60 protein-coding genes and 1 tRNA gene (2 of these 61 only partly in view) are annotated in these 55,241 nt (G+C 67.9%); 11 read left to right on the forward strand and 50 right to left on the reverse strand.

What is annotated here, in order from left to right; all coding sequences use genetic code 11:
* On the reverse strand, nucleotides 1-1,322 hold the 5' portion of the coding sequence (locus IE206_RS17355; RefSeq protein WP_189963068.1) for an ABC-F family ATP-binding cassette domain-containing protein. The gene continues 301 nt to the left of window position 1, outside the view; 1,322 of the gene's 1,623 nt are visible here — the first part of the coding sequence; the start codon lies at nucleotides 1,320-1,322; the stop codon falls past the left edge of the window.
* 56 nt (nucleotides 1,323-1,378) lie between these two features.
* Between IE206_RS17355 and IE206_RS17360 the strand changes: the two genes are divergently transcribed.
* Nucleotides 1,379-2,221, forward strand: a complete 843-nt coding sequence (locus tag IE206_RS17360) for a hypothetical protein (protein WP_189963069.1) — start codon at nucleotides 1,379-1,381, stop codon at nucleotides 2,219-2,221.
* Here IE206_RS17360 and truA read toward each other — a convergent pair.
* The 31 genes from truA to rpsJ all read right to left on the reverse strand — a co-directional run bounded on the left by truA (nucleotide 2,192) and on the right by rpsJ (nucleotide 19,646).
* Nucleotides 2,192-3,064 carry a tRNA pseudouridine(38-40) synthase TruA gene (gene truA, locus IE206_RS17365; protein ID WP_189963070.1) on the reverse strand — a complete coding sequence of 291 codons (873 nt, stop codon included), beginning with the start codon at nucleotides 3,062-3,064 and terminating at the stop codon, nucleotides 2,192-2,194. The genes IE206_RS17360 and truA overlap by 30 nt on opposite strands.
* A gap of 85 nt (nucleotides 3,065-3,149) precedes the next feature.
* Nucleotides 3,150-3,638: a 50S ribosomal protein L17 gene (rplQ, locus tag IE206_RS17370; protein WP_189963071.1), complete on the reverse strand. Its 489-nt coding sequence runs from the start codon at nucleotides 3,636-3,638 to the stop codon at nucleotides 3,150-3,152.
* A 145-nt stretch (nucleotides 3,639-3,783) separates the two neighbouring features.
* A complete protein-coding gene (locus IE206_RS17375) occupies nucleotides 3,784-4,806 on the reverse strand; it encodes a DNA-directed RNA polymerase subunit alpha (protein ID WP_010473911.1) in 1,023 nt (340 codons plus the stop codon).
* Between the two features lie 230 nt (nucleotides 4,807-5,036).
* Nucleotides 5,037-5,441: a 30S ribosomal protein S11 gene (gene rpsK / locus IE206_RS17380; protein WP_003956432.1), complete on the reverse strand. Its 405-nt coding sequence runs from the start codon at nucleotides 5,439-5,441 to the stop codon at nucleotides 5,037-5,039.
* A gap of 69 nt (nucleotides 5,442-5,510) precedes the next feature.
* Nucleotides 5,511-5,891 (reverse strand): 30S ribosomal protein S13, encoded by a 381-nt coding sequence (gene rpsM / locus IE206_RS17385; RefSeq protein ID WP_053727621.1) that lies wholly within the window; start codon nucleotides 5,889-5,891, stop codon nucleotides 5,511-5,513.
* A gap of 189 nt (nucleotides 5,892-6,080) precedes the next feature.
* Nucleotides 6,081-6,194 carry a 50S ribosomal protein L36 gene (gene rpmJ / locus IE206_RS17390; RefSeq protein ID WP_003956441.1) on the reverse strand — a complete coding sequence of 38 codons (114 nt, stop codon included), beginning with the start codon at nucleotides 6,192-6,194 and terminating at the stop codon, nucleotides 6,081-6,083.
* Between the two features lie 59 nt (nucleotides 6,195-6,253).
* Complete coding sequence (gene infA / locus IE206_RS17395; RefSeq protein ID WP_003956442.1) at nucleotides 6,254-6,475, reverse strand: translation initiation factor IF-1; 222 nt, start codon at nucleotides 6,473-6,475, stop codon at nucleotides 6,254-6,256.
* Nucleotides 6,476-6,626: 151 nt separating this feature from the next.
* A complete protein-coding gene (gene map / locus IE206_RS17400) occupies nucleotides 6,627-7,472 on the reverse strand; it encodes a type I methionyl aminopeptidase (RefSeq protein ID WP_189963072.1) in 846 nt (281 codons plus the stop codon).
* Nucleotides 7,473-7,737: 265 nt separating this feature from the next.
* Nucleotides 7,738-8,394 carry an adenylate kinase gene (locus IE206_RS17405; protein WP_189963073.1) on the reverse strand — a complete coding sequence of 219 codons (657 nt, stop codon included), beginning with the start codon at nucleotides 8,392-8,394 and terminating at the stop codon, nucleotides 7,738-7,740.
* Complete coding sequence (gene secY, locus IE206_RS17410; protein WP_189963074.1) at nucleotides 8,394-9,707, reverse strand: preprotein translocase subunit SecY; 1,314 nt, start codon at nucleotides 9,705-9,707, stop codon at nucleotides 8,394-8,396. Before secY ends, IE206_RS17405 begins: the two co-directional genes overlap by 1 nt.
* Nucleotides 9,708-9,942: 235 nt before the next feature.
* Nucleotides 9,943-10,398, reverse strand: coding sequence for a 50S ribosomal protein L15 (gene rplO / locus IE206_RS17415; protein WP_100578128.1), 456 nt, complete (start codon nucleotides 10,396-10,398; stop codon nucleotides 9,943-9,945).
* Between the two features lies 1 nt (nucleotide 10,399).
* A complete protein-coding gene (rpmD, locus tag IE206_RS17420) occupies nucleotides 10,400-10,582 on the reverse strand; it encodes a 50S ribosomal protein L30 (protein WP_053682614.1) in 183 nt (60 codons plus the stop codon).
* Nucleotides 10,582-11,184 (reverse strand): 30S ribosomal protein S5, encoded by a 603-nt coding sequence (rpsE, locus tag IE206_RS17425; protein WP_189963075.1) that lies wholly within the window; start codon nucleotides 11,182-11,184, stop codon nucleotides 10,582-10,584. The genes rpmD and rpsE overlap by 1 nt, the downstream gene beginning before the upstream one ends.
* Nucleotides 11,185-11,230: 46 nt before the next feature.
* Nucleotides 11,231-11,614 carry a 50S ribosomal protein L18 gene (gene rplR / locus IE206_RS17430; protein ID WP_189963076.1) on the reverse strand — a complete coding sequence of 128 codons (384 nt, stop codon included), beginning with the start codon at nucleotides 11,612-11,614 and terminating at the stop codon, nucleotides 11,231-11,233.
* 3 nt (nucleotides 11,615-11,617) lie between these two features.
* Nucleotides 11,618-12,157, reverse strand: a complete 540-nt coding sequence (gene rplF, locus IE206_RS17435) for a 50S ribosomal protein L6 (protein WP_189963077.1) — start codon at nucleotides 12,155-12,157, stop codon at nucleotides 11,618-11,620.
* A 21-nt stretch (nucleotides 12,158-12,178) separates the two neighbouring features.
* A complete protein-coding gene (gene rpsH / locus IE206_RS17440; RefSeq protein WP_003966947.1) occupies nucleotides 12,179-12,577 on the reverse strand; it encodes a 30S ribosomal protein S8 in 399 nt (132 codons plus the stop codon).
* A gap of 223 nt (nucleotides 12,578-12,800) precedes the next feature.
* The gene (locus IE206_RS17445; RefSeq protein WP_003956452.1) at nucleotides 12,801-12,986 is read right to left on the reverse strand and encodes a type Z 30S ribosomal protein S14; all 186 of its coding nucleotides are present in this window, start codon (nucleotides 12,984-12,986) and stop codon (nucleotides 12,801-12,803) included.
* 5 nt (nucleotides 12,987-12,991) lie between these two features.
* Entirely contained in the window at nucleotides 12,992-13,549 is a 558-nt protein-coding gene (gene rplE, locus IE206_RS17450; RefSeq protein ID WP_053727613.1) for a 50S ribosomal protein L5, read from the reverse strand.
* Nucleotides 13,549-13,872 carry a 50S ribosomal protein L24 gene (gene rplX / locus IE206_RS17455; protein WP_053727612.1) on the reverse strand — a complete coding sequence of 108 codons (324 nt, stop codon included), beginning with the start codon at nucleotides 13,870-13,872 and terminating at the stop codon, nucleotides 13,549-13,551. The genes rplE and rplX overlap by 1 nt, the downstream gene beginning before the upstream one ends.
* A 2-nt stretch (nucleotides 13,873-13,874) precedes the next feature.
* Complete coding sequence (gene rplN, locus IE206_RS17460; RefSeq protein ID WP_053727611.1) at nucleotides 13,875-14,243, reverse strand: 50S ribosomal protein L14; 369 nt, start codon at nucleotides 14,241-14,243, stop codon at nucleotides 13,875-13,877.
* 130 nt (nucleotides 14,244-14,373) lie between these two features.
* Nucleotides 14,374-14,658 (reverse strand): 30S ribosomal protein S17, encoded by a 285-nt coding sequence (gene rpsQ / locus IE206_RS17465; RefSeq protein WP_100578124.1) that lies wholly within the window; start codon nucleotides 14,656-14,658, stop codon nucleotides 14,374-14,376.
* Entirely contained in the window at nucleotides 14,658-14,882 is a 225-nt protein-coding gene (rpmC, locus tag IE206_RS17470; RefSeq protein WP_003966952.1) for a 50S ribosomal protein L29, read from the reverse strand. The genes rpsQ and rpmC overlap by 1 nt, the downstream gene beginning before the upstream one ends.
* Nucleotides 14,882-15,301: a 50S ribosomal protein L16 gene (rplP, locus tag IE206_RS17475; protein WP_053727610.1), complete on the reverse strand. Its 420-nt coding sequence runs from the start codon at nucleotides 15,299-15,301 to the stop codon at nucleotides 14,882-14,884. The genes rpmC and rplP overlap by 1 nt, the downstream gene beginning before the upstream one ends.
* Before the next feature lie 5 nt (nucleotides 15,302-15,306).
* The gene (gene rpsC / locus IE206_RS17480) at nucleotides 15,307-16,149 is read right to left on the reverse strand and encodes a 30S ribosomal protein S3 (RefSeq protein ID WP_053727609.1); all 843 of its coding nucleotides are present in this window, start codon (nucleotides 16,147-16,149) and stop codon (nucleotides 15,307-15,309) included.
* Entirely contained in the window at nucleotides 16,149-16,496 is a 348-nt protein-coding gene (rplV, locus tag IE206_RS17485) for a 50S ribosomal protein L22 (protein WP_004571827.1), read from the reverse strand. The genes rpsC and rplV overlap by 1 nt, the downstream gene beginning before the upstream one ends.
* 43 nt (nucleotides 16,497-16,539) lie before the next feature.
* Nucleotides 16,540-16,821: a 30S ribosomal protein S19 gene (gene rpsS, locus IE206_RS17490; RefSeq protein WP_100578122.1), complete on the reverse strand. Its 282-nt coding sequence runs from the start codon at nucleotides 16,819-16,821 to the stop codon at nucleotides 16,540-16,542.
* A 12-nt stretch (nucleotides 16,822-16,833) separates the two neighbouring features.
* Nucleotides 16,834-17,670: a 50S ribosomal protein L2 gene (rplB, locus tag IE206_RS17495; RefSeq protein ID WP_189963078.1), complete on the reverse strand. Its 837-nt coding sequence runs from the start codon at nucleotides 17,668-17,670 to the stop codon at nucleotides 16,834-16,836.
* A 39-nt stretch (nucleotides 17,671-17,709) separates the two neighbouring features.
* The gene (rplW, locus tag IE206_RS17500; protein WP_100578120.1) at nucleotides 17,710-18,024 is read right to left on the reverse strand and encodes a 50S ribosomal protein L23; all 315 of its coding nucleotides are present in this window, start codon (nucleotides 18,022-18,024) and stop codon (nucleotides 17,710-17,712) included.
* Complete coding sequence (rplD, locus tag IE206_RS17505; protein ID WP_189963079.1) at nucleotides 18,024-18,674, reverse strand: 50S ribosomal protein L4; 651 nt, start codon at nucleotides 18,672-18,674, stop codon at nucleotides 18,024-18,026. Before rplD ends, rplW begins: the two co-directional genes overlap by 1 nt.
* 4 nt (nucleotides 18,675-18,678) lie before the next feature.
* Entirely contained in the window at nucleotides 18,679-19,323 is a 645-nt protein-coding gene (gene rplC, locus IE206_RS17510) for a 50S ribosomal protein L3 (RefSeq protein WP_189963080.1), read from the reverse strand.
* Nucleotides 19,324-19,337: 14 nt separating this feature from the next.
* Complete coding sequence (gene rpsJ / locus IE206_RS17515) at nucleotides 19,338-19,646, reverse strand: 30S ribosomal protein S10 (protein ID WP_003948644.1); 309 nt, start codon at nucleotides 19,644-19,646, stop codon at nucleotides 19,338-19,340.
* 681 nt (nucleotides 19,647-20,327) lie between these two features.
* On the opposite strand from rpsJ, the gene IE206_RS17520 reads away from it, so the two are divergent.
* A complete protein-coding gene (locus tag IE206_RS17520; RefSeq protein ID WP_189963146.1) occupies nucleotides 20,328-22,370 on the forward strand; it encodes a PIG-L family deacetylase in 2,043 nt (680 codons plus the stop codon).
* Between the two features lie 113 nt (nucleotides 22,371-22,483).
* Here the strand turns inward: IE206_RS17520 and tuf are convergent, their stop codons facing one another.
* The 4 genes from tuf to rpsL form a co-directional block, all read right to left on the reverse strand.
* On the reverse strand, nucleotides 22,484-23,677 hold the full coding sequence (gene tuf / locus IE206_RS17525) for an elongation factor Tu (RefSeq protein WP_053731194.1): 1,194 nt from the start codon (nucleotides 23,675-23,677) through the stop codon (nucleotides 22,484-22,486).
* A 159-nt stretch (nucleotides 23,678-23,836) separates the two neighbouring features.
* On the reverse strand, nucleotides 23,837-25,963 hold the full coding sequence (gene fusA, locus IE206_RS17530; RefSeq protein WP_189963081.1) for an elongation factor G: 2,127 nt from the start codon (nucleotides 25,961-25,963) through the stop codon (nucleotides 23,837-23,839).
* 39 nt (nucleotides 25,964-26,002) lie between these two features.
* The gene (gene rpsG / locus IE206_RS17535) at nucleotides 26,003-26,473 is read right to left on the reverse strand and encodes a 30S ribosomal protein S7 (RefSeq protein WP_161245599.1); all 471 of its coding nucleotides are present in this window, start codon (nucleotides 26,471-26,473) and stop codon (nucleotides 26,003-26,005) included.
* 2 nt (nucleotides 26,474-26,475) lie between these two features.
* Nucleotides 26,476-26,847, reverse strand: a complete 372-nt coding sequence (rpsL, locus tag IE206_RS17540) for a 30S ribosomal protein S12 (RefSeq protein ID WP_003948652.1) — start codon at nucleotides 26,845-26,847, stop codon at nucleotides 26,476-26,478.
* 365 nt (nucleotides 26,848-27,212) lie between these two features.
* Here rpsL and IE206_RS17545 point away from each other — a divergent pair, with 365 nt between their 5' ends.
* The 6 genes from IE206_RS17545 to IE206_RS17570 all read left to right on the forward strand — a co-directional run bounded on the left by IE206_RS17545 (nucleotide 27,213) and on the right by IE206_RS17570 (nucleotide 34,006).
* Nucleotides 27,213-27,953 carry a Crp/Fnr family transcriptional regulator gene (locus IE206_RS17545; protein WP_189963082.1) on the forward strand — a complete coding sequence of 247 codons (741 nt, stop codon included), beginning with the start codon at nucleotides 27,213-27,215 and terminating at the stop codon, nucleotides 27,951-27,953.
* A gap of 131 nt (nucleotides 27,954-28,084) precedes the next feature.
* Nucleotides 28,085-28,846: a hypothetical protein gene (locus IE206_RS17550; protein WP_189963083.1), complete on the forward strand. Its 762-nt coding sequence runs from the start codon at nucleotides 28,085-28,087 to the stop codon at nucleotides 28,844-28,846.
* Entirely contained in the window at nucleotides 28,843-30,978 is a 2,136-nt protein-coding gene (locus IE206_RS17555) for a hypothetical protein (protein ID WP_189963084.1), read from the forward strand. Before IE206_RS17550 ends, IE206_RS17555 begins: the two co-directional genes overlap by 4 nt.
* A 29-nt stretch (nucleotides 30,979-31,007) precedes the next feature.
* Nucleotides 31,008-32,381 (forward strand): hypothetical protein, encoded by a 1,374-nt coding sequence (locus IE206_RS17560; RefSeq protein ID WP_189963085.1) that lies wholly within the window; start codon nucleotides 31,008-31,010, stop codon nucleotides 32,379-32,381.
* Entirely contained in the window at nucleotides 32,378-32,890 is a 513-nt protein-coding gene (locus IE206_RS17565; protein WP_189963086.1) for a Pycsar system effector family protein, read from the forward strand. The genes IE206_RS17560 and IE206_RS17565 overlap by 4 nt, the downstream gene beginning before the upstream one ends.
* 111 nt (nucleotides 32,891-33,001) lie before the next feature.
* A complete protein-coding gene (locus IE206_RS17570; protein ID WP_189963087.1) occupies nucleotides 33,002-34,006 on the forward strand; it encodes a M48 family metalloprotease in 1,005 nt (334 codons plus the stop codon).
* 61 nt (nucleotides 34,007-34,067) lie between these two features.
* Here the strand turns inward: IE206_RS17570 and IE206_RS17575 are convergent, their stop codons facing one another.
* The 10 genes from IE206_RS17575 to IE206_RS17620 form a co-directional block, all read right to left on the reverse strand.
* Nucleotides 34,068-37,967, reverse strand: coding sequence for a DNA-directed RNA polymerase subunit beta' (locus IE206_RS17575; RefSeq protein ID WP_189963088.1), 3,900 nt, complete (start codon nucleotides 37,965-37,967; stop codon nucleotides 34,068-34,070).
* A 95-nt stretch (nucleotides 37,968-38,062) separates the two neighbouring features.
* Nucleotides 38,063-41,548 carry a DNA-directed RNA polymerase subunit beta gene (rpoB, locus tag IE206_RS17580; RefSeq protein ID WP_189963089.1) on the reverse strand — a complete coding sequence of 1,162 codons (3,486 nt, stop codon included), beginning with the start codon at nucleotides 41,546-41,548 and terminating at the stop codon, nucleotides 38,063-38,065.
* A 610-nt stretch (nucleotides 41,549-42,158) separates the two neighbouring features.
* A complete protein-coding gene (rplL, locus tag IE206_RS17585) occupies nucleotides 42,159-42,542 on the reverse strand; it encodes a 50S ribosomal protein L7/L12 (RefSeq protein ID WP_189963090.1) in 384 nt (127 codons plus the stop codon).
* A 113-nt stretch (nucleotides 42,543-42,655) separates the two neighbouring features.
* On the reverse strand, nucleotides 42,656-43,186 hold the full coding sequence (gene rplJ, locus IE206_RS17590) for a 50S ribosomal protein L10 (RefSeq protein ID WP_189963091.1): 531 nt from the start codon (nucleotides 43,184-43,186) through the stop codon (nucleotides 42,656-42,658).
* A 288-nt stretch (nucleotides 43,187-43,474) separates the two neighbouring features.
* Nucleotides 43,475-44,395, reverse strand: a complete 921-nt coding sequence (locus tag IE206_RS17595) for an SCO4651 family lipoprotein (RefSeq protein ID WP_189963092.1) — start codon at nucleotides 44,393-44,395, stop codon at nucleotides 43,475-43,477.
* A gap of 174 nt (nucleotides 44,396-44,569) precedes the next feature.
* Complete coding sequence (rplA, locus tag IE206_RS17600; RefSeq protein ID WP_189963093.1) at nucleotides 44,570-45,292, reverse strand: 50S ribosomal protein L1; 723 nt, start codon at nucleotides 45,290-45,292, stop codon at nucleotides 44,570-44,572.
* An 89-nt stretch (nucleotides 45,293-45,381) separates the two neighbouring features.
* Nucleotides 45,382-45,816, reverse strand: a complete 435-nt coding sequence (gene rplK, locus IE206_RS17605) for a 50S ribosomal protein L11 (RefSeq protein WP_053731185.1) — start codon at nucleotides 45,814-45,816, stop codon at nucleotides 45,382-45,384.
* A 183-nt stretch (nucleotides 45,817-45,999) separates the two neighbouring features.
* A complete protein-coding gene (gene nusG / locus IE206_RS17610; protein WP_189963094.1) occupies nucleotides 46,000-46,950 on the reverse strand; it encodes a transcription termination/antitermination protein NusG in 951 nt (316 codons plus the stop codon).
* Nucleotides 46,951-47,025: 75 nt separating this feature from the next.
* Nucleotides 47,026-47,322, reverse strand: coding sequence for a preprotein translocase subunit SecE (gene secE, locus IE206_RS17615; RefSeq protein WP_053731183.1), 297 nt, complete (start codon nucleotides 47,320-47,322; stop codon nucleotides 47,026-47,028).
* 106 nt (nucleotides 47,323-47,428) lie between these two features.
* Nucleotides 47,429-47,501, reverse strand: a tRNA-Trp gene (locus tag IE206_RS17620).
* Between the two features lie 328 nt (nucleotides 47,502-47,829).
* Between IE206_RS17620 and IE206_RS17625 the strand changes: the two genes are divergently transcribed.
* Both IE206_RS17625 and IE206_RS17630 read left to right on the forward strand, forming a co-directional pair.
* A complete protein-coding gene (locus IE206_RS17625; RefSeq protein WP_189963095.1) occupies nucleotides 47,830-49,068 on the forward strand; it encodes a pyridoxal phosphate-dependent aminotransferase in 1,239 nt (412 codons plus the stop codon).
* Between the two features lie 127 nt (nucleotides 49,069-49,195).
* Entirely contained in the window at nucleotides 49,196-50,215 is a 1,020-nt protein-coding gene (locus IE206_RS17630) for an adenosine deaminase (protein WP_189963096.1), read from the forward strand.
* A 249-nt stretch (nucleotides 50,216-50,464) separates the two neighbouring features.
* On the opposite strand, the gene IE206_RS17635 is transcribed toward IE206_RS17630, so the two are convergent.
* The gene (locus IE206_RS17635; RefSeq protein WP_189963097.1) at nucleotides 50,465-51,061 is read right to left on the reverse strand and encodes a TetR/AcrR family transcriptional regulator; all 597 of its coding nucleotides are present in this window, start codon (nucleotides 51,059-51,061) and stop codon (nucleotides 50,465-50,467) included.
* Nucleotides 51,062-51,152: 91 nt separating this feature from the next.
* Between IE206_RS17635 and IE206_RS17640 the strand changes: the two genes are divergently transcribed.
* Nucleotides 51,153-51,785 carry an NAD(P)-dependent oxidoreductase gene (locus tag IE206_RS17640; RefSeq protein ID WP_189963098.1) on the forward strand — a complete coding sequence of 211 codons (633 nt, stop codon included), beginning with the start codon at nucleotides 51,153-51,155 and terminating at the stop codon, nucleotides 51,783-51,785.
* 55 nt (nucleotides 51,786-51,840) lie between these two features.
* On the opposite strand, the gene IE206_RS17645 is transcribed toward IE206_RS17640, so the two are convergent.
* From IE206_RS17645 to IE206_RS17655, 3 genes are all read right to left on the reverse strand, one after another.
* On the reverse strand, nucleotides 51,841-52,905 hold the full coding sequence (locus tag IE206_RS17645; RefSeq protein ID WP_189963147.1) for a UDP-N-acetylmuramate dehydrogenase: 1,065 nt from the start codon (nucleotides 52,903-52,905) through the stop codon (nucleotides 51,841-51,843).
* A gap of 498 nt (nucleotides 52,906-53,403) precedes the next feature.
* Nucleotides 53,404-54,867: a DHA2 family efflux MFS transporter permease subunit gene (locus IE206_RS17650; RefSeq protein WP_189963099.1), complete on the reverse strand. Its 1,464-nt coding sequence runs from the start codon at nucleotides 54,865-54,867 to the stop codon at nucleotides 53,404-53,406.
* A gap of 90 nt (nucleotides 54,868-54,957) precedes the next feature.
* Nucleotides 54,958-55,241, reverse strand: partial view of a TetR/AcrR family transcriptional regulator gene (locus tag IE206_RS17655; RefSeq protein ID WP_189963100.1) — the end only. It continues 292 nt past the right edge of the window; only the last 284 of its 576 coding nucleotides appear in the window; the start codon falls outside the window, past its right edge — the gene reads right to left on this strand; it ends in the stop codon at nucleotides 54,958-54,960.

Genomic DNA, 55,241 nt, shown 5'->3' on the forward strand with positions numbered 1-55,241 from the left:
TGCCGCTCCAGCTCGTACCGGCGGAGCACCGACATGGCGGCCCCGCGGTCCTTGGCGTGCTCGCTCCACAGGATGTCGACGAGCGTGCGCCCGAGCAGTTCGGGGTGTGCGTGGGTCTGCGCGAAGTGCCCGGGCACGACCCGCGCGCCCAGCTTCCAGTTCCCGGTGTACGCCACCGACGGATCGCCCGCGAGCAGCCGCAGGAAGTGCGACTTGCCGGAGCCGTTGGAGCCGAGGACGGCGACCCGCTCGCCGTAGAAGACCTCCAGCGAGAACGGCTTCATCAGGCCGGTCAGCTCAAGGTTCTCGCAGGTCAGGGCGCGCACTCCGGTACGGCCGCCGCGCAGCCGCATGGTGATCGCCTGCTCGCGCGGCGGCTCCGGCGGCGGGCCCGCCTCCTCGAACTTCTTGAAGCGGGTCTGCATCGCGTGGTAGCGCGAGGCCATGTCCGGGCTGATCGCGGCCTGGTTGCGCAGCCGCAGCACCAGCGCCTTCAGCCGCGCGTGCTCCTCGTCCCAGCGCCGCTTGAGCTCCTCGAAGCGCGCGAACCGCTCCCGGCGGGCCTCGTGGTACGTGCCGAATCCGGCGCCGTGCACCCACACGTCCGTCCCGGCGGGGCTCGGCTCCAGGCTCACGATCCGCTCGGCGGCCCGCGACAGCAGCTCCCGGTCGTGCGAGACGAACAGGACCGTCTTACGGGTCTCCCGCAGCCGCTCCTCCAGCCAGCGCTTGCCCGGCACGTCCAGATAGTTGTCCGGCTCGTCCAGGAGCAGCACCTCGTCCGGCCCGCGCAGCAGCGCTTCGAGCACGAGCCGCTTCTGCTCGCCGCCGCTGAGCGTGCGCACCTCGCGGAACTGCGCCTTGTCGTACGGCACCCCCAGCGCGGCCATGGTGCACATGTCCCAGACCGTCTCGGCCTCGTAGCCGTGCGCCTCGGCCCAGTCGCTGAGGGCCTGCGCGTACTTCATCTGCGCGGCCTCGTCGTCGACCGTCATGATCAGGTGCTCGGCCGCGTCCACCTCGGCCGCGGCCTTCCTGATCCGCGGCTGAGCGACGGAAACCAGCAGGTCACGCACCGTACGCTCGTCGCGCACCGATCCCACGAACTGCGGCATCACGCCGAGCCCGCCGCTCACCGTCACCGAGCCGCCGTGCGGCTGGAGCTCGCCGGAGATCATGCGGAGCAGCGTCGTCTTGCCGGCCCCGTTGGCGCCGACCAGAGCCACCACCGAACCCTCCGCCACCCGGAACGAGGCGTCGCCGAGCAGCACCCGCCCGTCCGGCAGGTAGTACTCCAGATGTGCAGCCTCAAGATGTCCCATGGGCGGATTGTCGCGCAGGCCCTGGCACCCTGAACAATCGAATTAAGATGCGCGGCATGAGCTTTGGGCAAGGGGGACCCGCGTGGGGCCCGGGGGATCAGCAGACACCGGACTGGGCGGCGCTCGCGGACGCGTCGGCCGCGCGCAGCCGGCGCAAGAAGCTGCTGTTCATAGGCGCCGGCGCACTCGCGACGGCGGCGGTCGTCGCGGTCGTGGCCACCGTGATCGTGAACGCGGGCAGCAAGGACGACGGCAAGTCGGCCAGTGAGCTGCCCTCTCCCCCGGCGCTGCCCAGCAACAGCGCACAGCCGGGGCCCTCGTTCTCCCGGGTGGCCCCGCCGCCTCCGCCCAACCCGTACGACTACGTCTCCAACGCGAAGAAGGACACGGCGCCGCTGAGCGCCGACACCCTCTTCCCGGGCAAGAGCCTCACCCTGGGCAGCGGCGCCTACGCCAAGGGCCCGACCGACAAGGTCACCGACTGCACCTCGGTCACCCAGGGTTCGCTCGGCTCGGCCCTCAACGACAACGGCTGCCGCCAGGTCATCCGGGCCACGTTCACCAAGGACGGCGTCGCGGTCACCGTCGGGGTCGCCGTGTTCGACACGGACACCGCCGCGACGAAGGCCAAGGAGCAGGCGAGCGGCGGCATCGCCTCGCTCTCCGGCTCGGGCGTGAACACGTTCTGCCGGGGCGGTTCGGTCTGCCGCAACACCACCAACTCCTATGGTCGCTATGCCTACTTCACGACCGGCGGCTTCGCCAACGGCAAGAGCGTGACGAAGAGCGACACAGGCGTGTTCACGGCGGGCGACGAGCTCGCGAAGTTCACCTTCGACCAGATCGTCGCCCGCGGCCGCAACCAGGCCTCAGCAGCAGCCGCCAGGCCCGCCGCCTGAACTCCCGGGCAGCGTACGCATGTTGCGCGCCTCCTTGCTGCGCGCGGCGAGCAACTCATCGGCGGGGTAACCGACTTCCTCCAGGGTGAGGCCGTGCGGCTTCACCACGTGGACGGAGGAGTCGCGCACCGCCGCCGCGAGGACCTTGCCGGGCCACTCGGGACCCCGGTGACCGTCGCCGACGTACAGCAGCGCGCCCACGAGGGAGCGCACCATGTTGTGGCAGAAGGCGTCGGCGCGCACGGTCGCGGTGACGATCCCGTCGTCGCCGCGCTCCCAGGACAGCTCCTGCAGCGTGCGGATGGTGGTGGCGCCTTCACGCTTCTTGCAGTACGCCGCGAAGTCGTGCTCGCCGAGCAGCGCGGCGGAGGCCGCGTTCATGGCCTCGACGTCCAACTCCCAGTCGTGCCACAGGACATGACCGCGCAACAGCGGGTCGACGCCGCCGACGTTGTCGGTCACCCGGTACGCGTACCGCCGCCAGATCGCCGAGAACCGCGCGTTGAAACCGCTCGGCGCCTCCTCGATCCGCCAGATCCGCACATCGTGCGGCAGCCGCCCGGCCATCCGCCGCAGCAGCTTCTCGCGGTGCTCGGCCCACACCGCCCCGGGCAGGTCGACGTGCGCGACCTGCCCGCGCGCGTGCACCCCGGCGTCGGTGCGCCCGGCGACGGTCAGGTCGTACGTCACGTCGGAGCGCGTCACCGTGCGCAGCGCGTCCTCGATCTCGCCCTGCACGGTCCTGCGCCCGAGCGGCTGCCGGGCCCAGCCGGAGAAGTCCTTGCCGTCGTACGACAGATCCAGCCGCACCCGGACGAGGCCGGGCTCCACCTCATCACTCACGTAACCGTTCCTCTCAAAGCATCCACACAGCAGAACGGGCCCGCCCCCCGAAGGGAACGGGCCCGTTCACCAGCCTTCAGAACGCTTACGCGTCCTTCGCCTCGTCGGCCGGCTTGGCGTCCTCGACGACCTCGGCCTCAGCAGCCTTGGCGTCGGACTCCTTGACGGCGCGCACGGTGGCGGCCTCGGCCTCGGCAACGGTCGCCTTCTTGGCGATCTCGCCCTCGACCAGCTCGATCACGGCCATCGGCGCGTTGTCACCACGACGGTTGCCGATCTTGGTGATACGGGTGTAACCACCCGGACGCTCCTCGTAGCGGGGCGCGATCTCGGTGAAGAGGGTGTGGACGATGCCCTTGTCGGTGATCGTCTGGAGCACCAGGCGACGGTTGTGGATGTCGCCCTTCTTCGCCTTGGTGATCAGGCGCTCGGCGACCGGACGCAGGCGGCGGGCCTTGGCCTCGGTCGTCGTGATGCGGCCGTGCTCGAAGAGCGACTTCGCCAGGTTGGCGAGAAGCAGACGCTCGTGCGCGGCGGAACCGCCGAGACGGGCACCCTTTGCGGGACGCGGCATGGTGTTTCTCCTAGTGATCTGCACCGGCCGTACGAGGTACCGATGTCAGTGTCCGAGCAGGCGGTTACCTGTCGGAGACCCGCGCCCCGTAAGGGGCGCGGGGAACTGCGCGACCAGCCGAAGCCGGTCCGCAGACGAAGACCGATCAGTACTGCTCGGTCTCCACGAAGCCGGCGTCGGCATCGTCGTCCGCGCCGAAGGCGTCGGCCGCGGCGGTCGGGTCGAAGCCGGGAGGCGAGTCCTTCAGCGCCAGGCCCATACCGGCCAGCTTCGCCTTGACCTCGTCGATCGACTTCGCACCGAAGTTGCGGATGTCGAGCAGGTCGGCCTCGGAGCGCGCCACGAGCTCACCCACGGAGTGGATGCCCTCACGCTTGAGGCAGTTGTACGAACGAACGGTGAGCTCGAGCTCCTCGATCGGCAGCGCCAGGTCGGCGGCAAGGGCGGCGTCCGTGGGGGACGGGCCCATGTCGATGCCCTCGGCGTCGATGTTGAGCTCGCGCGCCAGACCGAACAGCTCGACCAGGGTCTTACCGGCCGACGCCATGGCGTCACGGGGACGCATGGCCTGCTTGGTCTCGACGTCGACGATCAGCTTGTCGAAGTCGGTGCGCTGCTCGACACGGGTCGCCTCGACCTTGTACGTGACCTTGAGCACCGGGGAGTAGATGGAGTCGACCGGGATGCGGCCGATCTCCTGGCCCAGCTGCTTGTTCTGCACGGCGGAGACGTAGCCGCGACCGCGCTCGACGGTCAGCTCCATCTCCAGCTTGCCCTTGCCGTTCAGCGTGGCGAGCACCAGGTCGGGGTTGTGCACCTCGACACCGGCCGGCGGGGCGATGTCAGCAGCGGTGACCAGGCCGGGACCCTGCTTGCGCAGGTACATCACGACCGGCTCGTCGTGCTCCGAGGAGACGACCAGCTGCTTGATGTTCAGGATGAGGTCGGTGACGTCCTCCTTGACGCCCGGCACGGTGGTGAACTCGTGCAGGACACCGTCGATCCGGATGCTGGTGACAGCGGCACCGGGGATCGAGGAGAGGAGCGTACGACGCAGGGAGTTGCCGAGCGTGTAGCCGAAGCCCGGCTCCAGGGGCTCGATGACGAACCGCGAGCGGTACTCGTCAACAACCTCTTCGGTCAGCGAAGGGCGCTGAGCGATAAGCATGTGGAGTTCCTTCAGTCATGGGCACCCACTATTTGATGCCCTGCTGGGTTACTGCGTACTGCAAGGGTACGGGCGGCACGCCTCGAAGGAGCCGTACCGCCCAGAACCTCAGCTCAAACAGCCGTGCGTCAGACGCGGCGGCACTTGGGCGGACGGCAGCCGTACTGCGATGTCCCGGGGGATAACCCCCGGACCCCCAGCCGACTGCCGAGCCAGTGCCAAGCGGTGCGTCAGACGCGGCGGCGCTTGGGCGGACGGCAGCCGTTGTGCGGCGTCGGGGTGACGTCCTGGATCGAGCCGACCTCGAGGCCAGTGGCCTGGAGGGAGCGGATCGCGGTCTCGCGACCGGAGCCCGGGCCCTTGACGAAGACGTCAACCTTGCGCATGCCGTGCTCCTGCGCGCGGCGGGCGGCCGACTCGGCGGCCATCTGCGCGGCGAACGGAGTCGACTTGCGGGAGCCCTTGAAGCCGACGTGGCCGGCGGACGCCCAGGAGATCACGTTGCCCGAGGGGTCCGTGATCGAGACGATGGTGTTGTTGAACGTGCTCTTGATGTGCGCGTGGCCGTGAGCGACGTTCTTCTTTTCCTTGCGGCGCACCTTCTTGGCAGCGCCCTGACGACCCTTGGGGGGCATGTCTTACTCCAGATGGAGGGGAGGTGATCGGTCCTACAGCGAAGACCGCTGAAAAGCGTCCGCTGTGGACTACTTCTTGCCCGGCTTCTTCTTACCGGCGATGGCGCGACGCGGGCCCTTGCGGGTACGAGCGTTCGTGCTGGTGCGCTGACCGTGGACCGGCAGACCACGACGGTGGCGCAGACCCTGGTAGCAGCCGATCTCGACCTTGCGGCGGATGTCGGCGGCAACCTCACGGCGAAGGTCACCCTCGGTGCGGAGGTTGGCGTCCACGTACTCGCGGATCTTGACCAGGTCCTCTTCGGCCAGGTCACGAACGCGGGTGTTCGGGTTCACGCCGGTGGAGGCGAGGATCTCCTTGGACCGGGTGCGCCCGATACCGAAGACGTAGGTGAGTGCGATCTCCACACGCTTTTCGCGCGGGATGTCAACACCGGAAACGCGTGCCATTTACTGGCTCCAGTTGTTTTCGGGGGTCTTCCACAGCACCGCTCCCGACCGCCGTACTAGGTACGTTTCGGGTCCCCGGCCCCCGCCGGAGGTGTCACCAGCCGGGGAAACCGGCCAGGTGGATGCTGCGTATGTACGTTTTGCTCGCGTCGCGGGAAGAACTGCGAAATGCAGGTCGGTCGGCGTGCGTCAGCCCTGGCGCTGCTTGTGGCGCAGGTTGTCGCAGATGACCATGACCCGGCCGTGACGGCGGATCACCTTGCACTTGTCGCAGATCTTCTTGACGCTCGGCTTGACCTTCATGGGATGTCAGGTTCTCCGGGTCAGTGCCACCGCCGCTGGAACAGCGACGTGGGCAAGATCTACTTGTACCGGTAGACGATCCGGCCACGCGTCAGGTCGTAGGGAGAAAGCTCCACCACAACCCGGTCATCCGGGAGGATACGGATGTAGTGCATCCGCATCTTGCCGCTGATGTGCGCGAGGACCTTGTGACCGTTCTGGAGTTCCACCTTGAACATGGCGTTCGGGAGGGACTCGATCACGGTGCCCTCGATTTCGATGGCACCTTGCTTCTTGGCCACGCTTCGCCTTTCGAATCGGCTACCTTGATCGACTCCCGCAGCCGTGTGTGGACACACGGGTACACGAGAGCCGACGCATCAGTCTACGTCAGGGCACTCGAAAAGACGAATCAGATGAGTTTGCCCCACCGCAGAGATCGTTACGCCGCCCTCAGGCCAGCGGGTCCGGCGCAGTCGTCACGCCGTACTCCGCCAGCTTCGCCTTGCCACCGTCCGGCATCGTCAGGACCAGGGGGCCGTCCTCCGTCAGGGCGATGGAGTGCTCCCAGTGCGAGGACCAGGAACCATCCGTCGTGACGACCGTCCAGTCGTCCTCCAGGACCTCCGTGCGGGGGGTGCCGAGCGAGACCATCGGCTCGATCGCCAGGCAGAAGCCCGGGACCAGCTTCGGGTTGTGGCGGCCCAGCATGCGGCGCTTGTCGACGTAGTTCAGGAGGTGCGGGTCCATGTGCATCTCGGAGCCGATGCCGTGGCCCCCGTAGTCCTCGACGATCCCGTACTTACCGGTCGAGGGGCGCGGCTGGCGGCGGATGTACGACTCGATCGCGCGCGAGACGTCGAGGAGCCTGTTGCCCTTCTTCACCGCGGCGAGGCCGGCCCACATGGACTCCTCGGTCACCCGGGACAGCTCGATCAGCTCGGGCGCGTGCCCGGTACCGACGAACGCGGTGTACGCGGCGTCGCCGTGCCAGCCGTCGATGATCGCGCCGGCGTCGATGGAGATGATGTCGCCGTCCTTCAGGACGGTCTTGTCGTCGGGGATCCCGTGCACGACGACCTCGTTGACCGAGGTGCAGATCGTGGCGGGGAATCCGCCGTACCCCAGGAAGTTCGACTTGGCGCCGTGCTCGGCGATCACCTTGCGGGCGACCTCGTCCAGGTCCTTCGTCGTGGACCCGGGCACCGCGGCCTCGCGGGTGGCGGCGTGGATCGCGGCGACGACCAGCCCCGCCTCGCGCATCTTCGCGATCTGCTCGGGGGTCTTGATCTCCACCATGTGCGGCTCACGCCTTTCTGGACAGGTACGGGTCACCAACAACGATAAGGCTTCCGCGTCCGGTGCCGGATACGGGCGGCCCGGCCCGTCCGCCCCATGGCTTCGGCCTTCGGGTGCGGGCCGTGGTCGCTTCTCGCGCGGTTCCCCGCGCCCCTGGCAGCGTCGATGCCCTCCCAGGAGGCGACCACCGATCCGCACACGCGAAACGGCCGCGGCACCCCCCGTGAGGGGGCACCGCGGCCGTAGGCAGCGTTGGGTGCGAGAACTAGGCCGCGTCGCGGCGCAGCGCGTCCATCGCCTTGGCCGTGACCTTGTCGACCTTGCCGAGCGCGGAGATCGTGATGACCAGCCCCTGCGCACGGTAGTAGTCGATGATCGGTTCGGTCTCGCTGTGGTAGACCTCGAGCCGCTTGCGCACGGTGTCCTCGGTGTCGTCACCGCGCTGGTACAGCTCGCCGCCGCACTTGTCGCAGACGCCGTCCTGCTTCGGGGCGTTGTACGCCACGTGGAAGACGTGTGCGCTGTCGTTGCGGCAGATGCGCCGGCCGGCGATGCGCTTGACGACCTCGTCCTCGGGGACTTCCAGGTCGAGCACGGCGTCCAGCTTCACGCCGTCCGCCTTCAGCACCTCGTCCAGCGCCTCGGCCTGCACCACGTTGCGCGGGAAGCCGTCGAGCAGGAAGCCGTTCTCGGCGTCCGGCGCTTCCATGCGGTCCTTGGCCATCCCGATGGTGACCTCGTCCGGTACCAGGTTGCCGGCGTCCATGTACGCCTTGGCCTGCTTGCCGAGGTCCGTGCCCTGGCTGATGTTGGCACGGAAGAGGTCGCCCGTGGAGATGTGCGGGATCGCCAGGTTCTGGGCAAGGAACGCGGCCTGCGTTCCCTTGCCTGCACCGGGCGGTCCGACGAGGACGATTCGCATCAGCGGAGGAACCCTTCGTAATTGCGCTGCTGAAGCTGGCTCTCGATCTGCTTAACGGTTTCCAGACCCACACCCACGATGATGAGGATGCTCGTCCCGCCGAGCGGGAAGCTCTGGACACCGCCGAAGATGATCAACGCCATTGTCGGTACGAGCGCGATCAGCCCCAGATACAGCGACCCCGGCCAGGTGATCCGGTTGAGTACGTAGCTCAGGTACTCAGCGGTCGGTCGGCCAGCCCGGATGCCCGGGATGAAGCCACCATACTTCTTCATGTTGTCGGCGACTTCCTCGGGGTTGAACGAGATCGCCACATAGAAGAAGGCGAAGAACACGATCAACAGGAAGTAGCTGACGATGTAGTAAGGATGGTCGCCCTTGGTCAAGTTGTCCTTGATCCAGGTGGCCCAGCCCGCCGTCGAGTTCGAGAACTGGACGATCAGCGCCGGAATGTAGAGCAGCGACGAGGCGAAGATGACCGGGATCACACCGGCCTGATTGACCTTCAGCGGGATGTACGTGGAGGTTCCGCCGTACGACCTGCGGCCGATCATGCGCTTCGCGTACTGCACGGGAATGCGCCGCTGGGCCTGTTCGACGAAGACCACGAGCCCGACCATGACCAGACCGACGAGCACCACGGTGCCGAACTCGATCCAGCCACCGGCGAGGTGGCCCTGCTTCTTGATGGCCCACAGGGAGCCCGGGAAGCTGGAGGCGATCGAGATGAACATCAGGATGGACATGCCGTTGCCGATGCCGCGGTCGGTGATGATCTCACCGAGCCACATGACGCAGGCGGTGCCGGCGGTCATCGTGATGACCATCGTGATGGTGGTGAAGATCGACCGGTTCGGGATGATCTCGGTGGCGACCTGGCAGCCGTTGAAGAGCGCGCCGTTGCGGGCGGTGGCCACGAGGCCGGTGCCCTGGAGGATCGCCAGCGCGACGGTCAGGTAACGCGTGTACTGCGTGATCTTCGCCGTACCCGCCTGACCCTCCTTCTTCAGGGCTTCCAGGCGTGGGATCACCACGGTCAGCAGCTGCAGGATGATGCTCGCCGTGATGTACGGCATGATGCCGAGCGCGAAGATCGTGATCTGCAGCAGCGCACCGCCGCTGAACATGTTGACCAGGCTGAACAGACCGCTGTTCTGCTGGGCCTGGTCCACACAGGTCTGTACGTTCTTGTAGCTCACCCCGGGCATGGGCACATGCGTACCGAGCCGGTAGATCACGATGATGCCGAGTGTGAAGAGCAGCTTCTTGCGCAGGTCAGGCGTCTTGAACGCCTGGGCGAACGCGGTGAGCACGGTGCCTCCTGCGACCCCCGCGCAAGTGCGTCAGGGTGACGGTCTTGAGGATCGACGAATAAGGATTGAAGTCTTGATCTGCCAAAAATCCGTACTGTAGCCGTCCAGGCACACAGCACGGAACTTAGACAGTGCACGCCACCTTACCGGCGACTATGCCCCCCTAGGAACGACCAACCGGGGATGCCCCATTTGAGAGGCATCCCCGGTCGGATGTTCAAGCCATCAAGCTGTCTCAGACGAGCTCGGTGACGGTGCCGCCGGCAGCGGCAATCTTCTCCTTGGCGGAGCCGGAGACGGCGTCGACCGTCACCTGCAGCGCCACGGAGATCTCGCCCTGGCCCAGGACCTTGACGAGGCTGTTCTTGCGCACCGCGCCCTTGGCGACCAGGTCGGCCACCGTGACCTCTCCACCCTCGGGGTAGAGAGCGCCGAGCTTGTCCAGGTTCACGACCTGGTACTCGGTGCGGAACGGGTTCTTGAAGCCCTTGAGCTTCGGGAGACGCATGTGGAGGGGCATCTGGCCACCCTCGAAGCGCTCCGGAACCTGGTAGCGGGCCTTCGTACCCTTGGTACCACGACCTGCGGTCTTACCCTTGGACGCCTCACCACGACCCACGCGGGTCTTGGCGGTCTTCGCGCCCGGGGCAGGACGGAGGTTATGGGCCTTCAGCGGGCTGTTCTCACCCATGTCAGTCAACCTCCTCAACCGTCACGAGGTGGCGGACGGTCTGCACCATGCCGCGGAACTCGGGGCGGTCCTCCTTGACAACCACGTCGTTCAGGCGCTTGAGCCCGAGCGAACGCAGGGTGTCGCGGTGGTTCTGCTTGCTGCCGATGTACGACTTCGTCTGCGTGATCTTGAGACGGGCCATTACGCACCCGCTCCCGCACGCGCACGAAGCAGAGCCGCGGGGGCAACGGCCTCGAGGGGCAGACCACGGCGAGCCGCGATCTCCTCGGGACGCTGCAGGCCCTTGAGGGCCTCCACGGTCGCGTGCACGATGTTGATCGCGTTGTCGGAGCCGAGCGACTTCGACAGGATGTCGTGAACGCCGGCGCACTCGAGCACCGCACGCACCGGGCCACCGGCGATAACACCGGTACCGGGGGAAGCAGGCTTCAGCAGGACAACGCCGGCCGCCTTCTCGCCCTGGATCGGGTGCGGGATGGTGCCCTGGATGCGGGGAACCTTGAAGAAGTTCTTCTTGGCTTCCTCGACGCCCTTGGCGATGGCCGCGGGAACTTCCTTGGCCTTGCCGTAACCGACACCTACGGTGCCGTCACCGTCGCCCACCACGACCAGCGCGGTGAAGCTGAAGCGGCGACCACCCTTGACAACCTTGGCAACGCGGTTGATCGCGACAACGCGCTCAACGTAAGCGGTCTTCTCGGCGGCAGCGCCACCGTCGCGACCCTTCCGGTCCCGCCGCTCGCCGCCACCGGCACCGCTTCCGCGGCGCTGGGGTCCAGCCATTGGATTTACCTCTCTCTGTTACGTCCGTTAGTCCCGGAACCGGGGCTTAGAACTTCAGCCCGGCTTCGCGGGCGGCGTCAGCCAGAGCGGCAATGCGCCCGGCGTACCTGTTGCCACCACGGTCGAACACGACGGTCTCGACGCCGGCGGCCTTGGCGCGCTCAGCGACCAGGGCACCGACCTGCTTGGCCTGCGCGGACTTGTCGCCCTCGCCACCGCGGATCGAAGCGTCCAGAGTCGACGCCGACGCCAGGGTGTGACCCTTGAGGTCGTCGATGACCTGAGCGGTGATACCGCGGTTGGAACGCGTCACGACGAGGCGCGGACGCTCCGCCGTACCCGACACGTGCTTGCGGATGCGGACGTGGCGACGTGCCTTCGCGGCACGCTTGTAAGCGTCGCCCTTGGCGATCTTCACACCGTATGCCATGGCTTACTTACCAGCCTTTCCGACCTTGCGGCGGATGACCTCGCCGGCGTACTTGACACCCTTGGCCTTGTACGGGTCGGGCTTCCGCAGCTTGCGGATGTTGGCGGCGACCTCGCCGACCTTCTGCTTGTCGATGCCCTCGACCGAGAACTTCGTGGGCGACTCGACCTTGAAGGTGATGCCTTCGGGGGCCTCGACGGTGATCGAGTGGCTGTATCCCAGCGCGAACTCCAGGTTGGAGCCCTTCGCCTGGACGCGGTAACCGACACCGCTGATCTCGAGCGCCTTGGTGTATCCCTGGGTCACACCGGTGATCATGTTGGCCACCAGCGTGCGGGACAGGCCGTGCAGGGCCTTGTTCTGACGCTCGTCGTTGGGGCGGGTGACGTTCAGAACGCCGTCCTCACCCTTCACGATCTCGATGGGAGCCGCCACGGCGTGCGTGAGGGAACCCTTGGGGCCCTTCACGTGAACCGTACGGCCATCGATGGTGACGTCCACACCGGCGGGAACCTGGATGGGGAGCTTGCCGATTCGCGACATTAGCTTTTCCTCCGTTCCCGACTACCAGACGTAGGCGAGGACTTCCCCACCTACGCCCTTCTTGCCTGCCTGCTGACCGGTGAGCAGACCGTGCGACGTGGAGATGATCGCCACGCCCAGGCCGCCGAGCACCTTCGGCAGGTTGGTGGACTTCGCGTACACACGCAGACCGGGCTTCGAGATCCGCTTGATGCCCGCGATGGAGCGCTCACGGTTCGGCCCGAACTTCAGCTCGAGGACGAGGTTCTTGCCGACTTCGGCGTCCTCGACCTTCCAGCCAGTGATGAAGCCCTCCTGCTGGAGGATCTCCGCGATGTGCGACTTGATCTTGCTGTGCGGCATCACGACGGAGTCGTGGTACGCCGAGTTAGCGTTGCGCAGACGAGTGAGCATGTCTGCGATCGGGTCAGTCATGGTCATGAATCGGCCTTCGGCCTCTCTCGCCGCGGTTTCCTGTATGCGCCATCCCTCTCCCCACTCAGTGGCGGGACGGGTGCGGTGCGGGGACCTACGGCGTAGTAAGTCGTTATGGGCGGCGGACGCCCAACCCCACAAGCCTACGGCATATGGAGGAGGGCATCCGCCGACCAGATACTTACCGAGAGCGTCCGGAAATTCCCAAGTCCCAAAGGACAGAGGGGAATTACCAGGAGCTCTTGGTCACGCCCGGCAGCTCGCCACGGTGAGCCATCTCACGAAGGCACACGCGGCACAGGCCGAACTTGCGGTACACGGAGTGGGGACGACCGCAGCGCTGGCAGCGGGTGTACGCACGCACACCGAACTTGGGCTTGCGGGCAGCCTTCGCGATGAGAGCCTTCTTCGCCATCTCGCTTACGCCTCCTTGAAGGGGAAGCCGAGGTGACGAAGGAGCGCACGGCCCTCGTCGTCGTTGGTCGCCGTGGTGACCACGGTGATGTCCATACCCCGGGTACGGTCGATCTTGTCCTGGTCGATCTCGTGGAACATGACCTGCTCGGTGAGACCGAAGGTGTAGTTGCCACGGCCGTCGAACTGCTTCGGCGACAGACCACGGAAGTCACGGATACGCGGCAGCGCGAGCGACAGCGTACGGTCCAGGAACTCCCACATGCGGTCACCACGGAGGGTGACGTGGCAGCCGATCGGCTGACCCTCACGCAGCTTGAACTGCGCGATGGACTTGCGGGCCTTGGTGACGGCCGGCTTCTGGCCGGTGATCGTGGTGAGGTCGCGAACCGCGCCATCCATCAGCTTGGAGTCGCGGGCGGCGTCGCCCACACCCATGTTGACCACGATCTTCACGAGGCCGGGAACCTGCATGACGTTCTCGTACGAGAACTCCTCACGCAGCTTGCCCGCGATCTCCTCGCGGTACTTCGTCTTGAGACGCGGAGTGGTGGTGGTAGCCATCAGATGTCCTCACCCGTCCGCTTGGCAACGCGGATCTTGTTGCCCTCGTCGTCGAAGCGGAAACCGACGCGGGTAACGACCTTGTTGCCGTCCTTCTCCACGACGAGCTGAACGTTGCTCACGTGGATCGGGGCCTCGGTCGTCACAATGCCACCGGTCTGCGAACCGCGAGCGGTCTGGCCGGCCTTGGTGTGCTTCTTGACCCGGTTGACACCCTCGACCAGGACGCGGTCCTCGCGGGGGAAGGCCGCGATGACCTTGCCCTGCTTGCCCTTGTCCTTACCGGTGATGACCTGAACCAGGTCGCCCTTCTTGATCTTCATGCTTACAGCACCTCCGGCGCGAGCGAGATGATCTTCATGAACTTCTTCTCGCGCAGCTCCCGGCCCACCGGGCCGAAGATGCGGGTGCCGCGGGGGTCGCCATCGTTCTTGAGGATGACGGCCGCGTTCTCGTCGAAGCGGATGTACGAGCCGTCCTGACGACGACGCTCCTTGACGGTGCGCACGACGACAGCCTTGACGACGTCGCCCTTCTTCACGTTGCCACCGGGGATCGCGTCCTTGACGGTGGCGACGATGACGTCACCGATACCCGCGTAGCGGCGACCGGAGCCACCGAGCACACGGATGCAAAGGATTTCCTTCGCACCAGTGTTGTCGGCGACACGCAGTCGCGACTCCTGCTGGATCACGTCTATCTCCTGATCGTCTGCCGGTTCCCGGCCGGGGCTGGACATATCCAGCCCCGGCCGAGCCTGGCGGAACTAACCCGAGGGAAAACCCCTCGGACTGTCTGTATGGAATTCGCTTGCGCGAATTGCCTTACTTGGCCTTCTCGAGGATCTCGACGATGCGCCAGCGCTTGCTCGCCGACAGCGGACGCGTCTCCATGATGAGGACGCGGTCGCCGACGCCGGCAGCGTTCTGCTCGTCGTGCGCCTTGAGCTTGTTCGTACGGCGGATGACCTTGCCGTACAGCGCGTGCTTCACACGGTCCTCGACAGCGACGACGACGGTCTTGTCCATCTTGTCGCTGACGACCAGACCCTCACGGGTCTTGCGGAAACCGCGCGCTTCAGTCGTCTCAGTCACATTCTTCTCGCTCATCAGGCGCTCTCCACCGTCTCGATGCCCAGCTCGCGCTCGCGCATCAGGGTGTAGATCCGGGCGATGTCCTTACGGACGGACTTGAGCCGACCGTGGTTCTCGAGCTGGCCCGTCGCCGCCTGGAAGCGGAGGTTGAACAGCTCTTCCTTGGCTTCGCGGAGCTTGTTGAGAAGCTCCTCGTCGCCCAGCTCGCGCAGTTCGGACGCCTTGGTTCCGGCCGACATCACGCCTCACCTGCCTCGCGCCGGACGATGCGGCACTTCATCGGGAGCTTGTGAGCAGCTCGGGTGAGCGCCTCACGAGCAATCTTCTCGTTCGGGTAGGACAGCTCGAACATCACCCGGCCCGGGTGAACGTTCGCGACCCACCACTCCGGAGAACCCTTACCGGAACCCATGCGGGTCTCGGCAGGCTTCTTCGTCAGCGGGCGGTCCGGGTAGATGTTGATCCAGACCTTGCCGCCACGCTTGATGTGGCGGGTCATCGCGATACGAGCCGCCTCGATCTGGCGGTTGGTCACGTACGCCGGCGTGAGGGCCTGAATGCCGTACTCGCCGAACGCAACCGTCGTACCACCCTTGGCCATACCGCGGCGCTTGGGGTGGTGCTGCTTGCGGTGCTTGACCCTACGGGGGATCAGCATTTCGGTCAGGCCTCCGTTCCGGTGCTCTCAGCCGGAGCGGCGGCGGCGGGAGCCTCGGCCTTGGGGGCCTCGGCAGCCGGCGCAGCCTGCTGCGGCTTGCGGCCGCGACCGCCACGCTCGCCGCCACGGCCACCGCGGCCACCGGCCGGACGGTCGTTGGCGCCACCACGGGCCGGGCGGTTACCCGCACGGGCCGCTGCGTTCTCGGCGCGAACCTCGGCGATGTTCTTGACGTCGCCCTTGTAGATCCAGACCTTCACGCCGATGCGGCCGAAGGTCGTCTTGGCCTCGAAGAAGCCGTAGTCGATGTTCGCGCGCAGGGTGTGCAGCGGCACACGGCCTTCGCGGTAGAACTCCGAGCGGGACATCTCGGCGCCACCGAGACGGCCACCGCACTGGATCTTGATGCCCTTGGCGCCGGCCTTCATCGTGCCCTGCATGCTCTTGCGCATGGCACGACGGAAGGAGACGCGGGAGGAGAGCTGCTCGGCAACGGCCTGAGCAACCAGCTGAGCGTCCATCTCGGGGTTCTTGACCTCGAGGATGTTCAGCTGGACCTGCTTGCCCGTGAGCTTCTCGAGGTCGCCGCGGATGCGGTCGGCCTCGGCGCCACGGCGGCCGATGACGATGCCGGGACGCGCGGTGTGGATGTCCACCCGCACGCGGTCACGGGTGCGCTCGATCTCAACCTTCGAGATGCCGGCGCGCTCCATGCCGGACGTCATCATCCGACGGATGGCGACGTCTTCCTTGACGTAGTCCTTGTACAGCTTGTCGGCGTACCAACGCGACTTGAAGTCGGTGGTAATGCCGAGTCGGAACCCGTGCGGGTTTACCTTCTGGCCCATTACCGGGTTCCTTCCTTGCTGCTGACGACCACGGTGATGTGGCTGGTCCGCTTACGGATCCGGTAGGCACGGCCCTGGGCACGCGGACGGAACCGCTTCAGGGTCGGGCCCTCGTCCACGTACGCCTCGCTGATGACCAGCGAAGAGGCGTCGGTGTGGTCGTAGTTGTGCGCGGCGTTGGCAATGGCGCTGTCCAGCACCTTGCCGACCGGCACGCTCGCGGCCTGCGGGGCGAAACGCAGGACCGCCTGAGCCTCCGTGGCATCCATGCCACGGATAAGGTCCACCACGCGGCGGGCCTTCATGGGCGTGACGCGGATGTACCGCGCCTGGGCCCTGGCTTCCATGGTTGTCCCTTCGGTGTAAGTCATAGTCGTTACCCACCCCGCGTTAGCGGCGCTTCGACTTCCGGTCGTCCTTGACGTGGCCGCGGAAGGTGCGAGTCGGCGAGAACTCGCCGAGCTTGTGGCCGACCATCGACTCGGAGACAAACACCGGGACGTGGGTCTTGCCGTTGTGCACCGCGATCGTGTGGCCGAGCATGGCCGGGATGATCATCGAGCGACGGGACCAGGTCTTGATGACGTTCTTGGTACCAGCTTCGTTCTGGGCGTCCACCTTCTTTACGAGGTGTCCGTCGACGAAGGGTCCCTTCTTGAGACTGCGCGGCATCTAAACCCGCTCCTAGCGCTTCTTGTTCGTCTTGCGGCGGCGGACGATGTACTTGCTCGATGCCTTCTTCGGCGAGCGAGTACGACCCTCCTTCTGACCCCACGGGGAGACCGGGTGGCGACCACCACTGGTCTTGCCCTCACCACCACCGTGCGGGTGGTCAACCGGGTTCATCGCGACACCGCGGACGGTCGGGCGGACGCCCTTCCAGCGCATGCGGCCGGCCTTGCCCCAGTTGATGTTCGACTGCTCGGCGTTGCCGACCTCGCCGATGGTGGCGCGGCAGCGGGCGTCGACCAGGCGAATTTCGCCGGACGGCATACGAAGGTGGGCCATCGTGCCCTCCTTCGCCAGCAGCTGCACCGAAGCACCCGCGGAGCGGGCGAACTTCGCACCGCCGCCGGGACGCAGCTCGATGGCGTGGATGGTCGTACCGACCGGGATGTTGCGCAGCGCCAGGTTGTTGCCCGGCTTGATGTCGGCCCCGGGGCCGTTCTCAACGCGGTCACCCTGGCCGAGGCCACGGGGCGCGATGATGTAGCGCTTCTCGCCGTCTGCGTAGTGCAGGAGCGCGATGCGCGCGGTGCGGTTCGGGTCGTACTCGATGTGAGCGACCTTGGCCGGCACGCCGTCCTTGTCGTGACGACGGAAGTCGATCACGCGGTAGGCGCGCTTGTGGCCACCGCCCTGGTGACGGACGGTCACACGACCGGTGTTGTTACGGCCGCCCTTGCTGTGCAGGGGGCGGACCAGCGACTTCTCCGGCGTGGACCGCGTGATCTCGACGAAGTCGGCGACGCTGGAGCCACGACGGCCCGGAGTCGTCGGCTTGTACTTGCGGATACCCATTTCTCAGTCCTCGTCCGATATTCGGACCAGGGCGCTCCGTTAGGAGGCCTGGCCGAAGATGTCGATACGGTCGCCCTCAGCAAGGGTCACGATGGCGCGCTTGGTGTCGGCACGCTTGCCGAAACCGGTCTTCGTGCGCTTGCGCTTGCCCTGGCGGTTGATCGTGTTGACCCCGGTGACCTTGACCGAGAAGACCGCTTCCACGGCCTGCTTGATCTGGGTCTTGTTGGAGCCCGGCTTGACGACGAACGTGTACTTGTTCTCGTCGAGCAGCGCGTAGCTCTTCTCGGAAACAACCGGCTTGACAAGAATGTCGCGCGGGTCCGTGAAGGTCTTGCTGGTGATCTCGGCCATCAGGCCTCGCTCCCCTCGTTGTCATCGGCCTTGGGGCCAGACACGAAGGACTCGAAAGCGGCCTGGGTGAAGACCACGTCGTCGGAGACGATCACGTCGTACGTGTTCAGCTGGCCCGGCTCCAGGATGTGGACCTGGGGCAGGTTGCGGGCGGACAGCCACGCGGCCTCTTCGGCGCGGTCGACGACCAGGAGCAGGTTGGCGCGCTCCGAGATCTTGCCGAACAGCGTCTTGGCGGCCTTGGTGGAAGCCGTGCCCTCGACCACGCCGGTGACGACGTGGATGCGGGAGTGGCGCGCCCGGTCGGAGAGGGCACCGCGCAGGGCGGCGGCCTTCATCTTCTTCGGGGTGCGCTGCGAGTAGTCACGCGGCTGCGGGCCGTGGACGACGCCACCGCCGGCGAACTGCGGCGCACGGGTCGAACCCTGGCGCGCGCGGCCGGTGCCCTTCTGGCGGTACGGCTTGCGGCCACCACCACGGACTTCGCCGCGGGTCTTGGTCTTGTGCGTGCCCTGACGGGCAGCTGCCAGCTGAGCGACGACGACCTGGTGGATCAGCGGAACGCTGGTCTTCGCGTCGAAGATCTCCGCGGGGAGCTCGACGGTACCGGCCTTGTCGCCTGCCGGCGAAAGGATGTCAATGGTGCTCATTACCTCAAGCCCCCTTGGCCGCGGTACGGACCAGGACGAGGCCGCCGTTCGGACCGGGGACCGCGCCCTTGATGAGCAGCAGACCCTTCTCCGCGTCAACCGCGTGGATGGTCAGGTTCTGGGTGGTGACACGCTCGTTGCCCATGCGGCCCGCCATGCGGGTGCCCTTGAACACACGGCCAGGGGTGGCGCAGCCACCGATGGAACCGGGCGAGCGGTGCTTGCGCTGCACACCGTGACCGGCGCCCAGGCCCTTGAAGTTGTGACGCTTCATGCCACCGGCGAAGCCCTTGCCCTTGCTCTTGCCCGTGACGTCAACCTTGACGCCGGACTCGAACACCTCGGCAGTGATCTCCTGGCCCAGCGCGTACTCGCTGGCGTCAGGGGTGCGGAGCTCCACCAGGTGGCGGCGCGGGGTCACGTCGGCCTTGGCGAAGTGGCCCTTGAGGGGCTTGTTCACCTTGCGCGGGTCGATCTCGCCGAAGGCGATCTGGACCGACTCGTAGCCGTCGACGTCGTTCGTGCGAACCTGCGTCACGACACACGGCCCGGCCTTGATGACGGTGACCGGGACAACCCGGTTGTTCTCGTCCCAGACCTGGGTCATGCCGAGCTTCTCGCCCAGGACGCCCTTGATGTTCTTGCTCATCTCGGCCCGTCCCTTCAGAGCTTGATCTCGATGTCGACGCCGGCCGGGAGGTCGAGACGCATCAGCGAGTCAACCGTCTTCGGCGTGGGGTCGAGGATGTCGATGAGGCGCTTGTGCGTGCGCATCTCGAAGTGCTCGCGAGAGTCCTTGTACTTGTGCGGCGACTTGATGACGCAGTACACGTTCTTCTCAGTGGGCAGCGGCACCGGGCCCGCGACCGACGCACCAGTGCGGGTCACCGTCTCGACGATCTTCTTCGCCGAGGAGTCGATGACCTCGTGGTCGTAGGCCTTGAGCCGGATGCGGATCTTCTGTCCCGCCATGGCTACCTAGTAGTCCTTTGTCTCGTAACGCTCTGGAACCCGGGGGCTCTACCGACTCTGTCTCCGACCCACGCGGTCGGGCGTGTCGCACTCCCTCTACGCAGAAATCCCATACGGAATTTCCCAACCAAGGGGATGCGGGCCACAAGACCTCGCAGACGGGGGCAGAACACCCACCGGACGCCTGGCCGGAGCCCCGCTGACACTTCCCGGAAGATTCCCGTACGTCCGCCCCTGCCCCTCTCATCTGGAGAAGCGTGGGACGACGAGTACTGTGGGACTCGCTTCCGGTCCTCCCGGCGGGAGGCGCGCAGCATCGGCACTCAACCGAGCAACCCCGACAGTCTGCCATACGGGGCCAGGGCCTGGCCAATCGCAGCCGGGAAGCGTACCCCACGTCACACGCGCTCACGCATTCGGCCCGCCGCGCCCCGCCGGTCCCGGGAACCGCCCTCCTGCGCCCGTACGGGTCGACGGGCGCAAGGATCACCCCGCGCGCCAGCGCGACGGCCCCAGGACCGGCCAGGCGCCCCCTGGCCGCGTGCGGTGGATCGATGAAGCCGTACCGGTCGCATCACACCCCCCACGAAGAGCCCACCCCCACGCAACCCCACCCCCCGCTCCCCCGTCTCACAGGGCGCGCGCGACCCCGGGGTCCGCGAAAAGGGACTGGTGGGCGAGATGTACGTGGGTGAGACGGGCAGGGCCGCGGGGCCGGGGCGGCGAGCTGTGCTGGGGGGTGTCGCGGCGGCCGGAGTCACCGCCGCCCTCGCGGGGTGTTCCGTGCCCAGTAGGGGGCGGGAGCGCGCGGCGGGAGCGGCCGAGCCGCTCGGGGCGCCGCCCCGCACCCCCCTGCTCCTCCAGATCCTCGCCCACCCCGACGACGACCTGTACTTCATGAATCCCGACACGCAGCACACCCTCGACTCCGGGGTTCCGCTGGTCAGCGTGTATGTCACCGGTGGGGAGGCCAACGGGGACAACCGGGTGGTCAGTGACACCAGCGCGCCGGTGTACGACAAGGCCGCCTACTCCTCCGCCCGGCACCAGGGGCTGCGGCAGGCGTATGCCACGCTGCTCGGGCTCGACAAGTACGCGCCCTGGCAGAAGTCGGTCGCCGAGTTGCGCGGCGGGCACCGCGCCGAGGTCAACCGGCTCCAACACCGGGGCCGCAGCGTGGAGTTGGTGTTCCTCAACACCGCCATGCACACCCCGCTCGGGGGCCGGATGGGGCTGCCCAGCCTCTGGGAGGACCATCGCCTCCAGCTGCCCGTCGTCATCGCGGAAGGGTCACCGCTGACCCGGGCCAAGGCCTACACCTACGACGACATGGTCGACGTGCTCGCCGGGATTCTCGACGACTACGCGCCCACCCTCGTGCAGACCCTCGACCCCGATCCCGACATCCAGCACAGCTCCCCCGCCAACCGCTCGCACGACTCCGAGCAGCCGGGGTATTCCGACCACGCCGACCACACCGCCGCCGCCTCCTTCGCCTGGGCCGCGATGATCCGGCACGCCGAGCGGGGCAACGCCTTCCTCGCCACCGCCTACCGCGCCTACTACAACCGGCACTGGCCCAAGAACCTCCCCCCGAAGGTGCTCGCCGAGAAGGCCGCGCACCTCGTTCCGTACGGCGGGGACAAGGACTGGCAGTGTGGCAATCCCGGCGGCTGCGGGGACTACAACGTCGGCGGGAAGCGGCCGCTCACCAACTGGAAGGGGTGGGTGCGCTCCACCCACTACCGCCACCCCGGCAGCCGGCTCACCCTGTCCGGTGACGGCTCGTACGCCTACGGGGTGCTCGGGATGCGCGCCGTCCGGTGGAGCCGGAACGGCGACGACAGCTGGGGCGACCCCGAGGACCTCGGCGGCTCGCCGCTGGCTCCCGTACTCGGTGGCGCCGCCCTCCCCGACGGGCGCCAGATTCTGTTCGGGTTGCGGTTCTCGTCCCTCCAAGGGCGGGCCGGCGCCAATACCCGGGAGATCGTTTACCTCGAACAGGCCCTCCCTGGCGGGAAGTTCGGGGTGTGGCGCGGGCTCGGCAATCCCGAGCGCGGGGACGATCGCGGGCGGCGGATCGGGCCTCCGCTCGCCCTCGCCGCGCCGGACGGCCGCGTCCACCTCTTCGTGCGCAACGCCGACCGCGGCATCAGCTCACGCGTCCGGGAGGCCGACGGCACCTGGTCGCCGTGGCGCGACCTCGGCGGCGAATCCGTACAGGAAGGGCTGAGCGGCGTCGTCGACGGGCGCGGGCGCGTGCACGTCTTCGCGGCCGGCGCCGACACCGTGCACCACTGGACCCAGGCCGCCCCGGGCAAGCCCCTCGCCCCCGCCCCATCGCGGCTCCCGCTCGCCGTCGACTCGGTGGCCCCGGTCCCGCTCGGCGACGGCGTACAGCTCCTGTACCGCACGTCCACCGATCCGGGGAAGGCCCTCCAGGACCCCGGCTCCCCCGCCTCCCCGCACCTCACCTCCGTACGCCTCGACGGCAGCCCGACGACATCCGTCACGCTCGACGGGTACGGACCGGTCGGCGCCGCAAGCGGATTCGTGCTGGGTGCGGACGAGCAGGGGATCCTTCAACTCGCCCACGAACAGAGGGTGTTGAAGCGCGCCAAGGGCGTCGTACCCGTCGGCCTTCCCACCTTGTACGTACGGGGCGGGCGCGCGCTCGCCGTCGGGCTCGGGGTCGACGCCCGGCCCTGGTCCTGGCGGCCCTGAGGCCCCATGGCGTGCGGCCCGAAACCCCCGCACAACGCGAAGAGCCCCGCACCTCGAAAGGTGCGGGGCTCTTCTGACAGCTCAGCGAGCTACCAGGTCAGACGGTCAAGTAATTACTTGACGATCTTGACGACCTGGCCGGCGCCCACGGTCCGGCCACCCTCACGGATGGCGAACTTCAGGCCCTCCTCCATGGCGACCGGCTGGATCAGCGCGACCGTCATGGCGGTGTTGTCGCCCGGCATGACCATCTCGGTGCCCTCGGGGAGGGTAACGACACCGGTCACGTCAGTCGTACGGAAGTAGAACTGCGGGCGGTAGTTGTTGAAGAACGGCGTGTGACGGCCACCCTCGTCCTTGGACAGGATGTACGCCTGGGCCTCGAACTCGGTGTGCGGGGTGACCGAACCGGGCTTGATGATGACCTGGCCGCGCTCGACGTCCTCGCGCTTGATGCCACGAAGCAGCAGACCGACGTTCTCACCGGCCTGGCCCTCGTCGAGCAGCTTGCGGAACATCTCGATGCCGGTGACCGTGGTGGTGGTCTTCTCGGTCTTGATACCGACGATGTCGACGGTCTCGTTGACCTTCAGGACACCACGCTCGATACGACCGGTGACGACGGTGCCACGACCGGTGATCGTGAAGACGTCCTCGATCGGCATCAGGAACGGCTTGTCGACGTCACGCTCGGGCTGCGGGATCGCCTCGTCGACGGCGGCCATCAGGTTCAGGACCGACTGGCCCCACTCCTTGTCGCCCTCGAGCGCCTTGAGCGCCGAGACCTTGACGACCGGCAGGTCGTCGCCCGGGAACTCGTACTCGGAGAGGAGCTCACGGACCTCGAGCTCGACGAGCTCCAGGATCTCCTCGTCGTCCACCATGTCGGCCTTGTTCAGGGCGACAACGATGTACGGAACGCCGACCTGGCGGGCCAGGAGCACGTGCTCCTTGGTCTGCGGCATCGGGCCGTCGGTGGCGGCAACCACGAGGATCGCGCCGTCCATCTGCGCGGCACCCGTGATCATGTTCTTGATGTAGTCCGCGTGACCGGGGCAGTCGACGTGGGCGTAGTGACGCGACTCGGTCTGGTACTCGACGTGCGCGATCGAGATCGTGATACCGCGCTGGCGCTCCTCAGGAGCCTTGTCGATCTGGTCGAAGGCCGAGGCCTCGTTCAGGTCCGGGTACGCGTCGTGCAGCACCTTGGTAATGGCGGCCGTGAGGGTCGTCTTACCGTGGTCAATGTGACCGATGGTGCCGATGTTGACGTGCGGCTTAGTCCGCTCGAACTTCGCCTTCGCCACTGAGTCCTCCTGTGGAGTGGTTCTGTACGCCTTGCTTCATCGGCGCCAGGTGATCTTTGCTGGGATGCCGGGGCCCGGGGCATTCACCGCAAACCTGATGGTTTACGCCGAATGCCCCAGTGGCTCCGGTGACAAGCCTAAAGCGTGAACTCGGAAGAGTTACTCGCCCTTGGCCTTCGCGATGATCTCCTCGGCGACGTTCCGCGGAACCTCGGCGTAGGAGTCGAACTGCATCGAGTAGCTTGCGCGACCCGAGGTCTTGCTGCGGAGGTCGCCGACGTAGCCGAACATCTCCGAGAGGGGCACGAGGCCCTTCACGACGCGGGCGCCGCTGCGCTCCTCCATGGCCTGGATCTGGCCACGGCGGGAGTTGATGTCACCGATGACTTCACCCATGTAGTCCTCGGGCGTGACGACCTCGACGGCCATCATCGGCTCGAGGAGCACGGGAGAAGCCTTGCGCGCGGCCTCCTTGAAGGCCTGCGAACCGGCGATCTTGAACGCGAGCTCGGAGGAGTCGACCTCGTGGTAGCCACCGTCGAGAAGGATGACGCGGACGCCAGTCATCTCGTAGCCAGCCAGGATGCCGAACTGCATGGCCTCCTGCGCACCCGCGTCCACCGACGGGATGTACTCCCGGGGGATGCGGCCACCGGTGACCTTGTTCACGAACTCGTACGACGCCTCGCCGCCCTCGATGGGCTCGATCGCGATCTGCACCTTGGCGAACTGACCGGTACCACCGGTCTGCTTCTTGTGGGTGTAGTCCACGCGCTCGACGGTCTTGCGGATCGTCTCGCGGTACGCGACCTGCGGCTTGCCGACGTTCGCCTCGACCTTGAACTCGCGACGCATACGGTCGACGAGGACGTCGAGGTGAAGCTCGCCCATACCACCGATGATGGTCTGGCCGGTCTCCTCGTCCGAGTGAACCTGGAAGGAGGGGTCCTCCTCCGCGAGACGCTGGATGGCGACACCCAGCTTCTCCTGGTCACCCTTGGACTTGGGCTCGATGGCGACCTGGATCACCGGCGCCGGGAAGTCCATGGACTCCAGGATCACCGGGGACTTGTCGTCGCACAGCGTCTCACCGGTGGTGGTCTGCTTCAGGCCCATGACGGCGACGATGTCACCGGCGCCCACCGACTCGATCTCCTCACGCTTGTTCGCGTGCATGCGGTAGATCTTGCCGATGCGCTCCTTCTTGCCCTTGACGGAGTTCAGCACCGAGGTGCCGGCCTCCAGGCGACCGGAGTAGATCCGGATGAAGGTGAGCTTGCCCAGGTGCGGGTCGCTCGCGATCTTGAACGCCAGCGCCGAGAGGGGCTCCTCGTCGGACGGCTTGCGCTTGACCACGACCTCCGGGTCCTTGACGTCGTGGCCCTCGATGGCCTCGACGTCCAGGGGGGAAGGCAGGTAACGGACCACGGCGTCGAGCAGGGGCTGGACGCCCTTGTTCTTGAACGCGGTGCCGCAGAACACGGGGGTGACGGTGGTGTCGCCGCCCTTGCCGGACGCGATGGTGATACGACGGACCGCGGCGTACAGCTGCTCCTCGGTGGGCTCGACACCCTCGAGGAAGAGCTCCATGATCTCTTCGTCGTTCTCCGCGACGGTCTCGACCAGCTTGCCGCGCCACTCTTCAGCAGCCTCGGTGTGCGTGGCCGGGATGTCGACGACGTCGTACATCTCGCCCTTGGTCGCTTCCGCGGACCACACGAGGGCCTTCATGCGGACCAGGTCCACAACGCCCTCGAAGTTGGCCTCGGAACCGATCGGCAGCTGCATCACGATCGGGGTCGCGCCGAGGCGGTCCACGATCATGTCCACGCAGCGGTGGAACTCAGCGCCGGTGCGGTCGAGCTTGTTGACGAAGCAGATACGCGGAACGCCGTAACGGTCGGCCTGACGCCAGACCGTCTCGGACTGCGGCTCCACACCGGCGACACCGTCGAACACGGTGACCGCACCGTCGAGGACGCGGAGCGAACGCTCCACCTCGACCGTGAAGTCCACGTGGCCCGGGGTGTCGATGATGTTGATGGTGTGGTCGACGTCCTCGAGCGGCCAGTGGCAGGTCGTCGCGGCGGACGTGATCGTGATGCCGCGCTCCTGCTCCTGCTCCATCCAGTCCATCGTGGCAGCGCCGTCGTGGACCTCACCGATCTTGTACGAGACACCGGTGTAGAACAGGATCCGCTCGGTGGTGGTCGTCTTGCCCGCGTCGATGTGAGCCATGATCCCGATGTTGCGGACCTTGGCCAGGTCAAGTGAAGTGGTAGCCATATCGGCTCAGTCTTCTCTCGGTCTCGATGTGGGTAGCGACTACCAGCGGTAGTGCGCGAAGGCCTTGTTGGACTCGGCCATCTTGTGGGTGTCCTCACGCTTCTTGACCGCAGCGCCGAGGCCGTTGGAGGCGTCGAGCAGCTCGTTCATGAGGCGTTCGGTCATGGTCTTCTCACGGCGGGCGCGGGAGTAACCCACGACCCAGCGCAGCGCGAGGGTGGAGGCGCGACCGGGCTTGACCTCGATCGGCACCTGGTAGGTGGCGCCACCGACACGGCGGGACTTGACCTCGAGGGACGGCTTCACGTTCTCGAGGGCGCGCTTCAGCGTGATGACCGGGTCAGCGCCGGTCTTCTCGCGGAGGCCTTCCATGGCGCCGTAGACGATGCGCTCGGCGGTGGAGCGCTTGCCGTCCAGGAGGATCTTGTTGATCAGCGAGGTGACAAGAGGAGAGCTGTAGACCGGGTCGATGATGACCGGGCGCTTCGGGGCGGGGCCCTTACGAGGCATTCTTACTTCTCCTTCTTGGCGCCGTAGCGGCTGCGGGCCTGCTTGCGGTTCTTGACACCCTGGGTGTCAAGGGAGCCGCGGATGATCTTGTAACGAACACCCGGCAGGTCCTTCACACGGCCACCACGCACGAGCACGATCGAGTGCTCCTGCAGGTTGTGTCCCTCACCCGGGATGTAGGCCGTGACCTCGATGCCGGAGGTCAGACGCACACGCGCGACCTTACGGAGGGCCGAGTTCGGCTTCTTCGGGGTGGTCGTGAACACACGCGTGCAGACGCCGCGACGCTGGGGCGAACCCTCGAGCGCGGGCGTCTTGTTCTTCTCGACCTTGTCCTGCCGGCCCTTCCGGACCAGCTGCTGGATCGTAGGCACTACTTCTCCGGTTTCTGTGTGCCGTAGTAAAACTAACCTGGAACACGTCTCCGACCCACGCGGTCGGGTGTGTCGAATACTGCAGACTCCCACCCAAAGGCAGGAGAAGCGCAGATTGCGGTGGCCGGTCCAGAAGCTCGCGCTGCGGACGTAGGCACGCAGCGGAACCCAGGCACACCCCAGGCACAAGGTCTGAGCGTACCTACCTCATCGACTTGGGTCAAAACAAATGCCGTCCACCCCGACACGCCGGGCCCCTCCTCACCGGGTCCGAAGCCACCTCGGGGCAATCCGTCCGTTCCGAGTCTGTGTGATCGACACGCTCAGTACATTGGCGGTGCCATTGACGATCAGGGGGGACCAGCATGGCAGCGGCCTACCGGCCCGGTGACGGGGAGCTCGACAACCGGGTGCCCTTCCTGGCCCGCCTGGAGGACCACGACCGGGAAGCCCTGCTCTCGCTCGGCCACGAGCTGACCTTCGTCGCCCGTGCGGCCCTGCTCCACCAGCATGACCCTTCCACGCACGTGCTGCTGATCCTCACCGGCTGGACCAAGGTGACGGCCGCCGCCGCCAACGGCTACGAGGCGCTGCTCGCGCTGCGGGGCCCCGGGGACATCATCGGCGAGTCCGCCGCATTGACCGGTAGGCCCCGCTCGGCGACCGTGACGGCCTTGGAGCCGCTCCGCGTGGTGGCCGTGGAACACCAGCGGTTCCGCGAGTTGCTCTCCCGTTCCCCCGCCATCGCCCTCAAGCTGCTCAGCCTCACCGCCGACCGGACTCGGGCTGCTGACCGGCGCCGCCTGGAATTCGCCGCGATGAGCGTGCGGGAGCGATTCGCGGTGCTGCTCCTGGACCTGGCCCGCACCCACGGCCGACGGACCGAGGAGGGCCTGGAGCTGACTGTCCCGCTGAGCAAACAGGAGTTGGCCGGCGCGGTCGGCGCGTCCCGCGAGATGGTCCAGCGCCTCCTCAAGGAGTTCCGGGACCGGGGGGTCGTCCTGACCGGCCGCCGAGCGCTGGTGATCGTACGACCCGACGTGCTCCGCCGGATCGCCCGCGCGGAGCTCGCGCCGGACCCGGACGAGACGCCTCCGGCCCTCTGACCCGAGCGGCGGCCCGCACCCTGCGAGCGGCTCTGTGCACACGGTCACACTTCGAGTGCGTCATCCTCCCTCGCCACCGGGACCCGGCCGCCGCCACTCTCTTCCCGTACGGATTCCAGCGAGAGGCAGACATGACCGACACCGACCCCGTGAGCCGCACGATCCTGCTGCTCGACATCGAGCGGTTCAGCGACCGCGACGACGTCGAGCAGGCGTATCTGCGCCGGATGCTGTACGACGTCTGCGACGGCGCGCTGCTCACGGCGGGCGTCGACGAGACCCTGCGGTTACGGGAGGACCGGGGCGACTCGGTGATGGAGCTGATCGACCCCAACGCCTCGGTGGTCTCGCTACTGCGCACCCTGCTCACCGATGTCCCTGCCCGGCTCCGAACGATGAACCGGATGGCGTCCAGCTCGGCGCAGATGCGGCTGCGGGCGGTGGTCGCGAGCGGCTACGTCAAGCGCGACGCGTTCGGCTGGGTCGGTTCCCAGCTCAACCACGCCTGCCGCCTCCTGGACGGCGAACCGCTGCGCGCCTCCCTGCGCGAGCGCCCCGACGACCTCGCGCTGTGCGTGTCCGACGCGGTGTACGAGGGCGTCGTGTGCCACAGCCACACAGGCGTCCCCGCCGATGAGTTCAAGAGAATCACCGTGCCCAGCAAGAACGGCGAACTCGGGGCCTGGCTGCACCGCCCGGCACCGTCCGAACAGCCCGCGGGCGGTCCGGTGCCCCGCACCGGGACACCGGAACGTGACGTGCGCCCCGGTGCCGGACCGGCTCCCGGCACCCATTTCGGCGGCGGGGCCATCGGCGGCGACAACCACGGCATCTCGACCGGACAGGTCACCGGGAACATCCACTTCGACGCCGGCCGAGGTGAGCGGCGGTGAGCGCCCAGGACGCGGAGCCAGTCGACGCCGAGAAGGGGGCCCAACCCGCCAAGCCCCTCGGCGACGAGGTGGCCGAGGGACAGGAGAGCCCCGCCGAGGAGCAGCAGGACCAGCCCCAGGAGGCCTGGGAGGCCCGGCGCGACCTGTACGACCACACGCCGCGGACCATGCGGTTCGGCGGCGGATCCATCGGCGGCGACAACCACGGGATCTCGACCGGGCCCGTCGCCCGCGACGTGATCATGGGCAGCAAGACGGAGATCTTCTACCAGTTCGGCGGAACGGCGCACTCCTCCGGCGAGGTGCCGTCGGCCACCCTGGACCGGCTGGCCCGGTGCTTCGTGGCCGACGAGGCGGAGTTCGCCGCCCTGGTCCGGCGATTACGCACCGATCGCGTCCTGGTCCTTTCCGGGCCGCACTTCACCGGGCGCCGCACTGCCGCTCTGATGCTGCTGCGCCACCTGGGCGCGGCACCCCTGCGCGTATTGGACCGGGCGACGCGTCCCGGCGAACTCGCCCAGCAACTCGGTCCCGGCGGCCAGGTGCTCTGCGACCTGATCACCGAACGCGGCAGGCCGCTGCGCGAGGCGGACCTGCTGGCCGCGCGGGACCGGCTGGCCGAACACGACGCGTATCTGGTGGTGACCGTAGGCCCCCGGGCCGCCCTTGAGGACATCTCGGCCGTCGAATGGCACCCGCCCACGCCCGCCGCCGTTCTGGCGGCGCACCTGCGGGTGCGGGTGCCGCCGGAAGACGTGCAAAAGCTCCTGGCACTGCCCGCCGTGGCCGACTTCCTGGCCCGCGACCACCAGCTGAGGGAAGCCGCCACCTATGCCGAAGCGCTCGCCGACTACGCGACCGGGCTGGCCGACGTACAAGCCGTCGAGAGGTTCTCGCTGGCCGCCCTGGAGAGCCAGGTCCAGGAGTGGTTCGAGGAGGACGAGGCCTCGCTGCATCTACGGGACAAGGCATTCCTGGTGGCGCTCGCGGCGTTCGACGGTGGCCCGTACGCCCTGACGGCCGAGCTGAGCGACCTTCTCTACACCTTCCTCCAGAAGACCGAAAATCCCGCTCATCCGGCCACGGTCCCGGTCTTCGGCACCCACATCGCCAAGCGCCTCCAGCGTGCCCGTGCCCGGCGGTACGAGGAGGAGGAGCACACCGAGTGGGGTCCGGTGACCCAGCTCAAGGCGGCGTTCCAGGACGACCGGGCCGCGCTGGTGCTCCTGCGGGAGGTGTGGACGGGGCATCCGTCCGCGCGGCCCGCGCTCGTCACCTGGCTCCGGCGGCTCGCGGGCGACGGCCGTCCGCTGGTACGCACCCGGGCCGCCGCCACCGTGGCGGTCCTCGCCTACACCGACCTGCCGTCCGCGATGGCGCTGATCATCGAGGTGTGGGCGACCGACACGCGTTTCCGGCACCGGCTCGTCGCCGTCAACGCGCTCGCCCTGACCCATCTGCTCGGCACCCCTAACGTGCCGCGCATCATCGACGACTGGTGTGTCAGCGACGATGCGCGGTTGTGCTGGGTGGCGATCCGCGCCCACGGCCTGATCGGCCCTGAGCGGCCGGCGGCAGCCCTCGCCGCACTACGCGGCGCGGCCCGCCGCCAGCACTCCGCCGAGGAGCCCGACACACTGCTGATCGCTGAACTCGCCCAATCCGTCGAGCTGTTGCTGCTGTCTCCGGCCGGCGACCAGGTCCTCGCCGACCTCGTGCGCACCCTGCACGACGACCGGGCCGTGTTCGACCTGGCAGTCGACGGGTTCCTCGGCGCCTGCCGGCGAACGCGCCAGGACGAGCCGTACGGCGCTCCACTCGTCCTCGACGGGTACGCGCAGGGCACCGCCCAGCGGCCCGACACCACGCATCCCGTTGCCGAACTGTGGCGGGCCGCGCTCGGTGACCGCGTCCACACCGGGCCGGCGCTCGAGGTGATGCGCCACTGGGTGCTGACCGCCGACCGCGACCCCGCCACCGAGTGGGCACTCGCCGCGCTGTTGCCCGCGCTCGTCACCTCAGGGCCCGAACACCGGCGCCTCAACCACCTGTTGCGCACCATGCCGGGCGAAGACGGGGCCGGGCCACCGCCCGTCACGCGCCGCCTGCTGACCGTCCTGCCGCCCCACTGATCCCGCATTTCTCAAGGAGACCCGAAAGCATGGTCCGTGCAACCGACTGGGAGCAGCCCGCCGACCGGCACAGTCAGCTGATCGACCCGGTGATCACCGTGCGGCAGCTGGCGCGGTTCGAGTTCGCCCGCAGACCGCTCACGCGAATCGACCACGCCCTGGTCTTCTCGACCCTGAAGGGCTCGTACGACTGCTACCTACCGCCGCTGCGTCCCAGCCGCGGCGAATCCGCCGCCAAGCGCTACACCGCGGTGTACGAGGTCGACATGGGCGTCCACCCCGTCCAGAGCGAGCTGACGCTGCCCAGCGACGACGACGCCTTCGAGTTCGAGGTGATCGTCGACCTGAACTGGCAGGTCGAGCGGCCGGCGCAGTTCGTGGCAAGCGGCCACCGGGACGTGCCCCGGCTGCTCCTGGGCGAACTGGAACAGGCGGCTCGCCCGGTGGCCCGTCGCTTCCCCATCGCCGAAAGTGCCCGCGCCGAACGGGAGATCCTGGCGGCGGTGACGGCCCTCGGCCCGCTCGGCGCCACCGCGGGTCTGAAGGTGCTCTGGACCGTACGGCTCCGGCGCGACCAGGAGAACATCGATCACCAACGGCGCATGCAGGCCATCAACCACAGTGCGGACGAACAGATCCTCACCGAGCGACGCGGCATGGACTTCGACGTCGAGCTGGACCGGCGCAGCCGTCAACAGGACGAACTCCAGCTCGGTCGGGCACTCGCCTACGGCCGCCAGGAGCAGGAACTCGTGCTCCAGCAACAGCAGTGGCAGCACGACCGGTCGATGCTGGAGAGCAACCAGGCCCTGGAGTTGCAGCGCCTTCAGGCCGAGAAGATCGCGTTCTATCAGTGGCACCTGCAGCAGGGCGGTGTGCACGCCTGGGCGCTCCGCCTCGCCGAGCACCCCGAGGACTCCCTCCTCGCCATCAACAGCATGCGAGAGGACCAACTCCGCCTGATCCAGTCCCAGATGGACCTGGTCGGACAACTGCTCGGCGGCGACGGCGCGGAGAGCTACGAATTGGAGGGCCCCAAGCGGCTCGCCCTACGAGCCCTCAGCGAGATCCTGAGCCAGCGGCTGCCCGGGATCGCGCAGCCCGACCTCTCCGAGCCTCCCGTGGGTCAACCCCTCTCACCTGCAGAGCAGTTGAGCAACGATCCGGCTCCCCCGACGACGCAGCCCGCCCCCGCGCCACCACCGGCCGCGGACACCACCCCTGAGCCGACGCCACCCGCGCAGACACCCACCGCTGCGCAGGCCCCCGGCACCTTCCCCGGCTGGCAGCCTCCCCCGGGGTACGGCAGCGCACCGGTCAGGCCGGCTCCTGAACCGCCGGCCGACTCGTCTGAGCCGGTGCTCCCGGAGCCCGGTCCGGAGCACGAGGCAGGCTCCCGGTGACCGCCGCCTGCGACCCCGCCCCGGGCACGGAGACTGCCGTCCGCCTCCTCACCGAGCTGCGGGCCGAGATCGCCCGCGCCGACAGCAAAGCCTCCGTACTGGTCGCGGCTCTCGGCATGACCGCAGGCGTGGTCGGCGGACAGCTCGGGGCGCGGGGCCGGGTGCCCGGCGAACTGTCCACGGTGGGCGCCGGACTCTGGTGGACCGGAACCGCCGCCCTGGCGCTGGCCCTGCTCGGCACGCTGATGGCCGTACTGCCCAGGTACCGGGGCGCCACCTGGGCGCCGGGCCGTCCGCTCTCCTATTTCGGAGACATCCAACAGGCCGTGCGACAGGGCGGGTTGGCGCAGGCGCTCGCGGACACCGAACTCGCCCCCACCGCCTCGCTCATGGCGGCTCTCGCCGACAACAGCCGGATCGCCGCCCGTAAGCACCAGTGGATACGCGGCGGGCTGCTGGCCTTCTGCGTCGGCGCGGTGCTGCTCCCGGCCGCCCCGCTAGTCGGCTGAAGCCCCCCCACTCAGTGAAGGATGACCATGTCCCAACCGTCCGAGCCCGCATACCCGGGCGACCCCAGGCAGCCACCGCGGTATCCCGGCGCCACTCCCCCTCAGCCCCGGATGCCGTACCAGCCCCCGCCTCGGCATCAGGCACCACCTCCTCCACAGCCGCCGCCGGCGCCCGACGATCTGGAGTACCAGAACTCGCCCGGCCGCAGGGTGCACTACAAGGCGTACCAGCGCGGCACGGACGCCACCGCCGTCGGCCAGCTCGCGCTGCACTTACCGGGCTTCTCGATGAGCCTGCTGGTCGTACTGTCGGCGAGCGGGACCCTGGACTCGGTGACAGGGCTCCCCTACTGGATTCCCACCCTGCTCTGGATCGCTTCCGGCGCCCTGGTCTTCCACCGGCCAACCGAGGACTACTTCGCCCGCTATCTGCTGAAGCTCCAGCGTCCGATGCCACAGGAAGCGGCCCGCCTCGAACCGGTGTGGCGGGAGGTGACGGCCCGCGCGGGCGTCGACGGGCGGCGCTACGAACTGTGGATCGAGAACAGCCAGGAACTCAACGCGTACGCGGCGGCCGGGCACATCGTCGGCGTCACCCGTTTCGCCCTGGAGCGGCTGCCGAGCGCCCAGCTCGCGGCGGTGCTCGCCCATGAGCTCGGCCACCACACCGGGGGTCACGCCTGGTCGTCTCTGCTCGGCTACTGGTACTCGCTGCCCGGCCGGATCGCGTGGCAGGTGATCCGTACGGTCGTCGTCTTTCTCGTCACGTTCGCCGGCGCCGTCTCCTTCGCGGCCACCGCGGTCCTGGTCGTGGTGATCGGCGCCGTCGCCTTCGCCACGACCGTCGTGTTCTACGGGCTGCCGCTGGTGCTGCTCGCCATCCCCTATCTGATGGCCGCGGTGGAGCGCCGGAGCGAACTGCGGGCCGACGAGCACGCCGCCGCCCTCGGCTTCGCGCCGATGCTCGCCGACGTCCTCACCACCATGCACGCCATGGAGCTGTACACCGGCAAGCCGCCTGCCGAGCCCACCACCCTGGCCAAGCTGCTCTCCTCGCACCCGGACTACCCGACCCGCCTCCGGCGTCTGCAGCCCTACATGGAGACTCAGCGCTGAAAACCCCGAAGGGCGCCCACCCCGCGCAAGCGGAGTGGGCGCCCTTCGGCAGACGTACGCCTTACTGGTTGTACGGACCGTAGTCGTAGTCCTCCAGCGGAACGGCCTGGCCGGAGCCCGTGCCGAACGGCGAGTAGTCGATGTCGTCGTAGCCGACGGCCGAGTACATCGCGGCCTTGGCCTCTTCGGTGGGCTCGACCCGGATGTTGCGGTAGCGGGACAGACCCGTACCGGCCGGGATGAGCTTACCGATGATGACGTTCTCCTTGAGGCCGATGAGGCTGTCGGACTTGGCGTTGATCGCCGCATCCGTCAGGACTCGGGTCGTCTCCTGGAAGGAGGCGGCCGACAGCCAGGATTCCGTCGCCAGCGAGGCCTTGGTGATACCCATCAGCTGCGGACGGCCGGAGGCGGGGTGACCGCCCTCGGTGACCACACGACGGTTCTCGGTCTCGAACTTCGAGCGCTCGACGAGCTCGCCCGGCAGCAGCTCCGCGTCGCCGGACTCGATGATCGTCACGCGGCGCAGCATCTGCCGGATGATGATCTCGATGTGCTTGTCGTGGATCGACACGCCCTGCGAGTTGTAGACCTTCTGGACTTCGCCGACCAGGTGGACCTGGACCGCACGCTGACCGAGGATCCGCAGCACGTCGTGCGGGTTGGTGGCACCGACGGTGAGCTTCTGGCCCACCTCGACCGCGTCGCCCTCGCCGACCAGGAGACGGGCACGCTTGGAGATCGGGAACGCCGTCTCCTCGCTGCCGTCGTCCGGGGTGACGACGATCTTCTTGGTCTTCTCGGTCTCCTCGATCCGGACGCGGCCCTTGGCCTCCGAGATCGGCGCGACACCCTTGGGCGTACGGGCCTCGAAGAGCTCGACGACACGCGGCAGACCCTGCGTGATGTCGTCACCGGCCACACCACCGGTGTGGAAGGTACGCATCGTCAGCTGGGTACCGGGCTCACCGATGGACTGGGCGGCGATGATGCCGACCGCCTCACCGATGTCGACCAGCTTGCCGGTGGCGAGCGAGCGTCCGTAGCAGAAGGCACAGGTGCCGACCGCGGACTCACAGGTCAGGACCGAGCGGGTCTTGACCTCCTCGACACCCGCACCCACGAGGGCGTCGATGAGCACGTCACCGAGGTCCACGTTGGCCGGCGCGATGACCTTGCCGTCGACGACGACGTCCTCGGCGAGCATGCGGGCGTAGACGGAGGTCTCGACGTCCTCGGTCTTGCGCAGCACGCCGTCGGCGCCCCGCTCCGCGATCTTGAGCTTGAGGCCGCGGTCGGTGCCGCAGTCCTCCTCGCGGATGATGACGTCCTGCGAGACGTCCACCAGACGACGGGTCAGGTAACCCGAGTCGGCGGTACGAAGCGCGGTGTCCGCCAGACCCTTACGGGCACCGTGCGTGGAGATGAAGTACTCCAGAACGGTGAGGCCCTCGCGGAACGAGGCCTTGATGGGACGCGGGATGGTCTCGTTCTTCGCGTTCGACACCAGACCACGCATACCGGCGATCTGACGCATCTGCATCATGTTTCCTCGGGCACCCGAGTCAACCATCATGAAGATGGGGTTCGTCTTGGGGAAGTTCGCGTTCATCGCCTCGGCAACCTCGTTGGTCGCCTTGGTCCAGATCGCGATGAGCTCCTGCGTGCGCTCGTCCTTGGTGATCAGACCACGCTCGTACTGCTTCTGCACCTTCTCGTCCTGGGCCTCGTAGCCCTGGACGATGGCCTTCTTGGCCTCCGGGACGACGATGTCCGAGACGGCGACGGTGACGCCGGAACGGGTCGCCCAGAAGAAGCCGGCCGCCTTCAGGTTGTCGAGCGTCGCCGCCACGATGACCTTGGGGTAGCGCTCGGCGAGGTCGTTGACGATCTCGGAGAGCTGCTTCTTGCCCACCGAGTAGTCGACGAACGGGTAGTCCTCGGGCAGCAGCTCGTTGAAGAGCGCGCGGCCCAGGGACGTACGCAGACGGAACGAGTCGCCCTGCTGCCAGGTCGTCTCGCCGTCCTCGTCGAGCGGCGGGGTCCAGCCGCGCGGCGGGACGGTGCCGATCGGGAAGCGGATGTCGACCTTCGCCTGGAGCGAGAGCTCCCGGGCGTCGAACGCCATGATCGCCTCGGCGGTCGAGTTGAAGGAACGGCCCGCGCCCTTCACCTCGCGCTCCTCTTCGTCCGTGGTGAGGAAGAAGAGGCCGAGCACCATGTCCTGGGTCGGCATGGTGACGGGACGACCGTCGGCCGGCTTCAGGATGTTGTTCGAGGACAGCATCAGGATGCGGGCCTCGGCCTGCGCCTCCGCGGAGAGCGGCAGGTGGACGGCCATCTGGTCACCGTCGAAGTCCGCGTTGAACGCGGTGCAGACGAGCGGGTGGATCTGGATGGCCTTGCCCTCGACCAGCTGGGGCTCGAAGGCCTGGATGCCGAGGCGGTGCAGCGTGGGCGCACGGTTCAGCAGAACCGGGTGCTCGGCGATGACCTCTTCGAGGACGTCGTACACGACCGTGCGGCCGCGCTCGACCATCCGCTTGGCGCTCTTGATGTTCTGCGCGTGGTTCAGGTCGACCAGGCGCTTCATCACGAACGGCTTGAAGAGCTCCAGCGCCATGGCCTTCGGCAGACCGCACTGGTGCAGCTTCAGCTGCGGACCGACGACGATGACGGAACGCGCGGAGTAGTCCACACGCTTGCCGAGCAGGTTCTGACGGAATCGACCCTGCTTGCCCTTGAGCATGTCGGACAGCGACTTCAGCGGACGGTTGCCGGGGCCCGTGACCGGGCGACCACGACGGCCGTTGTCGAAGAGCGCGTCGACGGCCTCCTGAAGCATGCGCTTCTCGTTGTTCACGATGATCTCGGGGGCACCGAGGTCGAGGAGCCGCTTCAGGCGGTTGTTGCGGTTGATCACACGGCGGTACAGGTCGTTCAGGTCGGAGGTCGCGAAGCGGCCACCGTCCAGCTGCACCATCGGACGCAGGTCCGGCGGGATGACCGGAACGCAGTCGAGGACCATGCCCTTGGGGCTGTTGGAGGTCTGCAGGAACGCGGACACAACCTTCAGCCGCTTCAGCGCACGGGTCTTCTTCTGGCCCTTGCCGGTGCGGATGATCTCGCGGAGGCGCTCGGCCTCCTCGTCGAGGTCGAAGGTCTCCAGGCGCTTCTGCAGTGCAGCGGCACCCATCGAGCCGTCGAAGTACGTGCCGAAGCGGTCACGCAGCTCGCGGTAGAGCAGCTCGTCGCCCTCGAGGTCCTGGACCTTGAGGTTCTTGAAGCGGCTCCACACCTCGTCGAGACGGTCGATCTCGCGCTGCGAACGGTCGCGCAGCTGCTTCATCTCGCGCTCGGCACCCTCGCGCACCTTGCGGCGCACGTCGGCCTTGGCACCCTCGGCCTCGAGCTCGGCGAGGTCCGTCTCGAGCTTCTTGGCGCGGGCTTCGAGGTCCGAGTCGCGACGGTTCTCGATCTGCTGACGCTCGACGGAGACGTGCGCCTCCAGCGACGGCAGGTCGCGCGTACGGCGCTCCTCGTCCACGAACGTGATCATGTACGCGGCGAAGTAGATGACCTTTTCGAGGTCCTTCGGCGCGAGGTCGAGCAGGTAGCCAAGACGCGACGGAACGCCCTTGAAGTACCAGATGTGGGTCACGGGAGCGGCAAGCTCGATGTGGCCCATCCGCTCGCGGCGCACCTTGGCACGCGTGACCTCTACGCCACAGCGCTCACAGATGATGCCCTTGAAGCGGACGCGCTTGTACTTGCCGCAGTAGCACTCCCAGTCCCGGGTCGGACCGAAGATCTTCTCGCAGAAGAGTCCGTCCTTTTCGGGCTTGAGGGTGCGGTAGTTGATGGTCTCCGGCTTCTTGACCTCACCGTGGGACCACTGACGAATGTCGTCAGCAGTGGCGAGGCCGATCCGCAGCTCGTCGAAGAAGTTGACGTCGAGCACTTGTCGTCAATCCCTCTTTCGGGGTCGATTCTTCAAGATGGTCTGAGGGGGTCCCGGGGACGGAGGGGGCTCTTAGCGAGCCCCCTCCAGACCCGTCAGACCTCTTCGACGCTGCTCGGCTCGCGCCGGGACAGGTCGATACCGAGCTCCTCCGCAGCGCGGAAGACGTCCTCGTCCGTGTCGCGCATCTCGATGGACATGCCGTCCGAGGACAGCACCTCCACGTTGAGGCAGAGCGACTGCATTTCCTTGATGAGCACCTTGAAGGACTCGGGAATGCCGGGCTCGGGGATGTTCTCGCCCTTGACGATGGCCTCGTAGACCTTCACACGGCCGGTGACGTCGTCGGACTTGATGGTCAGCAGCTCCTGGAGGGCGTACGCGGCGCCGTATGCCTCCAGCGCCCACACCTCCATCTCACCGAAGCGCTGGCCACCGAACTGGGCCTTACCACCCAGCGGCTGCTGGGTGATCATCGAGTACGGACCGGTCGAGCGGGCGTGCAGCTTGTCGTCGACCAGGTGGTGCAGCTTCAGGATGTACATGTACCCGACCGAGATCGGGTCCGGGAACGGCTCGCCGGAGCGGCCGTCGAACAGGTTGGCCTTGCCCGAGGGCTGGACCAGCCGGTCGCCGTCGCGGTTGGGGATCGTGGCCTCGAAGAGACCGGTGATCTCGTCCTCGCGGGCGCCGTCGAAGACCGGGGTCGCGACGTTGGTGCCGGCGGCGACCTGGTCGGCGCCGATGGCCTGCAGACGCTGGGCCCAGTCGTCGGCCAGACCGGAGACGTCCCAGCCGCGGCTGGCGAGCCAGCCGAGGTGGATCTCCAGGACCTGTCCCGGGTTCATTCGGGACGGGACACCGAGCGGGTTGAGGATGATGTCGACCGGAGTTCCGTCCTCGAGGAACGGCATGTCCTCGATCGGAAGGATCTTCGAGATGACACCCTTGTTGCCGTGACGGCCGGCGAGCTTGTCACCGTCCGTGATCTTGCGCTTCTGCGCCACGTAGACGCGAACCAGCTGGTTCACGCCCGGCGGCAGCTCGTCGCCCTCTTCACGGTCGAAGACGCGGACGCCGATGACCTTGCCGGTCTCGCCGTGCGGCACCTTCAGCGAGGTGTCACGCACCTCGCGGGCCTTCTCACCGAAGATCGCGCGCAGCAGGCGCTCCTCCGGCGTCAGCTCGGTCTCACCCTTGGGCGTGACCTTGCCGACGAGGATGTCGCCGGCGACGACCTCGGCACCGATACGGATGATGCCGCGCTCGTCGAGGTCGGCGAGGACCTCCTCGGAGACGTTCGGGATGTCCCGGGTGATCTCCTCCGGGCCGAGCTTGGTGTCACGGGCGTCGACCTCGTGCTCCTCGATGTGGATCGAGGAGAGGACGTCGTCCTGCACGAGGCGCTGCGACAGGATGATCGCGTCCTCGTAGTTGTGACCCTCCCACGGCATGAACGCCACGAGCAGGTTCTTGCCGAGCGCCATCTCACCCTGCTGGGTGGCGGGGCCGTCGGCCAGGACCTGGCCCTCGATCACGCGGGCGCCCTCGTCCACGACAACCTTCTGGTTGACCGAGGTGCCCTGGTTGGAGCGGGAGAACTTGGCGATCCGGTACGTGGTGTACGTGCCGTCGTCGTTGGCGACGGTGATGTAGTCCGCGGAGACCTCCTGGACGACACCCGCCTTCTCCGCCTTGATGACGTCACCGGCGTCGACCGCGCAGCGGTACTCCATGCCGGTGCCGACGAGCGGCGCCTCGGACGTGATCAGCGGCACGGCCTGACGCATCATGTTCGCGCCCATGAGGGCACGGTTGGCGTCGTCGTGCTCGAGGAACGGGATCATGGCGGTCGCGACCGACACCATCTGGCGCGGCGAGACGTCCATGTAGTCGACCTCGGTGCCGGGCACGTAGTCGACCTCGCCGCCACGGCGGCGAACCAGGACGCGCGGCTCGGTGAACCGCATCTCGTCGTTGAGCGCGGCGTTGGCCTGCGCGATGACGAAGCGGTCCTCCTCGTCGGCGGTGACGTAGTCGACCTCGTCGGTGACCTGGCCGTCGACGACCTTGCGGTACGGCGTCTCGATGAAGCCGAACGCGTTGACGCGGCCGTACGAGGCGAGCGAACCGATCAGACCGATGTTCGGGCCTTCCGGGGTCTCAATCGGGCACATGCGGCCGTAGTGAGACGGGTGCACGTCACGGACCTCGAAGCCGGCCCGCTCACGCGAGAGACCACCCGGGCCGAGCGCCGACAGACGGCGCTTGTGGGTGAGACCCGACAGCGGGTTGTTCTGGTCCATGAACTGCGACAGCTGGCTGGTGCCGAAGAACTCCTTGATGGAGGCGACGACCGGCCGGATGTTGATCAGGGTCTGCGGCGTGATCGCCTCGACGTCCTGGGTCGTCATGCGCTCACGCACGACGCGCTCCATACGAGCCAGACCCGTACGGACCTGGTTCTGGATGAGCTCGCCGACGTTGCGCAGACGACGGTTGCCGAAGTGGTCGATGTCGTCGGTCTCGACGACGATGTTCCGACCCGACTCGCCGACCGTCTCGGTCTCACCGGCGTGCAGCTTGACCAGGTACTTGATGGTCGCGATGACGTCGTCGGTGGTGAGCACGCCCGCGTCGAGGGGCTCATCCGCGCCGAGCTTCTTGTTCACCTTGTAGCGGCCGACCTTGGCGAGGTCGTAGCGCTTCGGGTTGAAGTAGAGGTTCTCGAGCAGCGTCTGAGCGGCCTCGCGCGTCGGCGGCTCGCCCGGGCGCAGCTTGCGGTAGATGTCGAGCAGCGCGTCGTCCTGGCCCTGGGTGTGGTCCTTCTCCAGGGTGGCGCGCATGGACTCGTACTCGCCGAACTCCTCCAGGATCTGCTCGGTGGTCCAACCGAGAGCCTTCAGGAGAACGGTGACGGACTGCTTGCGCTTGCGGTCGATGCGGACACCGACCATGTCGCGCTTGTCGATCTCCATCTCGAGCCAGGCACCCCGGGACGGGATGATCTTGGCCGTGAAGATGTCCTTGTCGGACGTCTTGTCGATGTTGGAGTCGAAGTAGACACCCGGCGAGCGGACCAGCTGCGACACGACGACACGCTCGGTGCCGTTGATGACGAAGGTGCCCTTGTTGGTCATGAGCGGGAAGTCGCCCATGAAGACCGTCTGGGACTTGATCTCGCCGGTCTCGTTGTTGGTGAACTCGGCGGTGACGAAGAGCGGGGCCGCGAACGTGAAGTCGCGCTCCTTGCACTCGTCGATCGAGTTCTTCGGCGGCTCGAAGCGGTGGTCGCGGAAGGTCAGCGACATCGACCCGGAGAAGTCCTCGATCGGAGAGATCTCTTCGAAGATCTCCTCCAGACCGGACTTGGTGGGGACGTCCTGTCCACTCTCGAGAGCGGCCTCGACCCGAGACTTCCAAGCGGCATTGCCGAGCAGCCAGTCAAAGCTCTCGGTCTGCAGCGCAAGAAGGTTCGGAACCTCGAGGGGCTCCTTGATCTTTGCAAAGGAGATGCGCAGCGGGGCGGTGCTGGCGCCGTTGTTCGTATTGGCGGTCGAGGCGTTGCGCGAGGCGGCCAAGAGGGGGTCCTTCCGAGGGCTCGGACTCACTACGCGCGTACCGGTCCCACGTGGGCACAGAGAGAGACGTTTCTGATTCGGCCGGAAAGGCCAGTTCAGGGCGGTTCAATCCGAGGTGCTCAAGCGAGGGCATGCCCCTGGTGACGGGCAGGGGACAGCTAACAGGCAGCGCAAAGGGACAGTGTAGCCACTCGGCACACTGATGTCCAGGGCGGATTTTTCGAGACCCGCATTGCTCTTCTCAAGTACCTCGGTACCTCGGTCAGCCGTGCGCCGCGCAGACGCAGATTAGTACTGCCCTCTTCGCCGTCGATCCATGCCTCGGATCCGGATCGTTGTGACGACGCGTCCTGAGAATTGCGCGCTGCGTGCGGTTCGTCAAGACCCCTCCGCTCCCCGGAGATCGCGCGGGAGCCGTGCGGGGCGTACGTCTGCGTCCCTGCCGAGCAGACGGCGAAGATCACCATACTCCCAGACAGGCCCGGTGCAAGGCAGGGTCGCGGGTACGCCGAAGGGCGACCACCCGGATGGGTGATCGCCCTTGGCGGTGTCCAGCGGCGCGCGAGCGCGCCTGCGAGACGGGTGCGGGTCGGCAAAGACCCGCGAGGTGTTACTTGACCGTGACGGAGGCGCCGGCGGCCTTGAGGGACTCGGCAGCCTTCTCCGCGGCCTCCTTGGCGACCTTCTCGAGGACCGGCTTCGGGGTGCCGTCGACGAGGTCCTTGGCCTCCTTCAGACCCAGGGAGGTCAGCTCGCGCACGACCTTGATGACCTGGATCTTCTTCTCGCCGGCACCCTCGAGGATGACGTCGAACTCGTCCTGCTCCTCGACGGCCTCGGCGGCCGGGCCACCGGCGGCGGGGCCGGCAACGGCGACGGCCGCGGCGGCGGTGACGTCGAACTTCTCCTCGAAGGCCTTCACGAACTCGGAGAGCTCGATGAGGGTCATCTCCTCGAACTGGGCGAGCAGGTCTTCCTGGCTGAGCTTCGCCATGATGGGCGATCCTTCCACTAATTCGGCGGGTGCCGGATGTACATGTAGGCGGGCGTACGTTCGGCCCGCTGCGACCGTCGCCCTAGCGGGCGGCGATCAATGCGCGAGCCGAGTTACTCGGCACCGCCCTGCTCGGCGAGCTTGACGCGAAGCGCTTCCGCGGTGCGGACGAACTTCGACGGCAGCGCCTGGAAGAGCGAGGCAGCCTGGGACTGCTTGCCCTTGAACGCGCCGGCCAGCTTGCTGAGCAGAACCTCGCGGGACTCGAGGTCCGCAAGCTTCTTGATCTCATCGGCGGACAGCGCCTTGCCATCAAGGACACCGCCCTTGATGATCAGGTTCGGGTTCTCCTTGGCGAAGTCACGAAGACCCTTCGCCGACTCCACCGGGTCACCGGTGATGAAGGCAACCGCCGTCGGACCATTGAACTGGTCGTCGAGCGAAGTGATCCCGGCCTCGTTGGCCGCAATCTTGGTCAGCGTGTTCTTCACCACGGCGTACTGGGCGTTCTCACCGAGCGAACGACGCAGCGTCTTGAGCTGCGCCACGGTGAGACCCCGGTACTCGGTCAGCACGGCGGCGTTCGAGCTGCGGAACTGGTCCGCGAGCTCGGCTACCGCGGCAGCCTTGTCGGGCCTTGCCATAGAGCGTCGGCCTCCTTCCGGGTGATGAGGACCGCTCAGAAGGGGCTGAACAATACGAAACGCCCCGGCGCAGGCGCACGGGGCGTAGCTCAACCAGCTGCACTCAGAAGAGAAACATCCGGGAACTTTCCACGGTCACCTGCGCGGGTCGTCCGCATTCAGCGGATCCTTCGGCCACCGCCCCTTCGAATGAAGGCACGGCAACGACCAGCGGTCTTTGGCTTCTGGGAGAGCGTACGTTACGGGGTCCGTGTCAAGCAAATCCGCCCATACGGACCCCGGACGGACTCAGGCGGCGTCGCCCTTGTCCAGGCCCTTCATCATCTCGGTGAAGTCGTACGTGTCCCCCGCCGACGGCGCCTGGACCGTGTTCTTGGTGCCGTAGTCCGAGTAGTGCGCGCTCATCGAGATCTTGCCCTGGGGGGTGTCGATGCCGACGTTCATCTGCACCGGGTACCCGGCCTTGTTGATCCAGAGCTCGGTGTCGTAGCCCTTGATCCCCGACGTCTTCATGCCGTCGATGAACTTCTGGCGCTCCTGCGCGGACAGGCCGTCGAGGCCCTGGTTGCCGGCGACCATCTCCTCCAGCGTCAGGGTGCCCTTGTAGTGCTCCGCGGGGGCGCCGTCGATCTGCTCGCTGCCGAGGTGCTTCACGTTCGGCGAGTCCGTCAGGAGGGCGAGCTGCTGGGCGGGGTCCTGGTTCTGCGCGCCGCCCGTCAGCTGCTGGGCCATCGCGTCGCCGCCGGCGTCCTTGGCGAACGCGCCGAGGTCCATCTTCATCCAGCGCTTGCCGTCGTGGCTCCGGGCCGCCTCGGCACCCAGGTCCATGTACATGACGTTGTTCACCATGACCGTACGGACCTTGTCCGGTGCGCCCGGCTTGCCCTTGAGGGCCGCCGCGCTCGTGGTGAAGTCCATCGCCGCCGGGTTCCACGACTGGACACCCGTCATCTCCATGTCACCGGCGCCCGCGCCCGCGGCGGACGGCATCGACATCTTCATGGTGACCTTCGCCGACTTGGCCGCCGACGTCTTCCTGTACGCCGCCTGGAGCGCCATGCGCGCGTCGCCGGCGCTCGACTGCCCTGCCGCCCTCTTCGGCGCGTCCGCGGCCTTCTTGGAGTCCCCGCTCTGGCACGCGGCGGCTCCTGCCACCAGCACCGCGACCGCCGCCAGGGAGATTCCGGCGCGCTTGACGGACCTGCTCATCTTGTCCCCACCCTTGATCAAAACCGACGAAAGCTTTCACAACCGTAACTCGGCGCACTGACAGGACACACAGAAAAAACCGGCCCCCGCACCTCTGACGAGATGCGGGGGCCGGTCTCAGTACGCGGCGTACGTCTCCGTACGCGAACCCGCGACTGCCGGTGATCCGAGGGATCAGACGGCGGCCGGGTCCTCCTCGACGAGGAGGTTGCGGGTGCGGTTCTGGTCCAGGGTGATACCGGGGCCCATCGTGGTGGTGATGGTGGCCTTCTTGATGTACCGGCCCTTGGCGGCGGACGGCTTCAGACGGAGGATCTCCTCCAGAGCCGCACCGTAGTTCTCCACCAGCTTGGTGTCGTCGAAGGACACCTTGCCGATGATGAAGTGCAGGTTCGAGTGCTTGTCGACGCGAAACTCGATCTTGCCGCCCTTGATCTCCTCGACCGCCTTGGCGACGTCGGGGGTGACCGTGCCGGTCTTCGGGTTCGGCATCAGACCACGGGGACCGAGCACGCGGCCGAGGCGGCCGACCTTGCCCATGAGGTCCGGGGTGGCGACGACGGCGTCGAAGTCCAGACGGCCCTTCGAAACCTCGTCGATGAGCTCGTCGGAGCCGACGATGTCGGCGCCCGCGGCAAGCGCGGCCTCGGCACGGTCGCCGGTCGCGAAGACCAGGACCCGGGCGGTCTTACCGGTGCCGTGCGGGAGGTTCACGGTGCCACGGACCATCTGGTCGGCCTTGCGCGGGTCGACACCCAGGCGGAAGGCGACCTCGACGGTGCCGTCGAACTTGGTCGTGGAGGTCTCCTTGGCGAGACGGACCGCCTCGAGCGGCGCGTACAGCTTGTCCGCGTCGATCTTGGCGTCCGCAGCGCGGAGAGTCTTGCTGCGCTTCACTTCAGCTCCTGTGTTGGTTCAGGCATGGAGTCGTGGTGCGGGCCAGCGCTTGGCCCTACCACTGGAGGTCAAACGGGGGTGAGCTGAGATCAGCCCTCGACCGTGATGCCCATGGAACGGGCGGTGCCGGCGATGATCTTCGACGCGGCGTCCAGGTCGTTGGCGTTCAGGTCGGCGAGCTTCGTCGTGGCGATCTCGCGGACCTGGGCCTCGGTGATCTTGGCGACCTTGGTCTTGTGCGGCTCGCCGGAGCCCTTCTCGACACCAGCGGCCTTGAGGATCATCTTCGCGGCCGGCGGAGTCTTGGTGATGAAGGTGAAGGAGCGGTCTTCGTAGACCGTGATCTCCACCGGGATCACCCAGCCACGCTGCGACTCGGTCGCGGCGTTGTAGGCCTTGCAGAACTCCATGATGTTGACGCCGTGCTGGCCGAGCGCGGGGCCGACCGGCGGGGCCGGGTTCGCCGCACCGGCGTTGATCTGGAGCTTGATAAGCCCCGTGACCTTCTTCTTCTTGGGAGGCATTGCTCTCTCCGGGTCCTAGTGAGAGTGAACCGCCTGCATCCGATCAACCGGATGGAGGCATACCGCACAACGATAACGGGTATAGCTGTGCGGCTAAAAACCGAGCAGGTCAGAGGGGCTGCGAGAGCCTCTCTGACCTGCTCGGAAGTGCTGGTTCCAGAAAGCGCCGGGCGACCGGGGCCGCTAGTTCTTCTGGATCTGGTCGAAGCTGAGCTCGACCGGGGTCTCGCGGCCGAAGATCTCGACGAGGCCCTTGACCTTCTTCGAGTCGGCGTTGATCTCGTTGATGGTCGCCTGCAGCGTCGCGAACGGACCGTCGGTGACGGTGACCGAGTCGCCCACCTCGAAGTCCAGGACCTGGACCTCGACCTTGCGCTGCGGAGCCGGCTTGCCCTCGGCCTCGGCGGCCTCACGGGCGGCCTTCTCCTCGGCCTCCGGGGCGAGCATCTTCACGATCTCGTCGAGCGTCAGCGGGTACGGGTCGTAGGCGTTGCCCACGAAGCCGGTGACACCGGGGGTGTTGCGGACGACGCCCCAGGACTCGTTCGTCAGATCCATGCGGACGAGAACGTAACCGGGCAGCTTGTTCTGCCGGACGTTCTTGCGCTCGCCGTTCTTGATCTGGACGATCTCCTCTTCGGGGACCTCGGCCTGGTAGATGAACTCCTCGACGTTCAGCGAGACGGCACGCTGTTCGAGGTTGGCCTTCACACGCTTCTCGTAACCGGCGTACGTGTGGATGACGTACCACTCGCCGGGCAGGAAGCGGAGCTCCTGGCGCAGGGCCTCGACCGGGTCGACGGGGGCGGCGGGCTCCGCCGGCTCCTCGTCCTCGTCCTCGCCGGATTCGGCGGAGACCTCGGCGGGCTCCTCGTCCGACTCGGAGGCGTCGTCCTCGACGGAGGCGTCGGCCTCGTCGGAAGCGTCCTCTTCGGTCACGTCGGAAGCCTCGGCGGCTTCGGCCTCGGGCTCGGCGTCGTCGGACTCGACGTGCAGGGCAGCCTCTTCGGCCGCTTCGCCCGCAGCGGCGTCGGCAGCCTCGGCCTCGTCCTCGTCGGCCGCCTCGATGATCTCGAGCTCGTCCTCGACGGACTCGACCGACTCGATGGCGTCGTTCAGGTTCGGGTCAGACACGGTGGCTGCTTCTTCCTGGCTACAGATTGGGTGGAACATGCGAAAGGGGCGCCGATGAGGGGCGCCCTTCGCGGATCAGCCGAAGACGTACTTGACTACCTGCGAGAAGCCGGAGTCAATCAACGTCACGATGCCAATCATGATGACAACGAACACGATCACCACGGAGGTGTACGTCGTCAGCTGGCTGCGTGTCGGCCAGACAACTTTACGGAGTTCGGCGACGACCTGCCGGTAGAAGAGCGCGAGACGGCCCAGAGGGCCCTTCTTGCCGCGCTTACCGCCCTTGCGGGCCTTCTTCTTCGAATCCTTGGACTCCGCTGCCTCGTCCTGGGCATCAGGCATGTCGATGGAGCCCACGGCGTCCGTCACGCTTCTCACCTGATTCCGGGTCATGGCCGTGCCGCGCCCGGTGGAGCCGCACGGCGGTGCATTGAAGTACGTACATGCGCACACATCCTGGCGAAGGTGTGTGTAGCAGGGCCGGAGGGACTTGAACCCCCAACCGCTGGTTTTGGAGACCAGTGCTCTACCAATTGAGCTACGACCCTTTGTGGTTCCCTCAACCTACCGCATGTGGTGGTGTGGTCGGTGAGGGCCAACAGGCAGTGAGTGTACGTGGTCAGGGGCCCGGCGTCGAACAGCTTGCTCCCGAACGCCTTCCGAATCCGTTCCGGGTCGCCTTCGGATCCCTTCCGGATCGCTTGCCGGATCGTCTCCGACCGCCTCCTCATCACCGCCATCTCCCCACCCACGGCCCCCTCGCACGGCCCCTTCGCACGGCCTCCTCAAGGAGGCCGCTCGGACGCCTGTCCACATGCTGACCGGTCCGTGAAACGCGGGTGCCCCCTTCGTAGGGGGTCTGGGAGCATGGCCCGCATGAGCGCTGCAACTCCCCCGCCTTCCTCCCCCACCGAGCGCCGGGTCTCCGCGCGCATCGGCGCCATCTCCGAGTCCGCGACCCTCGCCGTCGACGCCAAGGCCAAGGCCCTCAAGGCCGCCGGGCGTCCGGTCATCGGTTTCGGCGCGGGCGAGCCCGACTTCCCGACGCCCGACTACATCGTCGAGGCCGCCGTCGAGGCCTGCCGCAACCCGAAGTACCACCGCTACACGCCGGCGGGGGGCCTGCCCGAGCTCAAGGCCGCCATCGCCGCCAAGACGCTGCGCGACTCCGGCTACGAGGTCGACGCCTCCCAGGTCCTGGTGACCAACGGCGGCAAGCAGGCGATCTACGAGGCCTTCGCGGCGATCCTCGACCCGGGTGACGAGGTCATCGTCCCGGCGCCGTACTGGACCACCTACCCCGAGTCGATCCGGCTCGCGGGCGGTGTCCCCGTCGACGTCGTGGCCGACGAGACGACCGGCTACCGGGTGTCGGTGGAGCAGCTGGAGGCGGCCCGTACGGAGCGTACGAAGGTCGTTCTGTTCGTCTCCCCGTCCAACCCCACCGGCGCCGTCTACAGCGAGGCCGACGCCGAGGCGATCGGGCGCTGGGCCGTCGAGCACGGCCTGTGGGTCATGACCGACGAGATCTACGAGCACCTGGTGTACGGCAGCGCCGCCTTCACCTCGCTGCCCGCGATCGTGCCCGAGCTGCGCGACAAGTGCATCGTCGTCAACGGCGTCGCCAAGACCTTCGCGATGACCGGCTGGCGGGTCGGGTGGATCATCGGCCCGAAGGACGTCGTGAAGGCCGCGACCAACCTCCAGTCGCACGCGACGTCCAATGTCAGCAACGTGGCCCAGGTCGCCGCGCTGGCCGCCGTCTCCGGGAACCTCGACGCGGTCGCCACGATGCGCGAGGCCTTCGACAGGCGCCGCATCACCATGGTGCGCATGCTGAGCGAGATCCCCGGTGTGGTCTGCCCCACCCCCGAGGGCGCGTTCTACGCCTACCCCTCGGTCAAGGGCGTGCTCGGCAAGGAGATCCGCGGCAAGCGGCCGCAGACCTCGGCCGAGCTCGCCGCGCTGATCCTGGACGAGACCGAGGTCGCGGTCGTCCCCGGCGAGGCCTTCGGCACGCCGGGCTACCTGCGGCTCTCCTACGCGCTGGGCGACGAGGACCTCGTCGAGGGCGTCGCCCGCATCCAGAAGCTGCTGGCCGAGGCTCGGGACTAGGTTCCGGTTCTGGTCGTCCGCGTGCGTTGCGGGAGCGGGCCCCTCGGGGCCCGTTTCTGCGTTCGGACCCCGTCCCGATCGGGGAAAGGGGCTGTCGGACGGCCGTGGGGTGCGGCAAGATCCCTGGATGGAGCACGTTCGCGACGTACGAGACCTGCCGAAGGCCCATCTGCATCTGCACTTCACCGGGTCCATGCGGCCCTCTACCCTGCTCGAACTCGCCGACAAGTACGGCGTACGGCTGCCCGAGGCGCTGACCGGCGCCGAGCCGCCGAAGCTGCGGGCCACCGACGAGCGCGGCTGGTTCCGCTTCCAGCGCCTCTACGACGCGGCGCGGTCGTGTCTGCGCGCCCCCGAGGACATCCAGCGCCTGGTGCGCGAGGCCGCCGAGGAGGACGTCCGGGACGGTTCCGGGTGGCTGGAGATCCAGGTCGACCCGACCTCGTACGCGCCGCTCCTGGGCGGCCTCATCCCGGCCCTGGAGATCATCCTGGACGCGGTCGACTCCGCGTCCCGCGAGACCGGGCTCGGCATGCGCGTCGTGGTCGCGGCGAACCGGATGAAGCACCCCCTCGACGCGCGCACCCTGGCCCGGCTCGCGGTCCGCTACGCCGATCGCGGCGTGGTCGGTTTCGGCCTGTCGAACGACGAACGCCGGGGCATGGCAAGGGACTTCGACCGCGCCTTCGCGATCGCCCGCGAGGGCGGCCTGCTCGCGGCCCCGCACGGCGGCGAGCTCTCCGGCCCGGCCTCCGTACGCGACTGCCTCGACGATCTGCACGCGCGGCGGGTCGGCCACGGGGTGCGGGCGGCCGAGGACCCCCGGCTCCTGCGCCGCCTGGCCGACAAGGGCGTCACCTGCGAGGTCTGCCCGGCGTCCAACGTCGCTCTCGGCGTCTACGAGAAGCCCGAGGACGTGCCGCTGCGGGTCCTGTACGAGGCGGGCGTCCCGCTGGCCCTGGGCGCGGACGACCCCCTCCTCTTCGGCTCCCGCCTGGCCGCCCAGTACGAAATCGCCCGCCACCACCATGCGTTCACGGACGAGGAACTGGCCGACCTGGCCCGCCAGTCGATCCGGGCCTCGGCGGCCCCGCAGGACGTCCAGAGCAAGCTGCTGGCGGGGGTGGAGGGGTGGTTGGCGGGCTGATGCGGCTGAGCCTGCGGGCGGGCCTGGGACGCGGGTTCGTGCTGGTGCGGCACACCCCCTAGGGGCCGCGGGTTCGTGCTGGCAGCACACCCCCTAGGGGGCGCGGGCTCGTGCTGGCGCACCACAACGCCCCAAGGGGCGCGGGGCTGTGACATGGTGCGGCTCCGCCGCGTGGGCGCGCCCACGCACGGACGGGCCGCGGCCGACGAACAGCACGCGGGAGCATCGCGCCACGCCCCTGCCAAGGAGCTACCCGATACCCCGCAGCAGCGCCCGGGCCACCCCCCGCGCGAACTCCTCCCGCGTCTGGGGCGGCTCCCCGGAAGGCGTCATGTCGTACGCGAACGCCCGCTGCGCACACGCCCCGAGCAGCAGCGACGCAGCCGCATACGTATCGGCGTCCTCACGGATCCGGCCGGCCGAACGCTCCGCCCGGAGGTACCCGTCCACCCACTCGATCGGCTTGTGGGGCCCGGCACCGAGCTCCCGCAGCGCCTCGTCATGGCGCCGCTTCAGCTGCGGATCCGCGTACAGCGACGCCGCGATCGGAAAGCTCTCCGCGTAGAACAGCGCGGCCTGGCGGGCGATCTCCGTCAGGTTCGACTCCACCGACCGCTCCCCCGGCTCCGCCGCGAGCCCCTCCACCAGCGGGCCGAGCTTGGGCAGCCGCTCCTTCAGGACCGTCACGAACAGGTCCTCCTTGCTCGCGAAGTGCTTGTAGAGCGCCGCTTCCGAGCACCCCGCCGCCTTCGCGATCTCCTTCGTCGTGGCACGGGCGAGGCCGATGGTGAGCATGAGCTCGTGCGCGGCATCGAGGATGCGGACGCGGGTCGGCGGCGACTGCATATGTGCTCCAGGCTCGGGGCTTGACGGGTGGGTGAGTACTTACCCACTCTAGTGGTGAGTGAATACTTACCCACCCTAGGAGGGTGACGCCATGAGGCTCACGGTTTTCGGTGCCACAGGGGGCATCGGCCAGGAAATCGTCAAGCAGGCGCTGGCTGCGGGGCACGAGGTCACGGCGGTGGTGCGCGATCCGGCCGGGTTCGCTGTGACCGGCACAGGCCTTCAGGTCGTCAAGGCCGACCTCACCGACCCCGAGTCGCTGCGCGGAGCCGTGGCCGGGCGGCACGCCGTCCTGTCCGGGCTCGGCGCCCGCAAACGCTCCGACGCCGGGATCACGACCCAGCTCACGCGGTCGGTCCTGGCCGCGATGGAGGCCGAGGGCACTCGGCGGCTGGTCGTCGTGAGCGCGGCCCCGGTCGGGCCGGAGGCCCCCGGCGACGGGCTCCTCGACCGCGGCATGCGGTCCATGATCAGCGCGATCCTGAAGGAGGTGTACGCCGATCTCCGCGCCATGGAGGCCGAGTTGGCGGCCAGCGCCACCGACTGGACGTCCGTACGCCCGCCCAAACTCACCGACAAGCCGCTCACCGGGACCTACCGCCGGGTCGTCGGCGGCAACCCCAAGGCGGGCCGCACCATCGCCCGCGCCGACGTGGCCCACGCGATGCTGGCCTGCGTGGACGACCCGGCGACGGTGAAACAGGGGGTGGGGGTGGCGTACTGAGGGGGTGCCGAGCCGAGCGACACGGGGCGCTCCGGCTCTGCAGCCTCTGAACGTTTCAGACCTCTACGCCGACCGCCACCGGCTCGTTCACCAGGGTCACGCCGAAGGCCAGCTCCACCCCGGCTACCACCTCGCGGGCCAGAGCCAGCAGGTCCTCGGTCGTGGCGCCGCCGCGGTTCGTCAGCGCGAGGGTGTGCTTCGTGGAGATGCGGGCGGGGCCGGTCCCGTACCCCTTGGTGAAGCCGGCCTTGTCGATCAGCCAGGCGGCGGAGGTCTTGGTGCGGTCGGCGCCGACGGGCCAGGCGGGGGGCGTCACGTCCGCGCCGAGGCGCTCCTGGGCGCGGGCGACGAACGCCGCGTACGCCTCGTTGGGGAGGATCGGGTTGGTGAAGAACGAGCCCGCCGACCAGGTGTCGTGGTCTTCCGGGTCGAGCACCATGCCCTTGCCTGCGCGCAGCTTCAGCACGGTCTCGCGGGCGGTGGCGGCGGGGACCCGGTCGCCGGGCTCGACGCCGAGGGTCCGGGCGGTCTCGGCGTACTTGACCGGCGCCGAGAGCCCCCCGGCGTCCTCCAGCTCGAAGACGACGCGGAGTACGACGTAGCGGTCGGGGTGCTGCTTGAAGCGGCTGTTGCGGTACGAGAAGTCGCACTCGGCGTTGGGGATGGTGACGGTGGTGCGGTCGAGGCGGTCGTAGGCGACGACGTGCGTGATGGTGCTGGACACTTCCTGGCCGTACGCCCCGACGTTCTGGATCGGGGTCGCGCCGGCCGAGCCGGGGATGCCGGCGAGGCACTCGATCCCGGCTAGCCCGGCCTCGACGCTCCTGGCGACGGCGTCGCTCCACACCTCACCGGCGGCGAGTTCGAGGCGGGTGCCGTCGAGCTCGAAGCCGCGGGTGGCGATGCGCAGGGCGGTCCCGGCGAAGCCCTTGTCCCCGATGAGCAGGTTGCTGCCGCCGCCGATGACGAGCAGCGGGGTGCCGCTGTCGTCGGCCTCGCGTACGGCGTCGACGACCTCGGCGTCGGTGACGGCGGTAACCAGCCGGTCCGCCGGGCCGCCGAGGCGGAGGGTGGTCAGGGGGGCGAGGGGGGCGTCGTGAAGTTCCTGCACGGGGTCCAGCGTACGGGGGCGGCCCGGCGGGGCTGCGCCGCCCTGCGGTCGGGAGTGGGGTGCGGGCCCGTGGGGCTGCGCCGCCCTGGGGTCGGGAGTGGGGTGGCGGCCTGTGGGGGCGGCGCCGCCCTTCGGTCGGCCGTGCGGGCAGATGTCGTGGGCCGGGGCTGCGGCATCGCCGGTACGGAGCGCACTGCCGGGGGGTGGGGGCGTGAACGCGGCGGGGTACCTCCTCATACGTCGCGCAGTTCCGCCCACCGAAAATCCCCCCAGAACCAGCGCTCCTCCTTGCGGCGGCACCCCACCACGTCCCCACCCGGCCGGACACGCGCCAGTCCGTGATGCCTCGGTCACCGTTCAGACAAACCCCTGCCCATACGAAGCATCCCGCCCGTGCCCCACCAAGAAGAGGCGAGCATCCACCCCCGGAGGCGGGCCAAGAGCCCCTCACCCCAGGCGAGCGGGTGAGAGAACGCCCCCGACCCGCCCAGCGCCGTACGGCGAACGTCAGCCCACCAACTCCCGCACCCCCTCAGAGGACTCCGGCGCCGCCCCGGCCCGGGGCAGGGCCGCGCGCCCGGGGAGCAGCAGCGCCGACACCGCCGCAACCGCGACCACCCCCGCCCCCACCCAGAGCGCCGGGCCAAGGCCGTCCACGAAGGCTTGCGCCGACCCGTACCCGCCCTGCGCGGAGAACACCGACGCCAGCACCGCGATGCCGAGCGCACCCCCGACCTCCCGCAGCGCGTTGTTCGCGCCGGAGGCGATGCCCTGCTCGGAGGGCCGCACGCTGGACATCACCAGATTCGCGGCCGGCGCGAAGTACAGCCCCATCCCGATGCCGCTGATGATCAGCGCCGGCAGCTGCGCCCCGTACGACACGTCCGGCGAGATGATCGCGGCGAACCAGGCGAGCCCCAGCGCCTGGAGCGCGAGACCGGTGGCCACGACGGGCCGCCCGCCGATCCGGTCGGAGAGGAAACCGGCTATCGGCGCGGCGATCATCGGCATGCCGGTCCAGGGCAGCATCCGCAGCCCCGCCTCGGTCGGCGAATAGCCGATGACGTTCTGCAGGAACTGGCTGAGCAGGAAGATCGAGCCGAACATCCCGACGAACATCAGCAGGCTCGCCGCGTTGATCGCGGAGAACGCCCGGCTGCGGAACAGCCGCATCGGCAGCATCGGGTTCGCACTGCGCATGCCGTGGACCACGAACCCCGCAAGCAGCGCCGAGCCCGCGATCAGGCCGGTCAGTACGGTCGCACTGGTCCACCCGTCGGGGTTGCCGCGGATCAGCGCGTACACGATCCCGAAGAGCCCGCCGCTGGCCAGGACCGTGCCCACGATGTCGAGCCGGGCGCCCGTGCCGTACGACTCGTTCAGGCGCAGCCGGGCCAGGGGAAGGGTGAGCAGGCCGAGCGGAACGTTCAGCCAGAAGATCCACTGCCAGGACACATGCTCGGTCAGGCTGCCGCCGATCAGCGGCCCCGATGCCACCGCGAGGCCGTTCACCGCGCCCCAGATCCCGTACATCAGGCCGCGCTTGGCGGCGGGCACGGCCGCGGTCAGCAGCGTGAGGGTCAGCGGCATCATGATCGCGGCGCCGACTCCCTGTATCGCGCGGGCCGCGATCAGCCCGTTGATCCCGGGGGCCAGCGCCGCCCCCGCCGAGGCGCCGGTGAAGATCGTCAGCCCGGTGATGAAGAGCTTTCGGCGGCCGAACCGGTCACCCAGCGCCGCCCCGAACATCAGCAGCACCGCGAAGGTGAGGGTGTACGCGCTCACCGTCCATTCGAGGTCGTCCAGCGCTCCCCCGAGGTCCTCGCGGATCGACGGCAGCGCGGTGGTGACGACGAGGTTGTCCAGCGCCGCCATGAACCCGGCAACACTGGTGATCACCAGTGCCCACCCCGCACCCCCACGCCGCCCCGCGCCGTCTCGTGGCCTACTTTCCGGCTTCTTCTCCGACATCGCTCCCCCTTGATGGGTTAGTTATTAATTACTAACTTCGATGGGCATGAGAGGGTGCGGACCTGCCTACCCGCCCCCACCTCGGTCCAGCTACGCGACTCCGCCGCCCACCCGCTTCGGCTGCGACGATTCGTAGAAGCCCTGCCAGACCCGGTCCTCGGGCGGAAACCCCAGCGCCACCAGGGTGTTGATGAGCATCCCGTACGCCAGGAACGTCGTCGTCTCGCCCTGGTCCGCGCCCAGCGCCAGGTGCACCGTGTCGTACAGCTCCGTCCATCCGGCCCGAACCGCCTTGCCGAACTCGTGGTCGCCGGCCGCCTCCGCGGCGGCCGCGGCCACATACGTCTGCATCTGCAGGAGCAGCTTGTCGCGGT

Source organism: Streptomyces violascens, from assembly GCF_014649955.1.
Classification (GTDB): Bacteria; Actinomycetota; Actinomycetes; order Streptomycetales; family Streptomycetaceae; genus Streptomyces; species Streptomyces violascens.

Excerpts from the sequence above, each read along its gene's own strand:
- IE206_RS17640 (WP_189963098.1), top strand. The coding sequence starts at position 51,153 with ATGAGGCTCACGGTTTTCGGTGCCACAGGGGGCATCGGCCAGGAAATC.
- IE206_RS17405 (WP_189963073.1), bottom strand. The coding sequence starts at position 8,394 with ATGCGAATCGTCCTCGTCGGACCGCCCGGTGCAGGCAAGGGAACGCAG.
- IE206_RS17595 (WP_189963092.1), bottom strand. The coding sequence starts at position 44,395 with ATGAGCAGGTCCGTCAAGCGCGCCGGAATCTCCCTGGCGGCGGTCGCG.
- map (WP_189963072.1), bottom strand. The coding sequence starts at position 7,472 with ATGGTGGAGATCAAGACCCCCGAGCAGATCGCGAAGATGCGCGAGGCG.
- rplW (WP_100578120.1), bottom strand. The coding sequence starts at position 18,024 with ATGGCCGAGATCACCAGCAAGACCTTCACGGACCCGCGCGACATTCTT.
- IE206_RS17360 (WP_189963069.1), top strand. The coding sequence starts at position 1,379 with ATGAGCTTTGGGCAAGGGGGACCCGCGTGGGGCCCGGGGGATCAGCAG.
- rpsH (WP_003966947.1), bottom strand. The coding sequence starts at position 12,577 with ATGACCATGACTGACCCGATCGCAGACATGCTCACTCGTCTGCGCAAC.
- rplX (WP_053727612.1), bottom strand. The coding sequence starts at position 13,872 with ATGAAGATCAAGAAGGGCGACCTGGTTCAGGTCATCACCGGTAAGGAC.
- rpsM (WP_053727621.1), bottom strand. The coding sequence starts at position 5,891 with ATGGCACGCGTTTCCGGTGTTGACATCCCGCGCGAAAAGCGTGTGGAG.
- rplP (WP_053727610.1), bottom strand. The coding sequence starts at position 15,301 with ATGCTGATCCCCCGTAGGGTCAAGCACCGCAAGCAGCACCACCCCAAG.
- rplR (WP_189963076.1), bottom strand. The coding sequence starts at position 11,614 with ATGGCATACGGTGTGAAGATCGCCAAGGGCGACGCTTACAAGCGTGCC.
- rplV (WP_004571827.1), bottom strand. The coding sequence starts at position 16,496 with ATGGAAGCCAGGGCCCAGGCGCGGTACATCCGCGTCACGCCCATGAAG.
- IE206_RS17570 (WP_189963087.1), top strand. The coding sequence starts at position 33,002 with ATGCCGTACCAGCCCCCGCCTCGGCATCAGGCACCACCTCCTCCACAG.
- IE206_RS17630 (WP_189963096.1), top strand. The coding sequence starts at position 49,196 with ATGGAGCACGTTCGCGACGTACGAGACCTGCCGAAGGCCCATCTGCAT.
- rpmD (WP_053682614.1), bottom strand. The coding sequence starts at position 10,582 with ATGGCCCGTCTCAAGATCACGCAGACGAAGTCGTACATCGGCAGCAAG.
- rplC (WP_189963080.1), bottom strand. The coding sequence starts at position 19,323 with ATGAGCAAGAACATCAAGGGCGTCCTGGGCGAGAAGCTCGGCATGACC.
- rplO (WP_100578128.1), bottom strand. The coding sequence starts at position 10,398 with ATGGGTGAGAACAGCCCGCTGAAGGCCCATAACCTCCGTCCTGCCCCG.
- IE206_RS17545 (WP_189963082.1), top strand. The coding sequence starts at position 27,213 with ATGGCAGCGGCCTACCGGCCCGGTGACGGGGAGCTCGACAACCGGGTG.
- rpmJ (WP_003956441.1), bottom strand. The coding sequence starts at position 6,194 with ATGAAGGTCAAGCCGAGCGTCAAGAAGATCTGCGACAAGTGCAAGGTG.
- rplJ (WP_189963091.1), bottom strand. The coding sequence starts at position 43,186 with ATGGCAAGGCCCGACAAGGCTGCCGCGGTAGCCGAGCTCGCGGACCAG.
- fusA (WP_189963081.1), bottom strand. The coding sequence starts at position 25,963 with ATGGCTACCACTTCACTTGACCTGGCCAAGGTCCGCAACATCGGGATC.
- IE206_RS17550 (WP_189963083.1), top strand. The coding sequence starts at position 28,085 with ATGACCGACACCGACCCCGTGAGCCGCACGATCCTGCTGCTCGACATC.
- rplL (WP_189963090.1), bottom strand. The coding sequence starts at position 42,542 with ATGGCGAAGCTCAGCCAGGAAGACCTGCTCGCCCAGTTCGAGGAGATG.
- rpsC (WP_053727609.1), bottom strand. The coding sequence starts at position 16,149 with ATGGGCCAGAAGGTAAACCCGCACGGGTTCCGACTCGGCATTACCACC.
- rpmC (WP_003966952.1), bottom strand. The coding sequence starts at position 14,882 with ATGTCGGCCGGAACCAAGGCGTCCGAACTGCGCGAGCTGGGCGACGAG.
- IE206_RS17520 (WP_189963146.1), top strand. The coding sequence starts at position 20,328 with ATGTACGTGGGTGAGACGGGCAGGGCCGCGGGGCCGGGGCGGCGAGCT.
- rplB (WP_189963078.1), bottom strand. The coding sequence starts at position 17,670 with ATGGGTATCCGCAAGTACAAGCCGACGACTCCGGGCCGTCGTGGCTCC.
- IE206_RS17445 (WP_003956452.1), bottom strand. The coding sequence starts at position 12,986 with ATGGCGAAGAAGGCTCTCATCGCGAAGGCTGCCCGCAAGCCCAAGTTC.
- rpsJ (WP_003948644.1), bottom strand. The coding sequence starts at position 19,646 with ATGGCGGGACAGAAGATCCGCATCCGGCTCAAGGCCTACGACCACGAG.
- rplQ (WP_189963071.1), bottom strand. The coding sequence starts at position 3,638 with ATGCCGCGTCCCGCAAAGGGTGCCCGTCTCGGCGGTTCCGCCGCGCAC.
- rpsQ (WP_100578124.1), bottom strand. The coding sequence starts at position 14,658 with ATGAGCGAGAAGAATGTGACTGAGACGACTGAAGCGCGCGGTTTCCGC.
- IE206_RS17375 (WP_010473911.1), bottom strand. The coding sequence starts at position 4,806 with ATGCTTATCGCTCAGCGCCCTTCGCTGACCGAAGAGGTTGTTGACGAG.
- IE206_RS17635 (WP_189963097.1), bottom strand. The coding sequence starts at position 51,061 with ATGCAGTCGCCGCCGACCCGCGTCCGCATCCTCGATGCCGCGCACGAG.
- rplE (WP_053727613.1), bottom strand. The coding sequence starts at position 13,549 with ATGGCTACCACCACCACTCCGCGTCTCAAGACGAAGTACCGCGAGGAG.
- rpsS (WP_100578122.1), bottom strand. The coding sequence starts at position 16,821 with ATGCCGCGCAGTCTCAAGAAGGGACCCTTCGTCGACGGACACCTCGTA.
- IE206_RS17560 (WP_189963085.1), top strand. The coding sequence starts at position 31,008 with ATGGTCCGTGCAACCGACTGGGAGCAGCCCGCCGACCGGCACAGTCAG.
- IE206_RS17650 (WP_189963099.1), bottom strand. The coding sequence starts at position 54,867 with ATGTCGGAGAAGAAGCCGGAAAGTAGGCCACGAGACGGCGCGGGGCGG.
- IE206_RS17625 (WP_189963095.1), top strand. The coding sequence starts at position 47,830 with ATGAGCGCTGCAACTCCCCCGCCTTCCTCCCCCACCGAGCGCCGGGTC.
- rplD (WP_189963079.1), bottom strand. The coding sequence starts at position 18,674 with ATGAGCACCATTGACATCCTTTCGCCGGCAGGCGACAAGGCCGGTACC.
- rpsK (WP_003956432.1), bottom strand. The coding sequence starts at position 5,441 with ATGCCCCCCAAGGGTCGTCAGGGCGCTGCCAAGAAGGTGCGCCGCAAG.
- rplK (WP_053731185.1), bottom strand. The coding sequence starts at position 45,816 with ATGCCTCCCAAGAAGAAGAAGGTCACGGGGCTTATCAAGCTCCAGATC.
- rplF (WP_189963077.1), bottom strand. The coding sequence starts at position 12,157 with ATGTCGCGAATCGGCAAGCTCCCCATCCAGGTTCCCGCCGGTGTGGAC.
- rpsG (WP_161245599.1), bottom strand. The coding sequence starts at position 26,473 with ATGCCTCGTAAGGGCCCCGCCCCGAAGCGCCCGGTCATCATCGACCCG.
- rpsE (WP_189963075.1), bottom strand. The coding sequence starts at position 11,184 with ATGGCTGGACCCCAGCGCCGCGGAAGCGGTGCCGGTGGCGGCGAGCGG.